The sequence below is a fragment of the uncultured Sphingobacterium sp. genome, from assembly GCF_964277905.1.
Lineage (GTDB): Bacteria > Bacteroidota > Bacteroidia > Sphingobacteriales > Sphingobacteriaceae > Sphingobacterium > Sphingobacterium siyangense.
In genome coordinates this window covers 1-57671 of sequence record NZ_CAXYKD010000010.1, presented here as the reverse complement: position 1 = coordinate 57671, position 57671 = coordinate 1, and the positions used below count along the sequence as shown (strand labels likewise).

The window sequence follows — 57671 nt, the reverse complement described above, 5'->3', positions numbered from 1 at the left end:
AATTAGGGTATAAAATATACGAATGGCGATATAGTTTATGTTTACGAAAGGGGTCATTTAGTTAATTGGTTTCTTTTATTAAAAATAATAATCAAATAGCGATAAACTGTCCTGTACTAACATGGGTTAAAAAAAGCTATTATTTAGCATGTCATTTAATTAAATATTAATATTTAAAATTGAAAAAAAAACACCAAAATTGACTTCACCAATCGAAATGTAATAAATATTTTTGATACATAATATTACCTTTTAAAACCTTTAAGTTTCATTAAGGAAAGAACTTTTAAAAGTAAGCGCACAAAAATTACTAACAATTATTTATCATTATGAAAAAAAACTATTGGTTTATTATCTGTCTCTTTACGTTATTACTGTCTACAACATTTATTTTAAAAAGTTGTAAAGATCAATCGTTGACGAGCGACGTTGATCGTGAACAAAATCCTAAAACAGTCCTTCTCGGTAATTCGCTAAAGATCCATATTGGCTCATCAGTAAATGTGAGTAAATCTGCTTATGCTCTCGGAATCTTCGAACTAGAAACCAAGCAAGAATCTGAAGATAAAATAACTATTGCTATTAAAGCTGCAAACTCAATCGTCAACAATAGAAGAATACTGTTAGACGGTGAGAAATTAATGTTAGAAAAGGTGCAAAACAAAAATATTTATAGTATAAAAGACATTCAAAAAAAATCCAGCTTAACGTTTGATTACGATAGCAATGAGCTCATTTATAAGTATAAGGGAAAAAAAATAACTAATGCAGAAATTAGTAAAAATACGCTATCCAATGCTCAAAAAATAATTTTTTTAAAATTATTAATAGTATTCCAACAAATTATGTTTGAAGATCAAACTGTTGTCCAGCCTTATGCTAAATGGACTGAACAATTGGTGGATTTAAAACAAGCTAACATCGCTTCCTCAGGAAAAAAAGCTGCTATGACAGTATCAAGTTGTACACGATATAATATAAGCTTTGGTATGACAAGAGCGGAAACTGAGAACAAAGCGAAAGAAGATGCGAAAGCTTTCTTAAGTGCGTATCCTTCCTGTAGTCAGATTGGTACCCCAGATATTACCTGTGCGGCAACAATATCGCCATGCGTCGGTACAGTAACTTTTCAATGTACTGGAGATATCTGTGACGAAGGAATTGTGACCGAATAGAAAGGAAGTTAGTTAGTGTAGAGAATCGAATTGATATTGATTATAAGCCAGTTTCAATTCGATTCTAAAAACAAACAGAAAAATAGCTTCATTAATACGCCATTTTATATCATGTATAAATTATGGAAAGATATACTAACCCAAGTCTATTATTGAAAATTTCAGATGAAGTCTGTATAACATTTCTTGTTATTCCATTATATGTGTTGTCTATTTTTCCAAACTTTTGCTCGGATATCATGAATGATGACATTTTCAACAGGAATATTTTTCTATTTTACTTTGGTGTGGTTGGACTGATAACTTCAAGTATAATTATATTTAAAACAATTTTAAAGCAAAAAAAATATATCCTTAAGTTCTCCAAATTTGAAATTGTATTCATTATAATTTTGATATTCAATATAATAAACACCACGGTTATTTCTAAAAATAATCTAAATTTTGATTTTTTTTTGCTGTTTGGGCAATTTATAACATATTTCCTGATAAAAACCCTCTTAGCGGGGATCAATAAAAATAGATTGGATCATCTTACGAATAATATCGCTTTGATTGTAAGTTTAATCTTCTGCGGTTTTACAGCATTTGGAATATTACAGATTATAGGAATTTTAAATTCTAAAAATGATAATTTTATAGTTACTGGACAATTCACCAACCCAGCAAGATTCACAATGCTGTGTGGTCTATTAATGCCATTTCCATTAATATGGGGGATATATAATAGGAGATTACGACTCTTCGCATGCTTATCAATTTTTTTATTTTTAGTATTAATCTATTATTCTGAAATTCAGACGGTATGGATAGCTTCAGTGATCGTATTAACAGTTGTTTTTGAAAGAAGTTTTACCACAAAAAAACAAAGTAGTGTACCCTTAGTAATTTTAGGAATAATGCTTATTTCGGCAATAATAGGATTTGCTTTTTTTGCAAGTTCGGGAAAAGGTAGACTTTTAATATGGAAAATTAGTTTAAATATATTTTTAGATAATCCTATATTTGGTATTGGGTTTTCTAACTTCGAAAACTTATACACCATCTACCAGTCGAAATATTTCACTGAAACCCATTTAGAAAATGAAATATTTTATAGCGATGTTATTAGATATCCATATAATGAATACATAAAGTTATTATGCGAACAAGGCATTTTTGGTTTCCTATTATTTTTAATTTTATGTTATAGTATTATTAGATCTAATATATTAAGGCTAGCTACATCAAAAAATTTCAACATTTCTTATTATTCTTTGCTCACCTTAATACTAGGAATTACGTTTTCTTTATTTTCTTATCCATCAAACGATCCGTCCCTTACAACCATATTGATGCTTTCCTTTTGTTACCTGTCAATTAATGATTCGAATGCTTTCAAAATAAAATTAAGCTTAATCAGAACCATACCAATCTTGATTTTAACAGTATTCTTTTATATATATATAACATTGACTGTTAAACAGCAGATTTCTGCCTATGCCCAATGGAAAAAGGGGAACTGTTATGATTTAGAAGACGAACAACTAACGGCATTATATTTAGATTTAAGTGCCGATAGGTTTTTTGTTCAATGGTACAGTAATTTTTTATTTGATGAGGGGAATTATATCAAGGCAGTTAATACTATAGAAAAAAATAAAGAAATTATGAGAACACCAAATCTTTGTATAATTTTAGGTAAGTCTTATCTTCATCTAAGAGACCTTAAAAAGGCCGAAGATGCGCTTATTGCAGCTGTAAATATGGTGCCAAATAGATTTATACCTCGCTTGCATTTGATGATGTTTTATCGCGAAATTGGAGAATTAACTAAGTGTGTTCAAGTAGCTCAAAGTATTATCTCTTTACCTATTAAAATTCAATCAGACGAGGTCAATTTTGTTAAAAGAGAAGCAATGAAAATATTAAAAACAAATTCGCTTAATTATTATACTAATGATTGAGGATAGACATTCTGTTGCTCTCAAATTTTAATAGATAATGAATAAATGGAAATCAACCTTTTCGACTTTTTTTCTAAGTATAATTTTTTATTCAATACCCAGCTATTAAGTTGTATAGCTTTAGTTAAGCCTCTTTTTTTTAAAAATTAATCAAATTAAAAATTAATTATATAAAATAATACTCTAAAATTTATGAATCTTTTATTCCTGAACATCGGCACTAAAGAAATGTTATTTCTCTCTGTAATACCGTTAATCTTCGTATTTTATTCTATTTATCATGTCATTGGTAATGATAATCTACAATGGAGAAAAAAGATATTTTGGATAATTGGTATTTTAATCTTCAATTTTCTCGGTTGTATTTTTTATTGGTTGCTCGGACGAAATATAGCAAAAACTTAAGTGATTTTACATTCACTTCAACTTTATTAATCAAAATCTGACGAGAAAGCTGATTATTTAAGTTTAATATAGCCAGTCGATTAACTCAGATCGCAAGAAAAAAAGAAAGGTGTATTTTGGTTGTAAACTAAGTGAATATTTATATGTAAATATTTGGATATTGAGTTTTCAATGATTAAAAAAGATGCTAATGAATACATCCTAATGAAAAAAAAGCATCCGTTAAAGCAATTCAGGAAGAAGGTTTAATCCAAAGCGGAGATCAATTTGCAAAGATTAATTTAAAACCTTCCATAGCAACGTTTAGCTGGTCAAAGTGAATCGTAATTAACTGGTGATCATTTTACGGGTTCGAATGGTCGACTGTAACGGAATCTCAACATAAGAGAAGAGGAAAAAGAAAATACACAATTTGTGATGCCTAAGGTTAATGTGTTGACTGAATAAAAGAGTAATGCATAAAAAAAGGGCTTTTCTATGTTAATAGAAAAGCCCTTTTTTATGGTATAACCCTAATAGTATGTATTCTTTTCAATAATGCTTATTTAGGTTTCTTGAACCCAAAAAGGTTGTGCTTTATTCACTCTTATCGCTATTCGTGTAGGAAAAATCATTGACGTATTTATTTTGAATAGCAGTTGATGTTGTTTTTTTAAGATGTACATCCTTCAATTGTACGGTCTGAATTGGAAGTTCGGGATTGCCATTGATCTTCGAGACAAACTGCCCTTCTTCAGCTTTAATGTGGGAAAGATAGACATTCGTTATTGGAGTCAGTTTTTTTACTTTGGTTGGTACCAGGTTGCGCCATTGATAGAGCACATCCGTATCTATTCCAAGTATACCTTCCTTTACGTTTTGGGCTTTGATATTTGAAAAATAAATGTTTTTGACATAACCGCCCATACGTTCATTGGTTTTGATGAAAAGTAGATGCATGAGCTTCTCATTCGGCAGTACCGTGCAATTGTTTACGTAAATATTTTCAATCCCTCCCGAGAGTTCACTCCCAATGGCAAGGAGCTGATGACCGTCACGGATCTCGCAATTGCGGATCACAATATTCTTTGTTGGCGTTTTCAACCGCCAGCCTTCGGGATTTCTACCGGACTTCAAGGCAATAGCATCATCCCCCTGGTCAAATATACAATTTTCAATCAATACATTCTGACTCATTTCTGGGTCAATTCCATCATTGTTATGCCCATGGGCGTAGATGTCGATGCCACGGATAAGCGCATCTTTCGTTAGGTAGAGATGCAAGGTCCAAAAAGGACTGTTTCGGATCTTGATATCTTCGACCCTAACATGTTGGCAACGGTTAAATTGAATAAACTGAGGTCTAAGGTTAGATGTGTCGTTGACCATGATACGCTGTTCCACAGGCCTCCCTTCTTGTGCCCAATTATAGAGATTTTTGATGCTTTCCATGTGCGGCTTTGGTCTCGGAAACCATTTCTCCCAAACAGTCAGATCTGCTTTTATGGTTCCCTTACCGGTAATGGCAACATTTGTCGCTTCGTATGCATAGATCAATGGCGAATAATTATAGCACTCAAGCCCTTCCCAACTACTGTGAACAGCAGGCAAATAGTCTTTCGGGTCGCCCGAAAATAATAAGGTTGCCCCTGCACTGACATGTAAGTTGACATTGCTCTTTAAGTGGATTGCCTTTGTTGACCATTCACCTGGAGGAATAATGATATTGCCCCCCGATGTTGTCGCTAGCGCAATTGCCTTCGCGATTGCTGCGGTAGTACTTTCCTTATCACCCTGACGTGCACCAAAATCGCGGATATCGTAGTTTTTACAATGCTCGAAATTTGGGACCTTAAATACTGGGATTTCAAAAGGAGCTTTGATTTTAATATCGTCTTGGTTGATCTTGCTGATCTGCGCGACGCTCAATCGAGTAAAAGCGATCGATAGTAAAATAAGGGTGAAGATTGATTTATATTTCATGTTAATAATTATTTCATGAGCACGCAAGCTCGGTTTGTGTTTTTTAAGGCCATATGGAATATCCAGTTTATTTTTCATCAGGAGGTCCTAAGCAATTGGTTAAAAACAATAAAGACTAAAAATAAGGAACAATCAAGGGGGAACCTAATTTTACCAAGCAGGACAGTACAAGGTGGTTTGGATATATTTTCTTAAGGATAAGGTATCACCAAATCCATATCAACTCCTGACTGCAAGCGGATTGTTAAAAAGGTGAGAGCATGGTGAATCAACCTCTAAAAGGTGGACTCAACGTGGACTCACTGTGCACTCAACGTGGTTACAGTTAGGAGTTGGTCATAAGTTGGTGTGGGGTTGGAGTTGAGAATTCTATAACAAATATATTACGAATGACGTTGAATCCCTGTTTTTAACCTTATTATACATGAAAACAAGCACTTTCTGACTGTATTGTCTGGTTTGTTCAGGATACTACAGGACGGCTCTTGTTAAAAATGTTGATACTTTTAAAACTAGCTACTTATTTAAGTATCCTTAAATACGCTAATCAATTCGAAGGCATTGTCTACACTTTTTAATTAAGCTGTAGACAAGCGGGGAAACAAGACTTAATAAAACTAAATATGATGAAAAAATTCTTTCGATTTTTACTCCTGCTTACATCAATTGCGATCTTGTCCAATGCACATGCGCAAGGAAAGTTTCCGGACGGAACAGCAATCTCAAAATGGTTCGAGACTGTAAAATCGACTGAGATCGGAACGCTCGGAAAGAAATTTCTCATCACCGATTTTGGTGTGGTCGCAGATAGCACCATCGTGCAAACTGCCAAAATCCAACAAGCAATTGATAAAGCATATGAAAGTGGAGGCGGTGTTGTCGTCGTACCTAAAGGGATCTATCTGAGTGGTTCATTATTTTTTAAACCAAAGACACACTTGCACTTGGAAGAAGGGGCTGTGTTAAAAGGAAGTGATGATATCGCAGATTTTGCGCTAGCTGAGACTCGAATGGAAGGTCAGACAGTGAAATATTTTTTGGCGCTTGTCAATGCGGATCAGGTGGATGGATTTACAATTTCGGGCAAAGGTACACTCGATGGAAACGGGTTGCGCTACTGGCGATCCTTTTGGCTTCGAAGACAGTTTAATCCACAATGCACAAATATGGACGAGATGCGCCCACGCTTACTTTATGTTTCCAATAGCAAGGACGTACAAATATCGGGCATTCGTTTGATCAATTCACCGTTTTGGACCTCACATTATTATAAATGTGAAAATCTCAAATTGATCGGTTTGCACATTTCGGCGCCCAAGGAACCTGTGAAAGCGCCTAGTTCAGATGCGATTGATTTGGATGTCTGCCGCAATGTATTGATTAAGGATTGTTACTTATCCGTTAACGATGATGCGATCGCATTAAAAGGGGGTAAAGGGCCTAAGTCCGACAAAGATCCTAATAATGGACCTAATTCAAATATTATTATTGAGAACTGTTTCTTTGGATTTTGTCATAGTGCACTGACTTGTGGTAGTGAATCTATTCATAGCTATAATGTGATTTTTAGGAACAATACCTTAGATAAAGCACGCAAGCTGTTGCAGTTAAAGATGCGGCCAGATACGCCACAAGAATATGAAAACATTTTGATCGAAAATGTAAAGGGAAATGTCAATAGCATGTTGTTTATTAAACCTTGGACCCAATTTTTTGATTTGAAGGGCGAGAAAGATATTAAAATGTCCTATGCAAGAAATATTGTCCTACGCAATATAGATCTGGATTGCGACATCGTATTCGATGTCCTCAATTCGGAACAATATGTGCTGTCGGATTTTACATTTCAAAATATGCACGTCCGTGCAGCCAAAGATCCAGCGATTCACAGGGAATATATTAAAAACTTTGTCCTAAATAATGTATCTGTTAATAATAAAAAGCAATAATAATATGTACCAGCATATTGCTGTGGCTTAGACCTTGAATTATGAAGACAAAACTTATTCTTTTGACTGGGGCACTGATCGGTTCCCTAGCCGTTTCAGGCCAACGTAAAATGGAGTTTTTGGATCGGGGGATGGTGGGTGTAAAAACGACGGACAACGCTGTTTTTTTAAGCTGGCGTTTGCTTGGCACTGACGATTTTGATACGGCCTTTGCAGTTTATAGAAAGGAAGGGAATGGCAAGCAGAAAAAACTAAATACTTCACCTTTGACCAAAGGGACTAATTTTTTGGACGATCATGTCGATTTGAATCAAGATGTTACTTACATTTTGGATATAGTAACCGGAGGTAAAGAAAAAGAAGTTGCTAAATTGACCTTATCGAAAGATCAAAAAGTACAGCAATACTTAAATATTCCTTTACGTACTCCCAAAGGATACACTCCTGGTGATATTTCTGTAGGTGATTTGGATGGAGACGGGACTTACGAACTGATTGTTCATCAGACGGGTGTTGGACATGACAATGCACACAATGGGATTACTTCGGAACCTATTTTTCAGGCATATAAACTAGATGGTACTTTTCTTTGGGAAATCAATTTGGGTAAAAATATCCGGGAAGGAGCACATTATACCCAATTTATGGTATACGACCTCGATAGTGACGGCCGTGCGGAGCTGGTCTGCAAAACGGCCGACGGTACGAAAGATGGACTGGGAAATGTCATTGGTGATGCCCAGGCCGATTGGCGTGATACTGTATTAAATTCGCGGACTGTTGGTCGCATATTGAAAGGACCTGAATATTTAACCGTATTTGATGGATTGACGGGCAAAGCCCTAAGCTCTGTAGATTATCTACCAGAACGTGGAGAGCTAAATTCATGGGGAGATTCAAATGCTAATCGCAGCGATCGATTTTTAGCTTGTGTAGCCTATTTGGATGGTGTACATCCAAGTGTTGTGATGACGCGGGGATATTATGAACGGACAGCTCTGGCAGCGTGGGACTTTAAAGATAAAAAATTAGTGAACCGCTGGGTATTTGATAGCAAAGTTCGTAAAGATCCTTATTCCGGACAGGGATATCATAATCTTACGGTCGCGGATGTTGACCAGGATGGCAAAGATGAAATTGTGTTTGGTTCGATGGTTATTGATGATAATGGCAAAGGTCTATACAGTACAGGACTGGGACATGGTGATGCGCTGCATGTCGGTGACCTAGATCCTGAAAGACCCGGCCTGGAGATCTTTGGAATCCATGAACTGAAAGGAGGGCGGAAAGGGACCGGCGTGGCTTTATTGGATGCCAAAACTGGCGCAATATTGTTTAAAAGTGCAATAGACCAAGATATTCCCCGCGGTGTTGCTGCAAATATAGATCCCGATCATAAAGGGGCGTATCTGTGGTGGCTGGGATCTAGAGATATGTACGATACCAAAGGTAATCGTGTCGGGCCGGCTCCGAGATCGACCAATTTTCTGATTTGGTGGGATGCCGATTTGAGCCGGGAACTTTTAAACAGTAACTATATTGAAAAATATAAAAATGGGAAAATAGAACGCATCTTTACGGGGATTGGAGCATCATCGATCAATGGAACTAAAAGTACACCTAACCTGAGCGCGGATATCTTTGGGGATTGGCGTGAAGAATTGATCCTACGTGCAGACGACAACCAAAGCCTACGTATCTATACAACAACGATCCCTACAACGCAAAGGGTATATACGTTGATGCATGATCCACAGTATCGCTTGAGCATAGCATGGCAGAATGTGGCTTACAATCAACCGCCACATACGGGGTATTATCTCGGTGCAGGTATGGATCGTCCAGTCAAGCCGAACATTCAGCTGGTTAAGTATGCCCATAAAAAATAGAAATTTGGAAGCGCGATTTGGATTTTTTGACTAAAAGAAATAGATAAGATAGCAAATGAAGCATACAATAAAATGGATAGGGATGGCACTGACAGCCGTTCTTTTGATATCCTTTGCAAAACAGCAAGATAGACCTACGATTTATCTTATCGGTGATTCGACCGTTAAGAACAGCAATAAGGAATATTGGGGCTGGGGTACCCTGATTCCTGAATTATTGGATACGACACGAATCCGTGTAGATAACCATGCAATGGCGGGGCGTAGTACACGAACATTTGTCAAAGAAGGAAGATGGGCAAAAGTTGATTCGTTGTTCAAGCCGGGAGATTTTTTATTGATTCAGTTTGGCCATAACGAGGGCAGTAAGCCCGATACCAGCAAACAAGGCTATCGGGGTGTGCTGCGGGGCATCGGTCAGGACTCCGTTGTGTTGGATTGGGGAAATGGAAAGAAGGAGACCGTGCACACTTACGGTGAAAACCTGCGTCGTTTTGTGATTGAAGCAAAGAAAAAGGGGGTAACACCAATTTTGTTATCCATGATTCCGCGCAACCAATGGGATAATCAAGGTAAGGTGAAACGAGCCGACAACGACTTTGGCTTGTGGGCTAGGCAGATTGCAGAAGAACAGGGCGTTCCCTTTTTGGATCTGAATAGTATTACCGCAGATAAATATGATCAGCTTGGTGCTGAACGGGTAAAATCCAATTATTTTCCAGGTGACCATACGCATACGAATAAAGCTGGAGCAAGAGAAAATGCATTGTCTGTTATCGAAGGATTTCGGAGGATTAAAAGCCAATTAGTACAATACATTAAATAAAAATGAAGATGAAATTGAAATTGTTGCCTTGGGCTGCGGTCCTTTTCGCTGTAATCAGTATGTCTTTTTTGGAAAAACAGCATAAACCGACCTTATTTATTATTGGTGATTCCACCGTAAAAAACGGACAGGGAAATGGGGCCAATGGACAGTGGGGCTGGGGAAGTTTGATCGGTCAGTATTTTAAATTAGATAAGATCAATGTCAAGAATCGTGCTTTGGGGGGAACAAGTACCCGGACATTTTATAACAATCCAAAGCTTTGGCAGAGGGTACTGGATAGCATACAGCCGGGCGATTTTGTCCTTATGCAATTTGGACATAATGATTCAAGTCCTATTGTGGATACGTTACGTGCTCGTGGAACGATAAAAGGAAATGGCGACGATTACCAAGAAGTGTATAATCCATTGCTGAAGCAACATGAAGTTGTCTATAGTTATGGTTTTTACTTACGTCGATTTGTGAAAAATATTCAAGATAAAGGAGCCACAGCAATTATTTGTTCACCTATTCCGCGCAATGCCTGGGAAGGAAACCAAGTGCGTAAATCGGATTATGCAACATGGGCAAAAGAAGCTGCACAACAGGCTAATGCGTTTTTTATCCCTTTGCAGGATCAAGTGATAGCCCAGTATGAAACATTGGGGAAAAAGAAAGTAGAAACAGAATTTTTTGATCCTAAAGATGCGACCCATACAATTAAAGCAGGTGCTTTGCTAAACGCTAAACTCGTTGCTGAACAATTGAAAGCACAAACCAAAATCGGACTAAAGAAATTTATGTAGTATGATAAAATCTACTTTTCCTCTGGCGATCTTCTTTCTGCTCACAGTATTTACAGTCCGTGCACAGCAACGGCCCAATATTGTGTTGATTCTGGCCGATGACATGGGCTATGCTGATTTAGGTTGTTTTGGTTCCGAAATTCAGACCCCACATTTGGATAAAATGGCAAAGGAAGGTATTAAGATGACTAACTTTTATAATGCTTCGCGTTGTTGTCCATCACGTGCTTCTCTATTGACCGGATTGTATCCGCATCAGGCAGGTGTGGGCGATATGATGAACAAGCGTCCTTTTCCTGCCTATCAGGGCTATTTAAATCGAAACTCGGTCACATTGGCTGAACTATTGAAAAGCGCAGGTTATGGAACTTATATGGCTGGGAAATGGCATGTTGGACAGGAAAAAGAAAATTGGCCTCGGCAGCGTGGATTTCAGCGCTACTATGGGCTAATTGATGGAGCAAACAGCTACTTTGAAAACCGGCCTTATCGTCCCAAACAAACATTGACGATAGCTTTGGACAATGAGACGATCGTTCCGCCAAAAGATTACTATAGCTCGGATGCCTATACGGATTATGCGATGGCTTTCATTGGCGAGCATTTGGAAACGAAAAAAGAGGATCCTTTTTTTCTATACCTCGCTTTTCAGGCGCCCCACTGGCCTATACATGCCAAACCGCAGGATATTGCAAAGTATCGGGGTAAATATATGGAAGGCTGGGAGGCTATCCGTGAAAAGCGTTTTCAAAAACAGCAGCAGTTAGGGATAGTGCCACCAACGACCAAATTGTCTCCAATGGATACCACCTTGCGAAATTGGAATGATTGCAGCTGGGAAGAAAAAGTAAAATGGGATGAAAAGATGGCTGTCTACGCGGCGATGGTAGACGAATTGGATCAGAATGTTGGCCGACTGGTTGATTATCTCCAATCAAAAGGGCAATTGGACAACACTGTTTTTATTTTTCTCTCTGATAACGGGGCGAGCAATGAGACCATAACCAATGCGGGATTTACAGCAGAAATTAGAGCTGCGAATGAATTTCCTGCTAGTCATCCACGTTCTTTTACAGCTTATGGAATCGAAGGCGCTGCAGTGAGCAATACGCCTTTCAAAAAGTTCAAGCATTGGGAGTTTGAGGGTGGCAACGCAACCAGTTTTATAGCTTATGGCCCCAAGTTTCTGCCTCAAGGAAAGCAGTTTGATAGGCCAGCCCATTTGATCGACATCATGCCAACCTTAGTCCAATGGTCGGGAGCAAACTATCCTGAAAATTATGCCGGTAATACGATTAAACCGATGGAAGGGGCCTCCTTGCTTCCGCTATGGAATGAGCAACAGAAGGATATGGATAGGGAAATTTGTTTTGAGCACGAGGGTAACAAAGCTGTGCGCAAAGGAAAATGGAAATTGGTCTCTTCCTATCCTGAAAATAGGTGGTATTTATATGATATAGAAAAAGATAGAAGTGAAACAGTAGACTTATCAGCCTCTTTTCCGAAAATATACCGAGAAATGGTTCAGATCTATGAAAACTGGGCGAAAAGGGTTGGTGTGATACCCTACGAGCAGCTCGCTCAAAAACCTTCATGATTTCGCAGGCACCAACAGCAATGAAAGCAAAAGAAGGTTCTCTCTGGCCAATAAGATCAGACACTTTCAGAAAAAAAAAGGAATTCCCGTTATGAATAATTATATAAAGAAAAACATGAAAATATTTAATACTTATACGACCACTTTATTGATTGCATTTTTCCTTTCAGCATGTTCATCGACGAAGAAAGTTGTCGAACAGAAGCAGGAATTATCTGCTGTAGATGTACTCCAATCGTTGCAGTTGACCAATCGTTATTTCATGAACAAATGGACAGACACAGGGAAACCGATCTACACCAACCGTTGGCGGCCGAGCAACATCTGGACCCGGGCTGTTTATTACGAAGGGCTCATGGCACTTTATCAGATTGATAAAAACAACGAATACTACAATTATGCAGTGGATTGGGGAAATAAACATGACTGGGGGATGCGCAACGGTTTAGAAACTCGAAATGCCGATGACCAGGCTTGTGGGCAAACCTACTTGGATCTCTATGAGATTGAAGCAAAGCCTGAGCGTATCCAAAAGATTAAAGCCAATATAGATTATATTATCAAATCTGGAAAAGTAGACGATTGGACTTGGATTGATGCCATACAAATGGCCATGCCAATTTATGCCAAACTGGGTGTAATGACGAAGGATCAAACTTACTTTGATTACATGTATAAAATGTATCATCATTCAAAAACACAGGAAGGTGGAGGCCTATATAATCAGACCGATAAACTTTGGTGGCGCGATAAAGATTTTGTTCCTCCCTACAAAGAACCAAATGGTGAGGACTGTTATTGGTCACGCGGTAATGGATGGGTGGTAGCAGCTTTAGTGAGGGTACTATCTTTAATTCCGGAAAACGAAGTACATCGAGCAGAATATGTAGCGGATTATAAGGCATTGATGGAAGCACTTGTTCCTATCCAAAGACCAGATGGATTTTGGAATGTCAGCCTGCATGATCCCAATAATTTTGGCGGACGGGAAACCTCAGGGACAGCATTATTTGTCTATGGTATGGCCTGGGGTATCAATAATGGTTTTCTAGATGCTAAAATATATCGCCCTGTTGTAGAAAAGGCATGGAAAGCAATGCTAGCAGAAGCGGTACACCCTTCTGGGTTTTTGGGCTATTTACAAGGAACAGGGAAAGAACCTAAGGATGGTCAGCCCGTCAGTTTTTCAAGTCAACCGGATTTTGAAGATTACGGTTTGGGTTGTTTTTTATTGGGAGGGACAGAGGTTTATAAAATGTTGTCAAGATAAGATGAAAAGGTTCCTGTTTATTTTTTGTTGCCTGCTGCTTTCATTCGGTACATATGCTCAAGCGGGGAGGAGGACTTTTAGTTTTAACGCTGACTGGCGTTACCATATTGGCGATGTTAGTGATGCTTCTGCTGAAGACTTCGATGATCGCGCATGGAAACAGGTTGCTCTGCCCCAAGCATGGAACGAAGATGAAGCTTTCACAAAAGCGATACATGACCTTTCGACAACTATTGTTTGGTATCGAAAAAAGTTTAGTATTCCCAAGGGAATTACTTCCGATAAGGTCTTTTTGGAATTTGAAGGGATTCGCTTTGGCGGAGAATTTTATCTCAATGGAAAATTTATTGGTCGTCATGAAAATGGCGTTATGGCAGCAGGACTTGATATTTCGGACCTGATTGATCGCGATCACGAAAATATCTTGGCCATACGTATAGACAATAGTTGGAGCTATCGTGAAAAGGCAACAAATAGCACGTATCAATGGAACGATAAAAACTTTAATGCAAACTATGGTGGAATTCCAAAAAATGTGTGGATCCACTTTACTTCCAAAATTTATCAGACTTTACCATTGTATTCCAATTTGAAGACTACAGGTGTTTATGTGTATGCGAAAAACATAAATATCCCTGAAAAGACAATGGATCTTTTTGTTTCTTCGGAGGTAAAGAATGAAACCCTGCAATCGCGTCTGGTCAACTTTGTTGCCGAAGTACATAATGCCGAAGGAAAATTAGTGAAAACATTTTCAAAAAAGTTCAACCTTCCTGCCAATCAAACACAACAATTGACCATGAACTCAACCATGAATCAGGTTAATTTTTGGAGCTGGGGTTATGGCTATCTCTATACGGTTACGACAAAAATTGTACAGGACAACAAAACTATAGACGCTGTAAAGACGAAAACAGGATTTCGAAAAACGGCTTTTAAAGATGGCATGGTCTATCTGAATGATCAGGTTTTGATGATGAAGGGCTATGCACAGCGTACAAGTAATGAATGGCCTGCTGTTGGTTTGTCTGTAGCACCTTGGTTAAGTGATTTTAGCAATGGACTCATGGTCAAGAGCAATGCCAATTTGGTTCGTTGGATGCACGTAACACCTTGGAAACAGGATGTTGAATCCTGCGACCGCGTGGGACTGATGCAAATGCTACCCGCAGGAGATGCCGAAAAAGATGTCCAAGGTAGACGTTGGGAACAGCGAACAGAGCTTATGCGTGATGCGATTATTTATTACCGCAATAATCCAAGTGTCTTGTTTTATGAGTGTGGAAACGAGTCTATTTCGGAAGAGCATATGGCAGAGATGAAAGCCATTCGTGATCAATACGATCCAGCTGGCGGACGGGCAATTGGCTCACGTGAAATGCTGGATAGTAAGCTAGCTGAGTATGGTGGTGAAATGTTGTATATCAATAAAAGTGCGCGTCATCCCATGATCGCAACCGAATATATGAGGGATGAGGCCTTACGTAAATATTGGGACGAATTGAGTTATCCATTTCATAAGGATGGTGAAGGGCCGCTTTATAAAGGCGTAGATGCTAGTGATTATAACAGAAACCAAGATAGTTATGTTGTTGAAGCGGTACATCGTTGGTGGGAATATTGGAAGATGCGTCCGGGCACTGGTGATCGCGTAAATTCGGGCGGTGTCAATATTATTTTCTCGGATTCCAATACCCATTTTAGGGGAAAAGAGAATTACAGAAGAAGTGGCGAAGTAGACGCCATGCGTATTCCCAAAGATGCTTACTTTGCCCACCAGGTGATGTGGGATGGCTGGATCGCTCCTGATCCAAAAGGCTTGTACCTTGTAGGACACTGGAACTATGCTCCCGGAACGAAAAAAGATGTATTGGTCGTTTCGGCCGCTGACCGGGTAGAATTAGCTGTGAACGGAAAAGTACAGAAAGAAGCGGAAAAGCTATACGACTTCCTATACCGTTTTCCAGCCATTGATTTTGAGGCCGGCGTATTGACGGCAAAATCATTCACAAAAGATGGAAAGTTGTTAAATAAGAAAGAACTAAAAACAACAGGTGAGCCTTACAAAATCCGTTTGACGGCGCAACATGGTAAAAATGGCTTATTTGCTGATGGTAACGATATGGTATTGGCAGAAGTCGAAGTGCTTGACAAAAACGGATTACGTTGCCCATTGGCTTCTAATACGATTGACTTTAAGTTGGATGGACCGATGGATTGGCGCGGGGGGATCGCCCAGGGGCCTGATAACTATATTTTAGCTACCTCACTTCCTGTGGAGGCTGGTGTAAATCGTGTATTACTTCGCACAAAGTACGATAAATCGGGGCGTGTGATGTTGAAGGCGACATCAAGTGGTCTGCTGTCAGATTCAACCGTCTGGACGGTGCAACCGCTCAAAACCATGGCGGATTATTTCGTCAAGGAATCCAACGAAAATTTGCCTTCATTTTTAGCGCGTGGACCAAGTCCTGCGAACCCCACATTGGTGCAACTGAAAAAAAGTCTCAAAATCCGTGCAGTTGCTGCTGGCGCCAATCAAGAGAAAGCATCACACTCTTACGACGACAATGAACTGTCGGATTGGGTCAATGACGGACAACTAGGTACCGCCTGGATTACATATACTTTGCAGGAAAAATCCGATATTGATGAAGTTGACCTGAAACTGAATAATTTTAGATCAAGATCTTATCCATTGCAGATTTTTGTGGACGAAAAACTTGTTTTTGACGGCAATACCGATGTGACATTAGGCTATTGTACCTTGTCATTTCCGCGTACAAGGGGTGAAAAGATAACAATAAAACTTAAAAATGCACCTTTTACCACGAGGGAAAACAATCAGGTTGAAATGGGGGGCAAGAAACTTGATGATGGTGTGGCCCGTAATGACGCGAATGCCAAAGGCACCTTGAGCATTATCGAAGCTGACATACATCAGGTAGTGGCCAATTAAGAAAATTTGTCGATCATAAAATAGTTGAAGACTTAAAAGAAATGGAGAAAATAGCATTTAAAATGAAATTGAAACCGGGAATGTCTGGGGAATATAAGCGGAGACATGACACGATCTGGCCAGAATTAATAACCTTATTACGCGAAAATGGGGTGTCTGATTATTCCATTTTTTTGTATGAGGAGACAGATACTCTATTTGCTGTTCAATATTTAGCAGGACATTCGTCACAAGAGTTGGGTAAGGAACCTATTGTTCAGCAATGGTGGGATTATATGTATGATATCATGGAAGTACATGCCGATCATTCTCCAGTATCGGTCAGTTTGAAAAAAGTATTTCACATGGATTAGGCCAATTGTAACATGAAGAAAATTTATATATCATTAGTGCTTGCCTGTAATCTGTTGGCTGTCGGTCGAACGATGGCGCAGGATTTATGGCCAGCAGTTACCAAAGAAATGAGGCCTTGGACGCGTTGGTGGTGGCTCGGTTCGGCTGTGGACCGACCTAATCTCGAACGCGAATTAACCTTATTTGAAAAAAGTGGTTTTGGTGGAGTTGAGGTAACACCTATTTATGGCGCTAAGGGATTTGAATCCAGCTACCTGAACTTTCTTTCACCACAATGGATGAATATGTTGGGGGTAACAACGGATAAGGCCAATGCCTTGGGCATGGGAGTGGATATTAATTTGGGAACTGGTTGGCCATTTGGGGGACCTCAAATCAAAGAAAAGGATGCCGCTACCAAATTGATCCTAGATGAATTTGAATTAAAAAAAGGTGAAAAAGTCACCTTTCCCTTAAAGCCTAAGGATCCTAAACAACATTATTTCTTTTTGCAGGCATTACGGGCATTTAGAGCCGACAATAGCGAGATTAATCTGGATGATCATATTTCAAAGACTGCTGGAACATGGGAAGCCCCTACCGATATTCGTTTAATAGCTGTCTTTTCTGGTAGAACAGGGCAGAAAGTCAAACGTGCCGCTCCGGGCGGAGAAGGATATACGTTGGATCACCTGGGGAAGCATTCTGTCGCATCTTATTTCAATAGATTTGCCGAAGCTTTTCAGGACAAACCATTGCATGTACGTGCTTTTTTTAACGATAGCTACGAAGTATACGGTGCGAATTGGACGGATGAGTTTTTGCAATCATTCGAACGGATAAAGGGATATAGGTTACAGGATCATCTCCTGGATTTTGCAGGTAAGGGCAAGAATGAAGCTAAAACAGCAGGCCTTAAATCGGATTATCGTGAAGTTGTGGATATACTACTTGCCCAGAATTTTTTGACCCCATTTACGGATTTTGCCCATCGCTTTAGTGCAGTCTCAAAAAATCAAGCCCATGGATCTCCAGGAAATCTGATTGATTTGTATGCGGATACAGATATTGCGGAGTGTGAAACCTTTGGATCCAGTAGTTTTGATATTCCCGGATTAAGACGGGATACTGCTGATATCCGTAATGTGGATCCAGACCCCATGATGGCGAAATTTGCGACGTCGGCGACAAATGTATATGGTAAAAAATATACTTCTTCGGAAACATTCACCTGGCTGACGGAACATTTTAAAACTTCTTTGTCACAAACGAAACCAGAAGTCGAACAACTATTCCTTGCTGGAGTGAATCATGTATTCTATCATGGGACAACCTATTCGCCGAAAAATGTACCTTTTCCAGGATGGTTGTTCTATGCTTCCGTTAATTTTGTTCCACAAAATTCGTTCTGGGACCACCTTACCGGTTTGAATCAATATATTACACGTGTGCAATCTATCTTGCAATCTACGCGTGCTGACAACGAACTGCTGGTATATTGGCCCATTTATGATATTTGGAATAATGCAAAGGGAATGGATAAGGCATTAAAGGTTCATGATGTTGACGAGTGGTTACATCCGACGCAATTTTATAAACAAAGTGTTCAGCTGCAGAAACGGGGCTATAGCTTTGATTTTGCAACAGATAAAATTCTGGCAGGAACTACAGTAAACGACGGGAAATTACAAACCTCAAAGGATGCGATCCCTTATCGGGCAATTTATATACCTGCCTGTCATTATTTTTCTGAAGTGACACTGCAGAAAATCCTGGAAATGGCCAACCAAGGCGCAACTGTCATCTTCCAGCAATTACCGCAAGAGATTCCTGGATATAGCCAATTAGAGGAACGCCGTACACTGTTCAATAAATTAATTGCATCGCTAGGTTTCGAAAAGGATAAAGCGAATCAGTATACAGCTTTTGGAAGAGGCAAAATCTATCTTACGACAGATGTCAATTCGGCACTCGAAACAGAAGAGATCGCACCAGAACGGATTAACCAAACAGGGTTGAAGTTTTCACGCAGAGCCGCTGGTAAGGACAGGTATTATTATTTGGTCAATCATAGTGGGCAGACCGTTGATCGTAACATTACACTAAATGTACAGGCTTCACATTATTCGCTGTTGGATCCTCAAACTGGGCAGACATATCAGTTGCCATCAGCTAACGGCAAAATACGGGTGCAGATTCCATCTGGCTATTCCTGGATAGTCCTTGCCTCAGCGCAACAGGCCGGAGAACCCTTTCGTTATCAGGACGAGTTAAACCAAGTGGCGCAATTGGATCGCAATTGGAAAGTGAGTTTTATTGCTGGTGGACCTGTTTTACCAAAGGCGAAAAAGCTCGATCAACTCTCCTCCTGGACAGATTGGGGAGACCAAGATGCTGTCAATTTTTCCGGAACAGGGGTTTATGAAACAACAATTTCGATCAATAAGGATCAATCAAAATCCTATCTACTGAAATTGGGTCGTGTTGCTGAAAGTGCAAAGGTCTATGTCAATGGAAAGGAGGCCGGTGTGTTATGGTCTATTCCGTTTCAGCTAGATATTACAACCATGTTGGTAAATGGTGAAAACAAGATTCGCATAGAGGTTGCCAATTTAATGGCAAACCGTATCAGCTATTTAGACCGTAAAAAAGTTGCCTGGCGAAATTATCATGAAATCAATTTTGTCAATATCAATTATAAAGATTTTGATGCAAGCGGCTGGAAACCCATGGAAAGCGGTCTGATTGGACCTGTTACCATTTGGAGTTATTAAAAGCAGTAAGCACTATTGAAAGCCTCGTATAAAACGAGGCTTTTTTTTTGGACATTACTTTTTACAATTTTGATGGTTAAAATATACAAAACAGAGTGCGTTTTAAGTTTTTAAAATTTGCAATTGTCTGGTTATCATGTAAGTTCAGGACAGTTAATCAAATGAGTTCTTTTAAATTGATTTACCAATATAAATCAGATTAATAATTAAAAAACTCAGCCCATGAAAAACATAATGCGATATGGGGCCATTGTTGTGGCTCAAATGGCTTTTACACATGTATTGTACGCACAGGGGACACTGACGGGAAAAGTTGTTGATAATAAAAATCAGCCGATCAGTGGTGTTACAATCCAGGTAAATGGCAAAAATGAAGGGGCAAGCAGTCAAAATGGTGATTTCAGTATTCATGCAAAATCTGGTGACAATATTGTATTTCGTTCTGTGGAATACCAGCAGAAAGAAGTCCGCGTATCAACATTAGCATTTCTACGTGTTGAGTTGTTGCCGAAACAAGAAGCATTGGATGAGGTTGTCGTCATTGGCTATGGATCCCAAAAACGAACTAACCTTATAGCTCCAGTTTCAAAGTTTAATGCTGAGAATCTCGATGAGCGCCCTATTGCACGGGTTGATCAAGCCCTGATCGGACAGATGTCCGGTGTACGGGTTAAGCAATCTACAGGTGTTCCCGGAAAAGGGTTAAGTGTTCAGGTCAGGGGATCGGGCTCTATTACCGCTGGGAGTGAACCCTTGTATGTCATTGACGGTTTCCCACTGTCAACGGCCTCGCAAAACGGCTCGGGAAACTATGCCTCAGGAAATCCGCTGGATAATATGAACCCAAACGATATTGAATCTGTGGAAGTCCTAAAAGATGCATCTGCAGCTGCAATTTATGGATCCCGGGCAGCAAACGGAGTTGTTTTGATCACCACAAAACGCGGGAAGAGCGGCCAGGCTAAAGTAAGTCTCAATTCATACGTAGGCATGTCCGAGGCTTATAAAAAATTGGATATGTTAAATGGTGAAGAGTGGATAGATAGAGCGGTGGAGATGATCAATGCACAATGGGAAGCCTCAGGTACCGGAAGGCTGGCAAGCCAAAGCAATGCCGAACGACGGAAAATATTGGGACTCGCCGACGGGACATATAATACATCTTATATGTATGATGACCGTTGGTTGGAACCCGGACGTCCCGGGCTTTACCTTATCAATTGGCAAGACGAAGCGTATCGAAAAGGAGTGATCCAAAACTATCAGGTTGCGGCTTCGGGAGCGACAGAATTTGTCAATTATTATGTCTCGGGGAATTACCTCAATCAACAAGGTATTGTGAAAGGCTTGGATTATAAAAACTATACTGCCAGAGCTAACGTTGAAGTCAAACCGAATAAAAAAATCGCATTTGGTTTAAACCTAGCACCTACCTATTCTATCGGAAATGACCCCGGAGTGGAAGGAAAGGATAATATCATGCATCAGATTTATTCGATGTCACCTGTTCAGGACCATCCTGCTGGAACAGTAAACGTTTTTGACAATGAAAAATATCCCTGGAGTACTTCAACAAATGATCCCATTGCCAAATTGAATTATTATATCGGGGAAAACAAAATTTCACGTTTACTGGGGACAGTTTACGGACAGTACAATATTCTTGATAACTTCAATTTTAAGACTACAGTTAATTTGGATCAAACCGATAGCAGAAGTAATAGATTTCAGCCCTACACTGTAGGCGGAACTTTGGCTAACCGAACCAACAACCCGAATCAGGCTACCTATGGCTCCAACAGTGTGTATCGAAAGCAAACTTTTGTAAACGAGAATACGTTAAATTATCATCTCAATTTTGACAAACATGATATTACCGCTTTGCTGGGGCAAGCCTATAATTTTGATAAACTTGAAACTTCTTCCATCACCTCGCAGGGAGGTTATACCAATAGTTCTATAACAACTTTGAACGGTGCAGTTGCTACAGTTGCCTCAACAGGCGCAACACAAAGTGTCTTGCTTTCTTATTTTGGGCGTGTCCAATATGCCTATGACGGTAAGTATTTGCTTTCTGGAAGTATTCGTCGGGACGGCTCATCGCGTTTTGGATCCAATACAAAATGGGGTTGGTTCCCATCGTTGTCCATGGGCTGGCGTCTGTCACAGGAGAGTTTCATGAAACCAGTTACCTTTATCAATGAGCTGAAATTACGCGGAAGCTATGGTGAATCAGGGAATAACAATATAGGTGATTACAGTAGCATTGCCTTGTTGGGCTTTTATAATTATTCGTCAAATGGCCTTTCCGTTTCTGGACAGGCGCCAAGCAATATCATTAATCCGGATCTAAGATGGGAAAAATCGCGGACTTATGATGTGGGATTGGATTTTGGCCTTTTGGGTTCCCGCATTACAGGATCATTTGACTGGTATACCCGGAAGAGCAGTGATTTATTGCTAAATGTTCCTTCCATGCTTTCGACAGGTTTTTCTTCCTATTTGGATAATGCAGGAGAGGTGAAAAGTAAAGGCTGGGATTTAGAGATCACTTTCCATCAGGTCAGAAAAGCAGATTTTTCATGGTCTACCTCTTTTAATATTAGTCATAATTCCAATAAAGTAACAAAACTTGATGGTGAGCAAAAGGAGATTTTAATACCGTCCTCATTTGATATCCAGCATAGTCTTCTACGGATTGGCGAGCCGATGTATAGCATTTATGTCGTTAAACAAGACGGCATATTGACTCAAGCAGACATTGATGCTGGAGCTGCGTTGTATGGCAGCCAAAAGGCAGGTGATCCAAAGTATGTGGATGCCAATGGAGACGGTGTGATTGATGCGAATGACCGTGTGATTGTGGGGCATCCAAACCCGAGCTATGTATGGGGGATAACCAACAACTTTAAGTATAAAAATTTTGATTTGAGTTTTATGTTCCAAGGCCAGAATGGTGGTCATATCTATTCTTTATTAGGACGTGCCTTGGGACGCACCGGTCAAGGATCATCAGACAATGCGCTTGGATTTTATCGGGATAGATGGCGTTCAGAAGAGGATCCTGGAGAAGGTCGTGTTGGAAAAGCTTATTCAACTTTTGGACGGATTAAAAATACAGATTGGCTGTATTCGTCAGATTATTGGCGTTTACGCAACGTCACTCTTGGTTATAATATCAAAGACCTGAAATTGGGGAGTCAGTCAAAGCTTAGTTTAGTCCGTTTATTCGTGACATTGGAGAATTTTTGGGGAAAGGACAAATATGACGGGGGGGTAAATCCGGAATCTTCAAACACAAATCTAAGCGGAAGCTCTGATTATCCCGAGGCGGGTGATTATGGAGGCCTGGCAATTCCAAAGACAGTGACATTTGGTTTAAACGTAAATTTTTAGAACGATGAAAAAATTGAGTCTATTTTTTTTGATAGCAGGTCTATTGGGATCTTGCAAAATGGATCTGAACCAGCAACCAATTTCGAGTGCTACTTCAGATACCTACTTTAAGACAGCAAATGATTTTATTCAAGGATTGAACGCTATATATAACAGTACACGAGGATATCCTGATCGCCTGATGAATCTCTCGGAAACACGGTCGGATAATTTGTACGCAGTGTCGGACGGCGGAGTGCGTGATTGGGAAGGGATCAACAGTTTTCATAAAACGATTGCCAGTAACCCCTATGTGATAGAAGCTTGGCAAACAAATTTTAACGGCATCTTTCGTGTAAACAATTATTTGGAACAACTTGCTGCGAATGGTTCCAGGGCTATTATCGATGAAAGCCTTCGCAATAGAATGGAAGGCGAAGCCCGGTTCTTACGTGCATTTTTTTATTTTGATTTGATTCGGTACTTTGGCAAAGTGCCACGGATAGACAAGGTGGTATCCGCCAGCCAAGCTAAAAGCATTGGTCGGAGTAACGTGGAGGAGTTGTATGCGTTGATTATTGGAGATCTGAACAAAGCAATTAATGCGCTACCTGCACCCAGTGCGTACGCTGCAGCAGATAAAGGCCGTGTCAATAAATACGCTGCAAGAATGTTGCTTGGCTTGGTCTACATGACACGATCGGGGCCCACATTGGGTGTTGAAGGTGCGGGTTTGAACAGCAACGAATGGGGGAAAGCGGTGGAGCAGTTCAACGAGGTGATCAACAGCAATGAATTTAGTTTGCTGACCAGCTATAATAGCATTTTTGATTACGGTAATGAGCGCAACAAGGAAGTGATTTTTAATATTGAATATTCAAGCGGCGCTAATCCTGTTGTTGGGGCAACATTTCCTTGGGTGCTTGTACCTGATAATTGGTTCAATTCACTCGGGCTAGCCACGCAAGGAGGCTTAACAATCAGGCCAGTATCTGATGACCTGCTTAAGCTGTATGATACTGGTGACAGCAGAAAGACGTTCAGTATTCAGCAAGGCTATATTTATGGCAATGTTGCTGAAACAAGATCATTTGTTAAGAAGTTTGTAGACCTTACCAAAGTGCCTGCAAACCGAATGGATTGGCCGATCAATTATATTGTATTTCGTTATAGCGATTTGCTGTTGTTAAAGGCGGAGTGCATATTGAATGGCACTTCTGGGAACATTCAAACGGATGTAGACGCGGTCGTCAATCAAATTAGAAAACGCGCCGGATTGACAACTGAGCTGACGAATGTCACTAAATCACAGTTGATGGATGAACGCAGAAGGGAGTTTATTGGCGAAGGGGTGCGATGGTTTGATCTTATCCGCAGTGGCAGTGTCGAATCGGTCATGAAAGCTTGGATCAGGAAAGAGGACGTCGCAAAGCAGATGTTAGATTTTCAAGTCAATTATGTCCTATATCCGGTACCACAGTCAGAACTAGACAATAGTCCCGGCTTGTATACACAGAATCCCGGATATTAATATCTTAATTTATTTAATCGCCTTTAGCATTTAAGGGCGATTTTTTTATTTTTGGCGCCAGCTAATGACAGGATTGAACAGGATGGTTATTACAAATCATCCTGTTACTTTTAACCAACATTATAAGCCTAAGGGGAAATCTGATTATTTTTTTAAGCCAGTCGTCCTATAAAGCAATAAGTAAAGATCATACAACATTTTCATTATCTCGTATAATGAAAACCGATTTTCACTACCGAAGATCAACAAGGGAAAGAATAAAATAATACCTAAATAATACTTTAATGATAAACTATTTAACAATTAGGTTTGATCATCATGTAAAGAAGTACACTTTTTTGCTATTTATGGCGATGCTGTGCACCTTGAATTTATTTGCTCAAACCACTAGGACTGGAAAAGTAAACGATGAAAAAGGTTTGCCTATCCAAGGTGTAACTGTACAGGTAAAAGGCAAAACTATGACGGCAAAGACCAATGCCGATGGGTCATTTACCATCAATGCACTGCCATCTGATGTATTGGCGTTTAGAAGCCTTGGTTTCGAATCCCAAGAAATTTCTGTGGGTAATCAAAATAACTTGAATGTAGTTCTAGCACAAAAGGTCGATGTCATGGAAGAGGTCGTGGTAGTTGGTTATGGCACGATGAAAAAGAAGGATGTGACGGGGTCAATTGCCAGTGTGGGTGAGAAAGAACTGAAGGCAATGCCTGTGAAAGATGCATTGCAGGCAATGCAGGGTAAGGTGGCTGGTGTTGATATCACTTCGAACCAACGTCCGGGAACAACAGGTAGTATAACGATAAGAGGTGTGCGATCGATCACTGCAGATCAGGGACCACTGTATGTAGTCGATGGGATGGTATTACAGGCCGGTGGCATTGACAATATTAATCCGAGTGATATAGAGACCATTGATGTCTTAAAAGATGCTTCTGCAACAGCTGTCTATGGTTCACGTGGTGCAAACGGCGTTGTTTTGGTGACGACCAAGCAGGGAAAAAAGGGACGTTTAATGTTGAATTATGCTGGTACGGCAACTTTTGAGAAAATGTATGATGTCACAGAGTACATGGATGCTGCGGAATGGTTGGATTATGCGCGTTTGGCGAAATTCGGAACGACGACACCTGATTATGCAAAGGATTTTTCTAGATGGGGATCTGTAGCTGCCTCATGGGCAAATATTGCTAAAGGTTGGACTAATAACAATACCGTATGGGATCCAAGCTTAGTCGGTAATTACGATTGGGCAGATCTTGGACGTAAAAATGCCTTATCTACCGAACATACTTTAAGCGTCTCAGGTGGAGGGGAAAACTCCAAAGGTTATGGTTCTTTTGGTTATCTCAAGCAAGATGCTACACAACCCGGTCAGAAATTTAATCGCTATACTTCAAAAGTAAGTTTTGAAGCTACACCAACAAAATGGTTTACCATGGGAGCTTCAATAAACACATTCTTCTCCGATCAAGATTATGGCTATAATTTCTCTAAATCTGTAACAGGTGCAGGTGACTATTACAGTGCTTTACGAGGTATGTTACCTTGGACAGTTCCTTATGATGACAACGGAAACTATCTGAGAAATCCTGCTGCGGGTGATATCAATATCATCAATCCAATTAATGAATTGGAATATAATACCAATCAACGTCAGACTTTTGGTGCGAATGGTAGTTTCTTTAGCCAATTGGATTTTGGGCAGATTTATGAACCATTGAAAGGTTTAAAATATCGGGTGCAATTTGGACCTGAATTTAGATATTACCGGTTGGGTTTAGCAAATGCAGCCGAGGGAATAAATGGTGATGGAAATAATGCGGTGACTTATTCAACAAACCGCAATTTAGCTTGGACTTTAGACAATTTGATCTATTACGACCGCGATTTTGGAACGGATCACCATCTTGGTATAACCTTGTTGCAGAGTTCTTCCAAGTATAATTCTGAATCAAGTAATATGAAAGCTACGGATGTGTATAGCGCAGAAGAATTATGGTATAATATAAATTCAGGAGGTTTTATCGGCAGTTGGGGAACAGGCCTATCTGAGCGACAAATGGAATCCTATATGGCTCGTGTAAATTATAGCTATAAGGACCGTTATATGTTAACTGCTTTTGTGCGTTGGGATGGATCTTCGGTATTGGCACCGGGGCATCAATGGAGCTCATTTCCTTCCGTAGCTGCATCATGGCGCATTGACCAAGAAAATTTTATGAAGGACGCTCGCTTTGTCAATACACTAAAATTGCGTTTGGGAGCTGGTATTGTTGGTAATGCCGCAATTGGACCTTATCAAACGAAAGGATTATTGACGCAAAATTTTTACAACTGGAGCGCGACGAATTCAACACCAGGATATGTTGCTTCAGATCCTTCTGCTGCTAATCCGCAAAAAATGGCCAATCCCGAATTGGGCTGGGAACGTACGACCCAATATAATTTGGGTATAGATTATGGCTTTCTAAATAACCGAATCAGCGGTGCTTTAGACATGTATAAAACGAAGACGAATGATCTGTTATTGGCCATGACGCTAAACTCTGTTTTAGGCTATGGGGCCACAATGGCAAATGTTGGTAAGACTTCAGGCTGGGGGATTGACCTTCAGATCAATACTGTCAATGTTAAGAATGATAACTTTCAGTGGAATACGACTTTAACTTGGTCCAAAGACAAGAATAAAATACTCGAATTGAATAACGGACGAAAAGAAGATTTAACCAATAACTGGATTGTTGGTCAGGAGATTCAAGTCCCTTATGATGTGGTTTACGATGGTATTTGGAAAACCTCAGAAGCAGAGGAGGCTAAAAAATATGGCGCTAAACCGGGACAGATCCGTGTGAAGGATATTAGTGGTCCAGATGGTGTGCCTGATGGCAAAGTAGATCGCAATTATGATCGACAAGTGTTGGGATCCTATCGTCCAAAATGGTCTGGCGGGATTATGAATACATTCACCTACAAAAACTTTGACTTATCTTTCTTTATTTTCTCGCGTTGGGGACAGACCATAAACGCTGGAGCTGCAACGTTGGATGGGCGTTATATGCAACGCAAATTGGACTACTTTATTCCGGGCGTTCATGAAGATGCTGAATATTATCAGCCAGGCTCAAATGGTGAAGCGGCAGATCCTTGGAACTCTTCCATGAATTACCGTGACGGATCATTTATCAAGCTAAGAAATGTAAGTTTAGGTTATAATTTTCCGAAAACAAAATTACAAAAACTTGGCATCAGTAATTTTAAGGTTTATGCACAGATTATGAACCCGGCGATGTTGTATTCAAAAGTGGATTTTCTGGATCCAGACTTAGCAAGTTATAATAATAATACAACGCAAGCCGGCTCCGCCATCACCACAAGAGGAGCAGTGATCGGCGTGAACATAGGATTTTAAGCAGCAAAAGGATTTAAAAAATTGACTCTCATGAAAAATTATAAAATATTAGTTGCTTCAATGTTAGGTGCGGCAGGATTATTAGTATTGAACGCCTGTAGTAAAGACTTTTTGAAAGAGGAGCAGATTACCATACCGGATACAGACTATTTTAAAACTCAGGCAGGGCTAGATGATTTAGCAACAGGTGTTTACTCCAAATTGAAATTTAAATATAATTATACCTGGGGGATGGCCCTGTTCAATCTAGGTGTAGATGAGTTTACAGATGCAAATAATGCTTCCCCAAGCTTTAATAGTTATAGTATGGATCTTAATCCTGCTGAATCAACTTATGGTGGTGGAAATATTCAGCCGGTGTTTGATAATATGTATAGCGGTATCGAATCGGCCAATACCCTGATTCAAAACGTACCCTTATATTATGATAAATCCAATGCCAATTATAATACACGTCTTGGCGAGGGATACTTTATGCGGGGATATTTCTACTTACAGCTGATTGTACAGTTTGGAGGTGTCCCCCTGAAATTGACCCCGACCGAAAAGGTTGAATCCTATTTTACCAGAGCTTCCGAAGATGCTTGTTTTGCACAGGCCATAGCGGATCTTGAGCAGGCTTATACGTTGTTGCCGGCTTCGGCGACAGAATTTGGGCGTGTAACAAAGTCAGCTGCAGCACACTATATTGCTAAAGCACGATTGACTCGATCGAGTGAGTTATATGCCGCTTGGAATTCAAAATATACCGCGGAAGACTTAGATGCTGTCATCAAATATGGAACGGAGGTCGTGGCGGCACATCCCCTGGTAGATGATTACGTAAAACTATGGGATTATCAAAAGGCCAATAGTGCTAACGAAAAAGTCTCGGAGGTTGTTCTGTCGGCACAGTTTTCGGACGACCAGGCAACATGGGGACGTTATGGAAATCAGATTCATCTTTACTACCCTGCTGTTTATCAAGATTTAGGAGGAACAAGCCGCGATATCTCCGGCGACCGTGAATTTTCTTATGCCCGTACCACAAATTATACGCTGGATGTATTTGACAGGGTGAATGATTCACGTTTCTGGAAATCCTTTATTACGATGTATGGCGCCAATAATACCGCTAATGCCCCTGTTTGGACTGCAGCTAATGCATCGCTTGGGCCTGAAGGAAGTGTTGTTGGAACGAAGCGATTTAAAGGTGGAGAGCTGGGTATTAAATACATTGTCAACAACGCTGGCGATACACGCTACAAAGCAGTGGCCGGTGATGCAACAGGAGTTCTTAAAAATGGCGTGATGCAGAACCCGCATACTTTTGTACGTTACTTTCAGGGAGAACCTCAAGCTTGGGTGGGTCAACATGGAAATAACGGATACTTTGGTGTTCAATCACGTTATGTGGCGCTTTCGAAGTTCAGAGATGGCTATCGGGTTAGTATAGCGTCTGCCAATGGTACGCGAGATGTTATTATGGCGCGCTCGGCGGAAGATGTCTTAATGGTAGCCGAAGCCTATATCCGTAAAGGTGAAGGTCAGTACGCGAATGCAATCCAGTGGATCAATAAATTGCGCAGTCGTGCTGGCTATAAAAACGGTGAAGACCGAGCGAAGAATGTCGACGGCGGGCAAGCCTACAAGAATAATTCCTATGCTGTTGGAAAGGGCGGCGGCTTTTCTGCGGAAGGAGCAATCTATTGGGAAGGAAATTCATACTACGAATCCAATAATGATATTGCGAAAACTACGGCCTCTTCCGAAACACAGATGCTGATCAATTCTGTCGCTGACATTTATAATTCAGCAGTTGATGCGCCAATCTACGAGAAATTGGGCGCAACAAGCAATGCACAGAAAATGATGGCATTTTTGTTGAATGAACGCACACGTGAATTGTGCGGTGAACTTTACAGATGGGAAGATTTGGCGCGCACCAAAACATTGGAAGCGAGATGGAAAGCCTTTAATGATGGTTATGTACGCGGGAATACAGTATTTAGTCCAAATACACATTACTATCGACCGATTCCGCAATCTTTCTTGGATGCAACAACCAATGAAAGTGGTGCCGCATTGACGCCTGCAGAAAAACAGGCTATGCAAAATCCAGGCTATTAATTTTTGATGGTAATAAACGTGAACCTGACCTACCTGTTCTGAATGGAATGGGTAGGTTTTTTTTTATCAAAATGTAAGCGATTGCAGGATAGCGCAGGATAGGGACTATTGCTAGTTTTGGTATCTTTCGGTTTGATTCTCATTACATTGGGAATCGGAATAAACCAAATTATAGATCAACGGAAGGGAAATGTTCACATGGATAGAAGAGTCTTCTTAAAATCAAATGCATTTTTGTGGGCGATGATGGTGTTACCTTTAGATACGACAGCTAAAAAGGGTATACTGGAGTCTCCTTATTTCAAATTGAAACCGATTGGAAGATCCTTACAATTGGTAGATTACTTTATTTGGTGCTCATCTCCGATTTGGGGCGACGATGGTAAGGTTCATCTTTTTTATTCACGTTGGCGAAAGGAAAAAGGGATGGGTGGCTGGATCAAAGGTTCCGAGATAGCGCACGCAGTTGCTGATTCTCCCTATGGAACATTCCAACATAAGGATGTTGTTATACAACCTCGAGAAGGGTTTTGGGATAGTACAACCTGTCATAATCCACTGATAAAAAAGATAGCGGATACGTATTATCTTTTTTATATGGGAAATTCCAACGGAAAGACAGATACCAAAAGGATAGGCGTAGCAACGGCGAAAAACCTGGATGGACCATGGAAACGGCAGGATAATCCAATCTTATTGCCTGGCGTGGAGGGGGCATGGGATGATCATTGTACCACAAATCCTGCATTTCTAAAAGGTAACGATGGTAAATTTTGGTTGTATTATAAATCTTGGAATACTGCTGAATATCTGCGGGATAAAGGTCCTGTCAGAGGAAATCGAAAGTATGGATTGGCCAAAGCTGAACATCCCTTGGGACCATATGTGAAAGAATCAGAGCATCCGGTCATTGATTTTTCTGATCGTCCGCATAATGCACAGCTTGAAGATGCTTTCGTATGGAAACAGGATGAACAGTATTGTTTATTAGCAAGGGATATGGGGTTTTACAATCACGAAGATGGATTGATCTTAAAATCATCAGATGGCGTTAAATGGTCTGAACCGCAAGTGGCTTATCTAGGTTTATCGACCTATATTCAGGAACCGCCCCCACCAGCCAACTTGAAGCGCTTTGGCAGGCTTGAAAGACCTATGATCCTGATGGATAAAATAACGGATAAACCGCGTTTCCTTTTTGGAGCCACCCAAGGCGGAATAGCAGAAACTTCGACAGCCTTTGTATTTGAGATCGTGTGAAGAGTCTGCGATAATCGTGTTCAATTCGAGAAAATAACTGCAAAGTTTTGCTTCTGTATGTTGAAGATCGATACAAGTGAGCGGAATTTGACAGCTGATATAAACAAGTACAACCAGAAACAATTATAAGCCAATGAAAAAGATTTTTAGTATGCTCCTCGTAATTTTTGTATGCGTAGCAAGTCAAGCGCAACAAACATCCTGGACCAGTGCAAAGCAACCCTTAAAGGAAATTGAACAGCTTAAAAAGATCATTGTTGCTCCTACATTTGAAAAGAAAGATTATTCCATCGACGATTTCGGTGCTATTGGAGATGGCAGGACAAAAAATACTGTAGCCTTTAGAAAAGCAATTGAAACGTGCAATAAGCAGGGTGGAGGGCGTGTAATAGTCCCGAAGGGAGTCTATCTGACCGGTGCAATCTATTTGAAAAGCAACGTCAACCTTCATGTCAGCGAAGGGGCAACCGTACTCTTTAGTCGTGATAGTGCTGATTATCCGATGGTATTCACGCGTTGGGAGGGCATGGAATGCATCAATTTTTCTCCTTTCATCTATGCGTACAAAGAAGAGAATATTGCCATCACAGGAAAAGGATTGCTGGATGGAAATGCCGATAATGATCATTGGTGGTATTGGTGTGGTGCCCGAAAATATGGATGGCACGAAGGACGCCCTGGAGAACAAAAGCCTGCCCGGGCAATTTTGCATCAGCAGATGGCTGAAGAGATGGACCCGTATAAAAGAGTATTTGGCGAGGGCAATTTTCTTCGCCCCAATTTTGTGCAGCCTTATTTATGCAAAAATGTCTGGATTGCTGACGTCAAGCTGATTAATTCTCCGATGTGGAATCTTAATCCTGTCCTATGTGAGAATGTATTGATTGAAGGTGTGAAAGTGGTAAGTCATGGACCTAATAATGACGGCTGCGATCCTGAAGCAAGTAAAAATGTATGGATCAGAAATTGTTATTTTGATACCGGCGATGACTGTATTGCTATTAAATCGGGAAGAGATGAAGATGGCCGTACTATTGGTCGACCTGCGGAGAATCATATCATCGAAAATTGTGAAATGAAAGATGGTCATGGCGGCGTCGTTATCGGTAGCGAAATTGCAGGCGGAGCCAGAAATATCTATGCACTCAACAATGTCATGGACAGTCCAAATTTGGATCGGGCGCTACGGATAAAAACCAGTTCCAGCCGAGGTGGGATCATTGAGAACGTTTTTTTTTATAACACGGAAGTGGGGCAATATAAGGAAGCAGCTGTACGATTTAATATGTTTTATGAAAAACCCGGAAAACATATTCCAACGATTCGCAATATCTGGGTCGAAAACCTCCATGTTAAAGGTGGCGGAAAGTATGCTGTGCTCTCCACAGCATACGAATCTTCACCTATAACCGATTTTACGATGGTCAATTGTAAAATTGATGGTGTAAAAGAAGCGTTTAAAGTTGATTACCTCAAGAATGTCTTGCTAAAAAATGTCATTGTCAATGGAAAAGAAATCAAGTCTTTCGATTAACGTAACATAACCATCGACGGAAAGTATAAACTCCAGCGACTAAGAAGTAGCTACCGGTCATTAAAAAGATTTGCACATAGCTAATTCATGAAATAATTATTGATATGATACGAAAGTATTTGATTTTTTGCGGCTTGCTAGTTGGGACTATCCTGGAGATAGCTGTTGCCCAGTCAAAACATTGGCAAGATAACGACCGTGTACTGCATTATACCGAGGATAAAGGAGATTTCTTACTGGTGAATGGAAGATATCGATTTAATCGTGCTCTTTATGGTAATAACCTGGCATCCCGTGTAGAAGTAGGCGATTTACCTGAATTTGCACTGTACATGCCGGGGATGGCAGGGAACTTACAGTTTGTTCTCAGCAATAAACAGCAGCGAAAAAAAGTGATTGATGCCGATCATATTGAGACAAGGTATCGACCCGGAGCTATGTATTATCGCATCAAAGATGCTTTACTTGGAAATGGTTATATCGATATCGTTGTGATGGCGCAGGCCGATGCCGAAGGGATGATCGTAAAATTACAGGCGGCGAATATTAAACCGGATGCACATCTTTACGCTGTCTATGGGGGAGCTAGCGGAAAAACATTCAGTAGAAATGGCGACATAGGCGCAGATCCAGAATCGGGGTTTTATCTTCTTCCTGGATATTGTGAACATAATCAATATACACTGGAAAAAAATAGTTTTGGACTTAAGTATCAAAATAAGAAAAATGAGCCCCAATTTATTCAGGGTAGTTTTTCAGGACTCTCAGCACTGCGGATGTCAGATGCTACCGTTTTGGATGATCTCTCTAATCTGACGAAAACGGAGAATAAGGGTAGTCCTATCCTTGTCGGGAAATTTATGCTGACTAAAAAATCAAGTTATATTCAAATCGCTAAAGGGAAGCGTTCTGCTGCGGAATTTTCTGAAGGCTCATTAGAAAAGATTTATGAGCTGGCGGATCAGAAAAGGGTTTCGCTGGCTAGTCGGGTTAAAATAAACACACCGGATCGATACATCAATAATTTGGGGGCAGCGCTTTCGGCAGCCGCTGATGGAATTTGGGAATCGCCTACTTTCTTGCATGGAGCTGTGGCATGGCGTATGCGTTTGAATGCTTGGCGGGGAGCTTACACCGCAGATGTATTGGGATGGCATGACAGAGCGAAAGGACATTTTTCGAGTTATGCGAATTCGCAGGTTAGCGAACCCGCTGCTGGACGGGTGGTGATGGATACAACTTTGCACTTAGCTCGACATTTGGAAAAAATGGGTACTTCTATGTTTTCAAGCGGCTACATTTCTCGGAATCCAAATAATAATACGGTACCCCATCACTACGATATGAACTTGGTCTTTATCGATCAATTGTTGTCACATTTTAATTATACAGGGGATGTTGCTTATATCAAAGAGATGTGGCCAACGCTGACTCGGCATCTCAACTGGGAAAAGCGAAATTTCGATCAGGACAATGATGGCTTATACGATGCCTATTGTGCAATATGGGCAAGTGATGGTTTACAATATTCCGGTGGCGCGGTCACGCACACAACAGCCTATATGTACCGTGCCAATCAAATAATAGCCAAACTCGCAAAGGTAATAGGTGAGGATGCGACGCCCTACCAACAAGAAGCAAATAAGATTCAAAAAGCGCTAAAAGATCGACTTTGGTTGCAAAAGAAAGGTCATTTTGCCGAGTTCCAGGATGCGCTTGGCAATCAGCTTATACACGAAAATGCGGGTTTGTGGACCATTTATCATACCGCAGACGCTGCTATTCTAGATGATTTTGAAAGCTACCAAAATCTCCAATATGTAACTAATTATTTGCCAAAGATTCCTATTCATATCAAAGGACAGGAACAGCACGACCTGTATACATTGCCGACGACGACATGGCAGCCTTACACTTGGTCGGTCAATAATGTTGCTTTGGCAGAGAATCTACAGACAGCATTGGCCTATTGGCAATCTGGTCGGGCGGATGATGCCTATCAGCTCTGGAAAAGTAACCTTATGGAAAGTATGTATCATGGGATCAGTCCCGCCAACTTTCAGCAGCTTTCCCACTATGATGCATTTAGAGGCGAATTATACCGTGATTTTGCCGACCCAATTGGTGTAGCATCTCGTACATTAGTCGAAGGATTATTTGGCGTGCATCCACGTCTACTGGACAAACAATTGTTTCTTAAACCTGGTTTCCCATCGACATGGAATTTTGCACAGATTGAAATGCCGGAATGGAGTTATACGTATAAGAAAACTAAAACTGCTATTACATTTCAGATTAACACGCGTTATGCGATGCCCGTAAAACTTGCTTTGGAAGTTCCCGTAGATTTTACCCAGGTGAGTGCTGTTAAAGTCAATGGAAAAGAAGTCAAGTGGTCATTAAAATCTTCCGCTATAAATGGGGCATGTATTGTTGTTGAATCTGAAGCTGAGCGGAATTTCGACATCACGATAATGGGGGATGGTAAACTCGAAAAGATGGATACCAAAAATGTGGAGCAAGTATTCACCGATCAATGGGCTTTTCCATTACCTGCTAACACCCAATTGTTGGAAAGCTACGATCCTCAAGGAATTATCCAAAAGAAAGCCGGTCACAAATTTTCTTTTGTCCAGCATGAGCGGGTAGGAACCTTTTTCGTGAAGCTTCAGCAGGGAGCTATGGTTTGGTGGCAGGCAGTTGATATTCGGCTATTACCGCCTGTAAATTCAACTATTCTGCGTAAAGAGCGAAACTATTTTTTGACGATGGAAAACCGTTCTGCTCAGCCACAACAACTGGCAATTGTTCATCAGGATTTTCAAACAGCCTTCAGCTTGAGGTCAGGAGAAATAAAGAAATTGGAACTTCCCATCAATAGCTTTTCAAAGGGAACAAATAGCGTTAATCTGGTTGTGGGAACTTATCGCCAAACAGTAGATTATATCGATTGGAATATCGATGATAAACCTGATTTTTTAGCGGAAAATTTATCGAGTTATTACAACGCGCGTTTGACGGATATCTTCCAACAGAAATACCTTTCGCCAAGATCGGAAGGGCCAACCTTGCAGTTGCCTTGGCAGGGAATAGGCAATTGGTGTTATCCATTGACGACGGCAAATATTGACGACAGGGGAATCATGAAAAAAGGCAAGCAAGGGGACCTAATATACCTAGGTATTCCGTTTCAGCTAAAAAATGACTCCAAAAATGTGGTCTTTGTCAGTCAGTGGGATAATTATCCAAAAAGCGTCAAAATACCTTTAGCCGGCCAGGCCAGCAAAATGTATCTCTTGGTCGCCGGTTCAACAAATCCGATGCAATCCCAGCTTATCAACGCCAAGATTAAGGTCAATTATACTGATGGAATTTTTGATACGTTAGATCTCATCAACCCTATCAACTGGTGGCCTATCGAACAGGATTACCTCGATGATAATCACGCTTTTGAACTCCCCGATGAACGAATTCCTTACCGAATCAGTCTGAAGTCTGGAGAGCTTTATAAGGGCGGAACCTGGAGTCATTATACCGATATCAAGGGGTATAGCAATCGTGCCATTGATGGTGGAGCAGCTTCATTATTGGACTTGCCTCTAAACAATAAAAAGAAACTTCAATCAGTAGAGCTTATCGCCGTCGCAAACGATGCGGTCATCGGTCTGATAGGTCTCACTTTAATGCGATAGATAAATTGAGAATGTACTCCGGAATTTCCGGAGGAATCTTGAACACGAATATAGTATGCATAAAAATCCAATATAGATGAAAAAGAAGTTTAGTATTATTTTCACTTTCCTTGTAAGTGTTCTAAGCCCTATGTTAGTCCTAGCTCAACAAGGAACCAAAATTAATCGGGAAAATGTCGTTAAAAGGCACAATGTCTCCAATCATACCATGGATACATTAGCTTCGCTCACAGTCGGTAATGGGACCTTTGCCTATACGGTCGATGCTACAGGAATGCAGTCTTTTCCCATTTATTATAAAAATGGGGTTTCCTTGGGAACACAGTCCGAGTGGGGATGGGATTCTTTTCCCAATACAAAGAACTATAAATTCGAAGAAACATTAAAATCCTACGACTTTAACAGCGAAGGGCGGAACGCGCAATATAGTATCCAATTGAAAGAACCGGAACGCAATGCAGAAGCTGTAAACTATTTTAGGGAAAATAAACACCGTCTGCAATTGGGTAATGTGGGCTTGGAACTTTATTTGAAAAACGGGCAACGGGCAACTGCACAACATATCCAGGCTATTCGACAGGAGCTGAACCTTTGGACGGGTATTATCACAAGTGAATTTCAAATTGAAGGAGAACCTGTCTCTGTAAAAACGACATCGTATCAAAGCAGTGACCGCGTTGCAGTACATGTCGCTTCACCATTGATTGCACAGCAAAGACTGAAAATATTTGTACACTATCCTTACCCAAGCGGAAAATTTTTGGATGAAGGTACCAACTATGATCAGGTGAATGATCATAAAACAACGATCGTAGCTCAATCTGCACATGTTGCAGTAATAAATCATCAGTTGCAGGGAGCCAGTTACTTTACACAATTGAATTACTCACAGGGAACTTTAAAAAATACGGCTTCACACTATTTTGTGTACCAACCGGCTGCTACGCTTGGAGAATTTGATTTTTCATTTGCATTTGCGCCCACAAACAATTTTGATAAAAAGAGCGTAGGATATATTGATGCGGTAGGTGAAAGTGTAAGGTCCTGGAAGCATTTTTGGGAAAGTGGTGCTGCGGTTGACTTTGCGGGTAGCACAGATCCGAGAGCCAATGAGTTGGAAAGAAGAGTTGTACTCTCTCAATATCTGACAAAAGTACAATGCGGAGGAAGTAATCCGCCTCAAGAAACAGGCCTCACTTTTAATAGTTGGTATGGAAAGCCACACACGGAAATGCATTGGTGGCATGCTGTGCATTTTGCATTATGGGGACGTCCTGAAATCATGGAAAAAACATTGGATTATTATTTTAGAACCTTTGAAAAAGCGAGAGAACTCGCAAAACGACAGGGCTATCAAGGGGTTAGATGGATCAAAATGTCCGATAACGAAGGGAATGAAAGCCCCTCATCGGTAGCTGCATTTTTAGTTTGGCAACAGCCACATATTATCTATATGACCGAATTGGCCTATCGGGACAAAAAGGATCTCGCTGTCCTAAAAAAATATAAGGATCTCGTATTTGCCACAGCTGATTTCATGGCCGACTTTGCAGATTATGATCAGGAAACGGGTCGCTATAATGTAGGCAAGGGAGTTATTCCTGCACAAGAGGTTTTCAAAGCTTCCGAGACGATGAACCCGACGTATGAGGTCGCCTATTGGGATTGGGCACTTCGTATAGCGCAACAATGGAAGGAGCGTCTGGGAGAACTAAGAGTGACCAAATGGGATCAAGTTATTGAAAAACTGGCCCCCTTACCAAGTAAGGACAACGTCTACTTGGCTACTGAAACTGCTCCCGATTCTTATACGTACGATCGTTGGATGACGGACCATCCCGCGGTACTCGGTGCATTAGGGATGGTTCCTGAATCACCGAAGCTAAATAAAACGGTGATGAAAAACACACTGGATGTCGTTTGGGAGAAATGGCATTGGGAAAAGACCTGGGGGTGGGATTTTCCCATGACGGCCATGAATGCTGCTCGTCTGAATCTTCCCAATAAAGCGCTGGATGCATTATTTATGAATGTCCAAACCAATACCTATCTCAAAAATGGACATAATTATCAAGATGGACGCCTGCGGATCTATTTACCAGGTAATGGTGGGGTGCTCGCGACCGTAGCGATGATGCTTGAAGGATGGGACGCTTCCAACAGTGATTTACCAGGGTTCCCAAAAGATGGCTCATGGGTTATAAAGAAAGAAGGATTTAAAAAAATGCCCTAATATGATGAAGAAAATAATATTACTATTGCTTTTGGGTTGTGGAACAGTATCGACGAAGGCTCAGGAGTTGCCCGTTAAGTCAACGATCGTACGTTCTTTAAGCAGTGTAACCATAACTTGTACAATCTTAAATATACACCTTCGTCCGAAACAAAAGAGGAATATTAAACTGTTCATTGAAAAACAGTAGTATGGTGTAGAATAATGAAATCGGACAGATTCTATACTATTGCAATAAATAATTTAGCTTACTACGTTGGAGAATGTATCCGTGAAAATGATGCTAAGGCGACAGGTCCTTTTATTATGGGCTGTGTAGAGGCTGGGTTTTGAAAAGCGAGTTTTAAGTGTTTTTTTTAAATATTTATAAACAAATCGTTAATTTTATAATTAATAAAATCTAACAATGACCAATTCCGTAAATCAATTTTTAAAAACTTTAGAAATTAGCGATTTTTCTGCCACACCTAAGTATTTGCAATTGGCAAATACAATTATCGATGCTGTTAAAAATGAAACATTGGTCAGAGATGATATGCTCCCTTCTATTAATGAGCTCAGTGCATATCTGGAAATATCACGTGACACTGTAGAAAAAGCATACCGCTATCTTAAGAAAAATGAAATTATAGCATCTAATCCCGGAAAGGGGTATTATGTAAATAAAACGGATGTAGAATCCAAACTTAAGATAGCACTCTTTCTAAATAAACTAAGTGCCCATAAAAAGATAGTATACGATTCCTTTGCAAAAGAGCTGAGTGATTATGCCAACTTGGATCTATTTGTATACAATTCAGACCTATCGTATCTGAATACATTGTTGGGAAGCTTAACGAAAACATATGACCACTATGTTTTATTCCCCCATTTCAAAGAGGGAAGGGACAAAGCGCCGGATATCATTCGTAAGATTCCGGCAGAGAAACTAATGTTATTGGGTAAGTTTATCGAAGATGTGCCCGGAGATTTTCCTGCAGTCTACGAAAATTACGAACATGATATTTACTCCGCATTGGAGGAAGCTAATGAAGTGCTGAGTAAGTACAAAAACTTAAAACTTGTATTTCCTGACTATAGTGATTTTCCAAAAGCTATTATTAAGGGCTTTTATAAGTTTTGTCAACAATATGCTTTTGAACACGAGCTCGTATCCGACATTGATGAAGAGAAAGTAGAGAAAGGAACATGTTACATTAATATTATTGAAGATGATCTGGTGAAATTGTTGAACAAGGTTATTCAGAAAAAACTGGTTATAGGAAAAGATGTTGGTATCATTTCCTATAATGAAACTCCATTGAAAAAGTTTATCCTGAATGGTATTACAACAATATCAACTGATTTTGAAATGATGGGGCGATTGGCTGCCGAATTGATCAGAAGTAAATCAAAGGATCGTGTTGAAGTCCCATTCTATTTAAAGCTTAGGCCTTCTGTATAGACAAAAAAAACAGGCTAATCGTGCTGATTAGCCTGTTTTTTTTGATAAATATTTTCTAGCTCTTTGCGTATTATGATGCAATAATCAAAAAAGCAGCTAGTTGATTTTTATTTCTTTAACGTCTTCACAGGGAACAAATCAATAACACCTTTTGCAACCTTGCTGATGTTATTAATTGCTTTTTCTGGATTGTCAACATCGCCAGAACCACGTGCCTGCCAGATCACTGCGTTTGTTTTACGATCGATGGCTTCGATAATCAAATGGCCATAACGATAGCGTTCTTTTGCAACTGGGTAATAACCGCCGCCATAGTAATATGGTGAAAACCATGGACGGTACCAGCCCCAGGGGCCCCCCCAGCCGTAATAACCGCCGCCACCATAGACCAAACGGCTTTTATTGTTGACAATGGTAATATACCGAAATAGTAAATCAGGATTATCTTTAGAATATTGTAGGCCCTTTGCCTCCAGCGCGGTATTCGCGGCATCCAGGATATTGGCTTTGGCGATATCGTTGTCAAAATAAGACTTCGAAAGCGAGTCTACCGGAGGTAACCAGGCATAGGTCTTGAAAGGAGTAAAATCCATCTTTTCTACCCGAGTGGTATTGTATTGATAAGACGAACATGATGCGAGTGCGACGCAAAGCACCAAAAATAATAGAATCTTTTTCATCGTAGTAATTTATTTATCAACTGTGATGAATCTACCATGAGTATTTTGTCGCTGCATTGGACAACCACACTCATGATGGTTCATGGCCTATATGGAACTTATATTTATTTAACTAATTTGTTTTTATTTTTTATCCGCATACCTTTCAATTGTAAAAATAGTACAGTTGACGGTCTTCATGGCAATTGTTTTTTACCGTCCGGGATGCGATCATCCTTTTTGATTTTACAATCTATTACTTTAGACAAAAAACTATAAATATGGTTTAATCCGAATTGTAAAATTAATAAGGATATTTTGCCACCAACGGAATCTGCCTTCCTGGACCAAAAGCTTTTGGACTAACACGCAGGATAGGCGGAGCTTGAAAACGTTTGAATTCCGCATTATTAACCAATTTACAAACCCTTTCTACTAACGATTTTTCAAAGCCCATTGCTACAACCTCAGATCCTGCTTTCTCATTTTCGATGAGTTCAAAGAGGATTTGATCTAATAGATCGTATTCCGGTAGAGAGTCCGAATCTTTTTGATCTGGTCGAAGTTCCGCAGAAGGCGCTTTTTCAATGGTATTGACTGGAATGATCTCCCTTTCTCGATTGATATAGCGCGCTAAATCGTAGGCTTTGGACTTGTAAACATCACCGATTACAGAGATGGAACCTGCCATATCACCATAGAGTGTACCATATCCCACAGCAGCCTCACTTTTGTTGGATGTATTGAGTAAAATATTGCCGAATTTATTGGAAGCAGCCATCAAAATTACCGCACGTGCGCGCGCTTGAATATTTTCTTCAGTTGTATCTGGCTGCAGCCCTTCAAAAAGAGGAGCTAAACTATGTTCGAAGGCATTGGCAATATCTTTGATCGGAACGATATAATGTTTGCAACCGGTATTGTTGACGAGATCCATCGCATCTTTTATCGAATGGTCGGAAGAGTAGACCGATGGCATCAGTATGGCTAATACATTATCGGCACCCAGAGCCTCGCAGGCCAAAGCCGCAACTAAGGCCGAATCTAGCCCGCCGGACAGACCTAAAACCGCCTTCTTGAAACCAGATTTTTGAAAATAATCACGTAGCCCAAGGATCAATGCATCATGTATAAGAGCCATCTCAGCTATAGACTCTTTCGAAGAAGCTGTGGTGGAGGTGATATTTTGTTGATAATAGGTGACAAATTGAAGATCTTCTTCAAAGCTTTTTAGTTCAGCAATTTTTGTTCCTTCATTATTCAGGGCGATTGAGCGGCCGTCAAAGATAATATCCATGTGAGCGCCAATTTGATTGACATAAATTAGCGGTCTGCCAGACTTTGTTACCTGTTGGCTGAGGACCTTGATCCGTTCATCAAAATGGGTATAGGAAAAAGGGGATGCCGCAATGTTGATGAGGAGGTCTGGATTTTCTTTTCTCAGCTCTGCCATGGGGTCACCAACGTAAGAATTGCCCCCTTCGTCATCATCCCACAAATCTTCACATATGGTTAAGGCAATTTTTACGCCGTTCAACTCGATACAATCAAAACGTCTGCTGGGTTCAAAATAACGATATTCATCAAATACATCATAATCGGGCAAAAGGCCTTTTTTTACAATGTTTCGGACTGCCCCATGCTCAATAAATACAGCGGTATTATAAAGCTCTTTGCCCTCAGAATCACTGTTTTTGACGGGTGCTCCGATGATACAGGCGATATCCTGACAATGAGCAGCGATTTGATGAATAGCTTCATCACATTGATGTTTAAAAGCCTTACTTCGCAAAAGATCCTTGGCAGGATAACCACCAATCGCGAGTTCGGCAAAAATAATAAGATCGGCTGTTGCTTCTTTGGCCTGCTGGATCGCGCTAATTATTTTTTTAGTATTTGCTTCAAAATTACCGATATGGTAATTCAATTGTGCTAAAGCTATTTTCATATGCTATTAATCGTCTAACTAAATAAGATACCAATTGATGTCGGATCTTCTCACAAATTTATTTCTTTTTTTTGATACTCAGCCCGCACTTATGCGAATAAAAGCGCTAAATTATCTTCCGATCAATTGAAGGACATCGTATTACCAGCTATGGCCTGTAAGTGGAATGAATGCACAGTGAGTTCATGTTGAGTCTATCTGTTGAGCTGCTATCGTTGTAGATGTATGTTTTTTACAACGCGGGACGATATTGAATGTGCTAAATTGTTTTAACATAATTTTAACAACGTTAAATGCTGTTAAATTTCTTGACATGAAAGCAGATCTGTAGTACCTTTGATATATCAAAAGAAACGAAAGATATTAAAAATAATATATAAAGAACTTTTCATAATTTAGGTTAATAATTGGTTAGGTAAAGCTCGGAGTTCCCCACTTCGAGCTTTTATTTTTTCTAGACACCTGTTTCAAGTCGTGTTTCAATTTGCTTCTTTATTTAATTAATTTAAAGTGTTGTTTATGGATCATACTATTGTCGCACAATAGCGATCTTTTTGTTACGTAAGTACAGCTTCTACCTTTTTTCTCTTTTATTTTTTTTTTGCGGCAAATTAGGATCAGATAGTGATCAAATTAACTCTTTTGACAGTGCTTGTTCAGTCATCGTTCAGTGATTGTTCAGTGCTTGCTCAGTGTAGACTGAATGATCAGTGACTGATCACTGTTTAAAAAGCGATTGAAAATTGTTATTAGGTATAAGTTGATCTTAAAATATATCAATTTTAAGATCTATCTTACTTTTAAGTTTTTGGATAATTTTGCTAGCATATAAAACTATCGCCCAATAAACAGATTAATCGTTGAAAACCTCCTGAACTAAAAAGCTCCTAAAATGATGTCATTTTAGGAGCTTTTATACTTTATTGCTTTAAAAGGAGCGATAATTATTTTATATCCGTTACTTCAATTACAAAATCCAATGGGGAGTTTGCCGGAATAGTTCCCACAGCCTGGTTTTGGTATCCATAAAGGGAAGGTGCCATGATATGAATTTTACTGCCCTTTTGTAGACCTTTTTCTGTTAAGCCGCCTAATTTCATGTCACCGATTTTTTGCGGAGCAAATGCGAAGGTCCAAGCAGGAATAATAGTGCTGTAAAATGGGTATTGATACCCCGTGTTTGTGATGATTTCAAATTCTTTGGCAGTATCAGTTTGATCAAATACACTTCCACTCAATAATTTTCCAACGTATTTTACAGTCGGTTTAAATTTTAAGTATTTGCCATTTAATGTGTCAACCACTTTATATTCATAGTTCCCTGTTCCTTCGGCAAGAATTTCATACCAAATTCCTGTTTCGCTGTTGTATTGTGCATCAGGGTAATTTTGGCTAACGTAATTTTTAAGTGTTACAGAATCCGTTTTAAATTGTGCATTCGCATCATAAACCGGCGCATCGTCGCTTTTGTTACAGCTGATAATAAGGAAAGCGATTGCTGCAATTCCCATGAATAGTGGTGATAACAGTTTTTTCATTATATTTTTTATTGGTTTTTCAAGGAAAAGCTATTTTCTTTATGAAAGTAGCTTTGCAAATGTATATTATTTTTTCTTCGTTAAATGTTTTCGCTATAACAATTAACATTTTGATACAGTAATTTACACTTTTGACCCTGGAATTAGCTGTTTAGCATTGAACCAACGCAACTACGCATATTAACATATTGGCTATGCTGGCACATTGGCCACTTTTGGAGAGTGTTTACAAAAAAAGCCATTTCCACAAGGAGAATGGCTTTTTAGCTTGATTCCAGATGACCGGTTATTAGTTTTTGATGTCAACAACTTCTATTGTAAAATCCAAAGGAGATTTTGCAGGAATAGTGACATTTCCTGTTGAAGAGTCTTTTTGGTCATTATCACCATATGCCCATGGAGAGGGTGTAATAAATCTAATTTTTGATCCTTTTTTTAGCCCGTTTGTTGTAATGCCTCCTGTTTTTTCTTCTTTACCATTATAAGTAATTGATTTTGGTAAAAAGGCAATTTGCCAAGCAGGAATTACCTTTGAAAGGTTAAATGTTGCTGTTTTTCCGTCTTCAGTTTGCTGAAAGATAGTTCCACTTGGAACAAGTTTTCCAATGTATTTTACTGTTGCATTAGGGGCAACAATTCCACCATTTCCGCTGAATGAATAAGTGTAAGAACTCTCATCTCCTGCAGCTAAAACTTGATATGCTAATCCTAATGAATCAATGTATTGTACATTTTGAAGTTGATTGTCTGCAACATATTTTTTGATTATTGGGAATTGATCTTCAATTCTTTTTTTATTGATCGAATCTTGAACACGTTGTTTCTCCGTTTGCTCTTTGTAATAAGCATCCCAATCAAAATTATCTTTATTACAAGCCGTAAAAAGAACCCCAAGACACAAAAACGCCATTAATAATTTCGTGATATTTTTCATAATTTCTTAAAGTGTGTATTAATTATAAAATCCAAAACGCAGGAATAATGGAGTTCGCTACAAGTAAATGTTAAATTATTCTAAAAAAACGGATAACTCCTTTGAGTTCAGGTATTTTTGCTGTATACTTTTTAGGCGAAATTCGCTGTCAAAACGTAGGAGAGTTGGGAAGATCATTTTTCTTCCTTGTAGCAATTGCAAAGCTAAAGGATGGTATTGTCCTGTTTTCTTTCTTTTGCTTAAGGGCCTCCATATACTTTGGTCAAAAGAAATGTCTTGGATAGATTCTGCATCTAAATGAACGGCGTAGTAGCGCTTGTTGATTAATTGGACAAGCTCCTTTTTTGTAAAGATTTCCTGTTCCATTTTCCGGCAATAGCTGCACCAATCTGTATGAATAAAGAGAAGTGTTTCGCGCGGGAAAACATTCAGGAGTGAATCCAGTTGTGCAAAATCAATCCAATTTATCCGCTCCTGTCCTTGAGAACAGAGCGGATAAAAGAATAGGATCAATAGCACATATATTTTTTGGAAATGCTTCATATCCCAAATTTGTCTTAATGAAAATGACCAACACGAAGGCCAAATGTATATGTTCGAGGGCGTGTTGGACCATAGATATAGTCTGAGTCCCGTAGCGCTCCCTTGTCAAAATCCTTCTGGAAAGCATTGAACATGTTTTGTACACCACCAAAGATTTCAATGCTGAAATCCTTATGTATTGGGAAGGTATAACCCAAACGGAGATTTAATTCCACAAAGTCCCGGGCATTTTTGAGGGTCATCACATCATTTTGGATGTGTGGAACAATCATCTTTCCCGTGTACACGCCCGTCAGATCGATCGCAAATTGTTTGGTCGCCTTTATGTTAGTGTTCATATAGCCATAAATATTAGGCGTACGGACATATTTTTGGGTCAGGATATCCTGTCCATCTTCTTTCCCCTCATAGATAAGTTGATCTTTCTTATAACGTGAGCGCTGGATCGTTCCGCCGGTTTGGAAAGAAAACCAAGAGGATGGCGCGATATTGATTTCAATATTGGAACCGTACACCCTGGCTCCCTCACCATTTTGCATTTCCTGGATAATCAATCCATCTTTTTCAGACGCCATGACGTTGACAAACTGATTGTTTAGATCCGTGTAAAATCCCTCCACGAGCAAACTCGTTTGTACATTTCCAAAATTTTTATTGTAGCTAAAAGAACCTGTATAGGCATTGGAGTATTCGGTTTTCAGATTTTCACCGATCAATACAAATACTTGGTTTCCGCCAATGGAAGTGACGTGCATGTCCTCATTAAATGCTTGTGGTGCACGGAAACCCCGTGCATAGCCTCCTCTAAATTGAAGGTCTTTTGTGATATCGTATAAGATGGTCAACCGTGGGCTAAGGGTGCCGAAGCGCTGATCGGAGTTTCGGTTTATACCTGCGAGACTATATTTACCGTCAACATAGGTGTAATCGTATCGCGCTCCGATTAACGTTTTAAAATTGCTTAAAGGCTTCCATTCATATTGGGCATAACTGCCTAGTCCTTTGTTCTGCTGATCAATGGTTCGTTTATACCCTGGTATTTCATCCTGGGTATTGTTGTATGAAAACTCCACTCCGGCAGTAAATACATCTCTTTCAAAGTTGTAGGTATATTGTCCCCCGGCAACTAGCGCGATATCATTAGTTTTTCCATAGGCATTTGCGGCTAATGTACTGTCCGCAAGGGTTGTTCCGCCTCCAAGACCGCCGTAGTAACTGTCGCGAACAGTTTTCTGTACAGAGCCATACAACGACATTTTTTGCTTATAATCTGTGGAATAGTGATCGTATGTGATTCCGCCAACAAGCGAACTGGTTTCCAACTGCTCGGTGATCTGCGTCAGGTGTGGTACTTTATCGAGTTGATCACCACCGCGGCGAAACTCATTTACGGTACTAAAATCAACCGTTATCTTATCTAGGTCACTCGGTTTGTAAAATAGTTTTGTGCCGAACGTGGTGTTACGAAGTTTGGTTATTTCCGAAAAACCATCGCCATTGGCATCGTAAGCTTCCCGATTACGGTGCATACCGTAGAATGTGGCCCCTCTTTTGAGGTCTTCCGATACGGTGGAGGTATTAAAATCCACTGTATTATCCCAGCTTTTGCCGCCAATGAGTGAGTTGGTGGATTTTACTTGCCAGTCGTTTTCTACAGGATCTTTTGTAATAATATTGATTGTTCCGGCGATCGCATTGGCACCAAATAATGCCGAACCACCACTGCGCACAACCTCAATACGATCGATCATACTTGTTGGAATCTGATCCAATCCGTACACGCTATTTAATGCGGAAAATACCGCCCTACTGTTGATCAATATTTGTGAATAGGGGCCTTCGAGGCCATTCAGGCGGACTTGTGAAAAGCCGCAATTCTGGCAATTGTTTTCTACCCGTACACCCGGCTGATAATTCAATGTTTCCGACATGGCAACAGATTGTGTTGCATTAAATAATTTTGGACCTATAACATTGACAACCACGGGGGCGTCCTTACGTTTGACGCCATAGCGTGTAGCCGAAACAACAACCTCATCCAAATTGAGGTTATCTTCTTCCAGTTGAATTTGCAAAGGCGACTTCAACGTGTCTAAAGAGATGACTTTGCTGAAGGAGCGATAGCCTACTGCCGATATATTTAAGGTTACTTTTTGCGTTGGTATGGCGGATAGTTTAAAGTACCCATCTGGATCGGATGTAGTTGCGAGCTTGCTGTTTTTTAAAGTCAGTGTACCAGAAGGAATCCCCTCATGGTTTTTGTTGAATAAGTAGCCTTCAAGTTTTGATTGGGCGTATATAGTGGATGTACCAGCCAGTAATGTGGCCAATAAAGTGTATTGCTTTAGCATCGTAATTTTATGAAAATTTAAAAATACAAGCCTCGTATAGCATGGTCTGTTCCTTGTTATGAACGGCGTTCAAGACATAGCATCTTATCGGAAGCAGGGTAATAGCTTGTTTCCGACAAGGTAATGTATACCAATGAGCTCACTGAAACCATAATGACAGTATTCAGCGAAGGTTTTCGCTATTGTAACAGGGACAATTCTCAAAGAAGAGGCAAATAAAAATGGGATCAAAGATGATATATCGATAGCGGTATTTCATGCTGTCGTTCTGGAGCCAAGTAATTTAGCACATGCGTAATCTCTTACTTGTTTGCGCCAAGTTCGTTTGATTGTTATTGAAACAGGGACGGGCCTTCGAAATCTTTGATTTTTGGTTTATGCTAAGCTGGGGGGACCACGTAAATGGTAATGATCGATCGTTGTGGTGATCGCCTCCGGACAAAATGAATTATAATGCTCTTCTTTTATTTCACGCGGAAGAGGAAGTTCAAGGACAGTAAATTCAGTTTGTACGTAGGTATTGTGATAGATGACATTGAGGTATTCGATTTGGTCATCTGTTTCTTGCGGCTTTTGTTTTTTGGTAAAATCATAAGGGTGGGTGTGCATGACAATTTCACCGGTTGATTTTACCTCTTTGTGCATAAAAACAACACCCGAAATAATAATCAGCGACATTAATACCAATTGGCATAATGCGATAAGCTGACGTGGGGATTTCGTTGTTTTTCGGTACATAAAAAAGCGCTACTTTTTAGGGTAACGCTTCAAAAATACGATTTTATTTTGTGAGTATTCGTGATCTACTCATTAAAAAAATATGAAATAGCTATATACTAAGCTTACAGTGCTTCCTGATTATTTAATCAGATGATTGTTGTCGTCAGGAAATACAACGGAAGGTTTAAACTGCTTAGCTTCTTCAAAGTCCATGTTCGCGTAGGAAATAATGATGACGATATCGCCAACTTGAACCAGGCGAGCCGCGGCACCATTCAAACAGATAATACCTGATCCACGTTGACCTGGGATGACGTATGTTTCAAGACGGGCTCCATTATTGTTGTTTACGATTTGAACTTTCTCGTTAGCGATGATATTTGCGGCATCCATCAAATCTTCATCTATTGTGATACTACCCACATAATTCAATTCCGCTTGTGTGACTTTAACGCGGTGAATCTTGGATTTCATTACTTCTATTACCATGGCGCAAAGGTAGGGCTTTCTGCTGAATTTGAAAGATTTGTCAATTAATTTGACAAATTATTCAGAATCATATTATCAATCAAACGGACGCCTTCGACCCAGGCAGTGACAAGTGCGACATGCTGCTTGCTGAAATCGATGTGGTTGACTTCTTTTAACGTTGAACTTTCACATAGCGCAAAGTATTCAACGCTAAGCCCATCGGTGTCTGTTAAAATCTGCAGGGCTTTGTCTTTTATTTCCGCTAGGGGGATAGGGTTATGTATATGATCTTTTACATATTGCAGGGAGCGAGAGAGTGCCAAAGCTGTTCTTTTTCCAGCTTCACTTAAGCGCGCGTTTCTAGAGCTCAGTGCTAGGCCGTCTTGGTCTCTAATGATAGGACATATTGCCAATTGAATCGCGAGATCCTTCATAGCTATCATGCGTTTAATAACCATGACCTGCTGAAAATCTTTCTGCCCGAAACAAGCAATATCCGGTTGTACCAATGTAAATAATTTATAGACCACCTGCGTGACACCTTGGAAATGGCCGGGGCGTTTTTCACCTTCCCAAATTTGGTCCAGTTCGCCAAGATCGAGATGCCAGGCCTCATTTTTATCGGGGTACATCTCATCAACACTTGGTAAGAAAAGGATGTCGCAATCGACGGATTCCAGTAATCTGATGTCGTTTTCGATGGGCCGTGGATATTTTTCGAGATCTTTCGGATCGTTAAATTGTGTGGGGTTAACAAAAATGCTGCAAACACGAATATCACTGATTGGTTTTGCATAATTTAATAAGGATAAATGTCCTTCATGTAAAGCGCCCATCGTAGGGATTAGGGCGATTTTTTGACCTGTTGATCGGGCTTCTTGCAGGTATGCTTGGAGAGATGCTTTCGTTTTGAAAATTTCCACTTTGCTATTTAGTTTTTTGTTGGCAAAGGTGCATAATATTTTGGGAATATAAAACGATGATTAATAGTAAATTGCATAGTAAGTATTTTTTTCGTACCTTTGTAGACCGATTTTACTGTTCGAAAATAATAAATAAAAATAACTGGAGATGGCAAAAACGAAGATATTGTTTATTACTCACGAGATGTCGCCTTTCCTCGAATTAACTAAAATTTCTGAAATTACACGTCAACTTCCGCAAGCGATGCAAGAAAAGGGTTTTGAGATCCGGATCTTAATGCCGCGTTTTGGGAATATCAATGAGCGTAGAAATAGATTACATGAGGTTATTCGTCTTTCAGGCTTGAACATTGTTGTGGATAATAATGATAATCCGCTAATTATTAAAGTTGCTTCATTACCTGCGGCCCGTATGCAGGTGTATTTCTTGGATAATGAAGACTACTTTCAGCGTAAAAAAGTTTTTAGTGATGAGCATGGCGAATTCTTTGCAGACAATAATGAGCGTTCGGTGTTCTTCTGTAAAGGAGCGTTGGAAACTGTGAAGAAATTAGGATGGTCCCCTGATGTAGTACACTGTCATGGATGGTTCTCTGCTTTGGTACCGGCTTACGTGAAGACGACTTATAAAGACGATCCTACATTCAAGGATGCAAAAGTGATGTACTCTTTGTTCAATGAAGAATTTAAAGGTACATTAGGTACGAAGTATGCTGAAATGGCGCCAGAAGGTTCCTTTAAAGCCGCGGATGCGCAGGTGTACGGTGATGGTAGTTATGAGGCGATCTACAAAGGTGCTTTGCATTTTACCGATATGGTGGTTGTCGCTGACGACAATGTCAACACTGAAATAGTTGATTTTGCTCGCTCAAAAGATATTCAGGTTTTTGAACCTAATGGCGATCAGGACTACGATGCTTTTGGAGAAGTGTATGATCAGTTTGCGCCTGAAGAAGTAGAAGCGTAAGCTTTACTTTTCGAAGCGTTTCGAAAAACAAACAGACAATAATATAAAAAAGGCTATTCTCAAGAATAGCCTTTTTTTGTGCGTTTCTTTTTTCATCCGGTCGAACCGTTATTTCAATGATTTTCGGTGCGCTACCTGTTAGAAACCTTTTGTCGCGATAAATATAACTGCGAATTGTTATCTTCGCAATAATCTGTCATTGTTTTTAGCTATTCATACCAGGAGATCTCCGCGAAGATAAATTGGGTGTGATCTATACCTCATAGGTTAGGTTATCAAATAGCATACATAGGCTGTATTATATTGTATTTAAATCGGGTGTTTGGGCATGTTTCTAGGATATGAACAGACACCATAGCTATAATCGTGTAATGAAAATTAAGGTAGGATTTGGATTTGATGTCCATCAGATGAAAGAAGGTCATCCATTTATTGTTGGTGGAGTGCAATTGGAGCATCATGCTGGTGCCTTTGGGCATTCTGATGCCGATGTGTTGGTCCATGCGATATGTGATGCCATTTTGGGCGCCGCCAATTTAGAAGATATTGGCTATCACTTTCCAAATACAGATATGCGCTGGAAAGGCATTAGTAGTTTATTATTGTTAAAAGAATGTATGGCGCTGATTGCTGCGAAAGGATACACGCTTGGCAATATTGATGCGATGCTGTGTCTGGAAGCTCCTAAGATCAAACCCTATATCCCACAAATGAAAGTTAAACTGGCTGAAGCAACGGGTTTGGATATCGACGACATCTCTATTAAAGCAACAACAAATGAAACGATGGGATTTATCGGTCGTCAGGAAGGGGTGGTTGCCTATGCGGTTTGTTTGATTGAACGCGCGTAGTTCGCTTCAATATTTTCACGTTTAAATTCTTGCTTTTGGCCCAATTAGTAATACCTTTGCCAAAGTAGGGATTGGCACACTATCTGATAGAGTGAGCATTAATGTCTTAATTGAAGTCTTTAAAGATCAAAATAATGCCGTATCCAAGTTTGAAAAACACAACTGTGGCTGGAAAAATGGGCTATGCATTGCGGTCTTTAAAATGAATAATATTTACGTCTGAAATTTAGTAAATAGATGAAACGAGTATCAAAAAAAAATCAACTTACTGAGGCTGATGTCAAGCGGTATACGTTCAATTTTTGGAAAATTATCGTCGGGATCGTCGCGATAGGTTTCCTCTTTATATTGAGTATACGTCTTGGCGTATTTGGAAAATTACCCTCCTTCAGTGATTTGGAAAACCCCAAAAGTAATTTAGCTTCCGAAGTTATCACGGAAGATCATAAGGTATTGGGAACCTATTATGTCCAAAACCGCTCCAATGTAAAGTATAGTGAATTGTCACCTTATTTGGTCAAAGCATTGGTTTCGACGGAGGATAAACGCTTTTATGATCACTCTGGAATAGATTACTCACGTACATTTACAGTTATCTTTCACACCCTGACCGGTAACAAGCAGGGGGGAAGTACAATTACACAGCAGCTGGCACTTAATCTATTTTCGGATGGACGGCAAAAGAATTTTCTAAAGCGTGTCATCCAGAAATTTCAGGAATGGATTACAGCGGTTCGCTTGGAAAGAAATTATACCAAAGATGAGATTATTACCATGTATTTTAACACGGTAGACTTTGGTGCTTACAATACATACGGAATCAAATCCGCTGCGCGAACTTATTTCAATACAACTCCGGATAAACTGACAGCAGACCAAGCAGCCCTTTTGGTGGGAATGCTTAAAGGTCCAGGAGCCTATTCTCCGGTGCGGTATCCCGAAAAATCACGTACTCGCCGTAATACGGTGTTGAATAATATGGTTGCCGCAAATTTTATTTCGGCTGAGGAGGCTACAAAAGCGAAAGAAAAACCACTTGGTTTAGAACTTAAGATCGCAAATTACGGTGAGGGTTTGGCGCCATATTTTAGAGCGGTATTAAAGGATGAAATCAAAAAGGAATTTGCAAAATTGTCCATCACCAAACCAGATGGCACACCTTATGACCTCGATCGTGATGGATTGAAAATCTATACGACGATTAATATGTCTATGCAGCAATATGCAGAGGATTCGCAAAAAGAGTGGATGAAGCAACTGCAGTCTAAATTTGCCGCGCAATGGAAAAATAGGGATCCTTTTAAAGGGGATAAAGCCAAGCTGCTCATTAGCGGAATGAAGCGCTCTGACCGTTACCGTATTTTGAAAGAAGAGGGCTTGAATGAGGACGAGATCAAAAAGGCTTTCAATGTCAAGGTTCCGATGAATATATTTACATGGAAGGGAAGTGTTGATACGATGATGACGCCAATGGACTCTATTAAGTATAATAAACTTATGTTGCGCAATGCGATGATGTCTATGGAGCCGAAGACCGGACATATTAAAGCCTGGGTTGGAGGTATTGACTTTGACCACTTCAAATATGATCAGGTAAAAATGGGTACGCGTCAAGTCGGATCAACGGCTAAACCATTTACGTACGCTGTGGCGATTGATAATGGTTATTCACCATGTTACAGTATTCCCAATTACCAACAAACTTATAACGGATGGACACCAAGAGGAAATGCACAAGGTGGAAACCCGATTACCCTAGCGAAAGCATTGGCTTATTCGCAAAACTATGCAACGGCCTATCTGGTACACGAAGTTGGTGCTGCGGAAGTAGCTGCATTGACAAAACGGATGGGTATAACAAGTGATGTGCCTAACTATCCATCGATCTCATTGGGGGCTTATGAAGCGTCGGTCTTTGATATGGTGGGTGCTTATTCGGCATTTGTGAATCAAGGAACTTGGATTGAGCCAACAGCGATCTTACGGATCGAAGATAAGAATGGTACACCGATCTATGATAAAGCACCAAAGGTCGTAAAAGTCCTAAATAGCGAATCCGCTTATATTATTGTTGATATGTTGAAAAAGGTGGTATCCCAGGGTACGGCGAGACGTATTCAATGGATGTATAAGCTCACAAATCCAATTGGCGGTAAAACAGGTACAACCAACGACAACTCAGATGCCTGGTTTATTGGTATTACACCGGAACTGGTTACGGGTGTTTGGACTGGTGCAGAAGATCGAGGCATTAGTTTCGACAGGATGGAGTACGGACAGGGGGCTGCAGCAGCAATGCCAGTATTCGCTTACTACATGCAGAAAGTGTATAAAGATTCAAATTTGAAGTATACCAAGGGTGATTTTGAGCAACCGCAGGGTGGCCTTACCCGTGTCATTGACTGTAATCAGTATTGGGGCGGTGGTGGCTCTGATGTCGAAGATGGGTCTACGGATTCAAGCGGCAAAGATGCGACTAAACTAAAAGATGATCGCTTAGGTTTCTAAGTTATTTTAACGAATACCATTGGGCCAGACAATAAATTTTTTCGAGATTTGTTGTCTGGCTTTTTTGCTGACGGTGTTTGATATTGGAACATAATGGACGTATTTGACTATAGAGAAGAATTAAAGAAGATACCGCATCGACCGGGAGTCTATCAGTATTTTGATAAAAATAACGAACTGATCTATATCGGTAAAGCGAAGGATTTGCGTAATCGGGTCGGCTCGTATTTCGTTAATGAAAATCAGCTGAATGGTAAAACCCGTGTTTTGGTTCGGAAGATCAACCGTATATCTTTTACTATCGTTGACACGGAGATTGATGCTTGGTTGCTTGAGAATTCATTGATCAAAAAACACAAACCCAAGTATAATGTTCTGTTAAAGGATGATAAAACCTATCCATGGATTGTCATCAAGAACGAACCTTTTCCGCGGGTTTTTTGGACCCGACAATATATTAAGGATGGGTCCCGTTATTATGGCCCCTATCCTTCGGTGGGGATGATGCATATTGTATTGGATCTGATCCGTGAATTGTTTCCCCTCCGTACCTGCAATTTGGCCCTAACACAGGAAAATATACGGAAAGGCAAGTTTAAGATCTGTCTCGAATATCAAATTGGAAATTGCAAGGGGCCCTGTGAAGGGTATCAGTCCGAAGACGACTACGATCAGAACCTGAGTGATATCAAGGATATTCTGAACGGAAAGATTGCTGTGGTGACCAATCGTTTAAAGGAGAGTATTGCTACCGCAGCAGCAGCTCTGGATTTTGAAAGAGCGCAGTTAATTAAGGCGAAGCTGGATAAGCTGGACAATTACCAAAGCAAGTCTACGGTGGTCAACTCATCCATTACAAATGTGGATGTATTTAGTATTGCTTCAGACGAGGGCTACGCTTTTGTCAATTACCTGAAAGTCATGAATGGTGTTATTATTCAGACGCAGACGCTCGAAATGAAGCGGCGTTTGGATGAGAGTGAACAGGAGCTTTTGGCCTTGGCCATACCGGAGATTCGGGAACGCTTCAAAAGCCTTTCGCGGGAAATTATCGTACCCTTTGAATTAGATATTGAAGAGAACGAACGGATTCGATTTACGATTCCGAAGCTGGGCGAAAAGAAAAAATTGCTGGAGCTTTCCCAAAAGAATGTGGCATTTTTTAGAAAAGAGCGTCTATTGCAATATGAAAAGCTTAATCCTGATATTCGGACCGAGCGCATCTTAAAACAGATGCAAAAAGATCTTCGCATGAATGTGCTCCCACAGCATATTGAATGTTTTGATAACTCGAATATTCAGGGGAATTATCCCGTATCGGCTATTGTTGTCTTTAAGGATGCAAAACCTTCGAAGAAAGATTACCGTCACTTTAATGTGAAAACAGTTGAGGGACCCAACGATTTTGCCACGATGGAGGAAGCTGTTTTTAGACGCTATAGGCGATTATTGGATGAAGATCAGCCGTTGCCGCAGTTGATCATTATCGATGGCGGAAAAGGGCAGCTAGGCGCAGCCTTAAAAAGCCTGCGCTTGTTGGGGATAGAACGAAAAGTAACCGTCATCGGTATTGCCAAAAGACTGGAGGAGCTTTTCTATCCAGGTGATCAATATCCACTTTATTTAGATAAAAAATCTGAGACCCTCAAGGTCATTCAACATCTTCGGGATGAGGCACACCGCTTTGGAATCACCTTCCACAGGAATCAACGGAGCCGGAAGACCTTCGTTTCAGAGCTGGAAAACGTTCCGGGTATAGGTAAAACAACCGTTGAGAAAGTATTAACTGAATTTAAATCGGTGAAAAAAGCGAAGGAAGCCTCAGATGAAGAGCTAAAAAAAGTGCTTAATCTGAAACAGATTAAAGCACTTCGTGAATATTTTGCAAAATAAAAATTTATAAGAAGAACAATTCGTGCAGGGGAGGTCGGTATAAAAAGATCTCCGTACGAACTCTTCAATGCGGGTTAATCGTCGTACCCGAAACGTTTAAGGTAGTTCTTTTTACTTCTCCAGTCAGGAATTACCTTAACAAAAAGCTCGAGGAATACTTTTCCGTCGATAAACTCTTCAATATCCTGGCGCGCATAAGTGCCGACTTTTTTGATCATGGCTCCTGCTTTTCCAATGATAATGTTTTTTTGAGAGTCGCGCTCAACAATAATTTCGGCAGCAATACGTGTGATATTTGCTTCTTCTTTGTAAGATGTAACGATTACTTCTGTACTGTAGGGAATCTCTTTATCGTATAGTTTGAATACTTTTTCACGAATCATCTCAGAGACAAAAAAACGCATGGATTTATCCGTTAACTCATCCTTTTCATAATAGGCTTCGTGAATAGGTAATTTGTCCTTAATGTAGTGCATCACGGCAGCAACATTATGATTTAATTTTGCTGAAATCGCAAAAACGGTATCCGGATTTAATTTTTCCTGCCAAAACTCAATCTTAGCCTTGACCTCTTCTTCCGAAGATTTATCGATTTTGTTGATAAGTACGGCAACAGGAGAATTTGTTTTACGCAATTTCTCCAGGACATCGTTCTCATCGTATTTTTCGTGGATATCTGTCACAAATAAAATAATGTCTGCATCGATCAACGATCCTTGGACAAAATTCATCATTGATTCTTGCAAAGAATAGTTTGGTTTGATAACACCAGGGGTGTCCGAAAACACAATTTGATGGTCTTCATCGTTTACAATACCGATAATGCGGTGTCTTGTCGTTTGCGCTTTGGGTGTAATGATAGACATTTTTTCACCCACTAAAGCGTTCATTAGGGTGGACT

General features: G+C 40.1%; 37 protein-coding genes. 26 read left to right on the top strand and 11 right to left on the bottom strand.

The annotated features are described in order from the left end of the window. The first annotated feature begins 329 nt into the window (after positions 1–329). From ACHWSC_RS07070 to ACHWSC_RS07060, 3 genes are all read left to right on the top strand, one after another. Positions 330–1175, top strand: a complete 846-nt coding sequence (locus tag ACHWSC_RS07070) for a hypothetical protein (RefSeq protein WP_394676296.1) — start codon at positions 330–332, stop codon at positions 1173–1175. Between the two features lie 122 nt (positions 1176–1297). Then, positions 1298–3121: an O-antigen ligase family protein gene (locus tag ACHWSC_RS07065; RefSeq protein WP_394676295.1), complete on the top strand. Its 1824-nt coding sequence runs from the start codon at positions 1298–1300 to the stop codon at positions 3119–3121. Positions 3122–3313: 192 nt separating this feature from the next. Then, the gene (locus ACHWSC_RS07060) at positions 3314–3526 is read left to right on the top strand and encodes a PLDc N-terminal domain-containing protein (protein WP_394676294.1); all 213 of its coding nucleotides are present in this window, start codon (positions 3314–3316) and stop codon (positions 3524–3526) included. A 576-nt stretch (positions 3527–4102) separates the two neighbouring features. Here ACHWSC_RS07060 and ACHWSC_RS07055 read toward each other — a convergent pair. After that, positions 4103–5488, bottom strand: coding sequence for a glycoside hydrolase family 28 protein (locus tag ACHWSC_RS07055; protein ID WP_394676293.1), 1386 nt, complete (start codon positions 5486–5488; stop codon positions 4103–4105). Positions 5489–6111: 623 nt separating this feature from the next. Here ACHWSC_RS07055 and ACHWSC_RS07050 point away from each other — a divergent pair. The 19 genes from ACHWSC_RS07050 to ACHWSC_RS06960 all read left to right on the top strand — a co-directional run bounded on the left by ACHWSC_RS07050 (position 6112) and on the right by ACHWSC_RS06960 (position 40464). Next, entirely contained in the window at positions 6112–7437 is a 1326-nt protein-coding gene (locus ACHWSC_RS07050) for a glycoside hydrolase family 28 protein (RefSeq protein WP_394676292.1), read from the top strand. 41 nt (positions 7438–7478) lie between these two features. Continuing rightward, positions 7479–9326, top strand: a complete 1848-nt coding sequence (locus ACHWSC_RS07045; protein ID WP_394676291.1) for a rhamnogalacturonan lyase — start codon at positions 7479–7481, stop codon at positions 9324–9326. 55 nt (positions 9327–9381) lie between these two features. Next, positions 9382–10152 (top strand): rhamnogalacturonan acetylesterase, encoded by a 771-nt coding sequence (locus ACHWSC_RS07040; RefSeq protein ID WP_088163075.1) that lies wholly within the window; start codon positions 9382–9384, stop codon positions 10150–10152. A gap of 8 nt (positions 10153–10160) precedes the next feature. Continuing rightward, positions 10161–10940 (top strand): rhamnogalacturonan acetylesterase, encoded by a 780-nt coding sequence (locus ACHWSC_RS07035; RefSeq protein ID WP_088163777.1) that lies wholly within the window; start codon positions 10161–10163, stop codon positions 10938–10940. A gap of 1 nt (position 10941) precedes the next feature. Next, positions 10942–12537 (top strand): arylsulfatase, encoded by a 1596-nt coding sequence (locus tag ACHWSC_RS07030; RefSeq protein ID WP_394676290.1) that lies wholly within the window; start codon positions 10942–10944, stop codon positions 12535–12537. Between the two features lie 115 nt (positions 12538–12652). After that, on the top strand, positions 12653–13807 hold the full coding sequence (locus tag ACHWSC_RS07025) for a glycoside hydrolase family 88 protein (protein ID WP_394676289.1): 1155 nt from the start codon (positions 12653–12655) through the stop codon (positions 13805–13807). A gap of 1 nt (position 13808) precedes the next feature. Then, positions 13809–16766, top strand: a complete 2958-nt coding sequence (locus ACHWSC_RS07020; protein ID WP_088163072.1) for a glycoside hydrolase family 2 protein — start codon at positions 13809–13811, stop codon at positions 16764–16766. A 41-nt stretch (positions 16767–16807) separates the two neighbouring features. Beyond that, a complete protein-coding gene (rhaM, locus tag ACHWSC_RS07015; RefSeq protein ID WP_394676288.1) occupies positions 16808–17119 on the top strand; it encodes an L-rhamnose mutarotase in 312 nt (103 codons plus the stop codon). Positions 17120–17131: 12 nt separating this feature from the next. Further along, entirely contained in the window at positions 17132–19873 is a 2742-nt protein-coding gene (locus ACHWSC_RS07010) for a glycosyl hydrolase (protein ID WP_088163070.1), read from the top strand. 222 nt (positions 19874–20095) lie between these two features. Next, positions 20096–23269: a SusC/RagA family TonB-linked outer membrane protein gene (locus tag ACHWSC_RS07005; RefSeq protein WP_394676287.1), complete on the top strand. Its 3174-nt coding sequence runs from the start codon at positions 20096–20098 to the stop codon at positions 23267–23269. Positions 23270–23273: 4 nt separating this feature from the next. Beyond that, positions 23274–24779, top strand: coding sequence for a RagB/SusD family nutrient uptake outer membrane protein (locus tag ACHWSC_RS07000; RefSeq protein ID WP_394676286.1), 1506 nt, complete (start codon positions 23274–23276; stop codon positions 24777–24779). A 284-nt stretch (positions 24780–25063) separates the two neighbouring features. Beyond that, positions 25064–28192: a TonB-dependent receptor gene (locus ACHWSC_RS06995; protein ID WP_208734147.1), complete on the top strand. Its 3129-nt coding sequence runs from the start codon at positions 25064–25066 to the stop codon at positions 28190–28192. A gap of 30 nt (positions 28193–28222) precedes the next feature. Next, entirely contained in the window at positions 28223–30301 is a 2079-nt protein-coding gene (locus tag ACHWSC_RS06990) for a RagB/SusD family nutrient uptake outer membrane protein (RefSeq protein WP_394676285.1), read from the top strand. A 198-nt stretch (positions 30302–30499) separates the two neighbouring features. Next, the gene (locus ACHWSC_RS06985) at positions 30500–31561 is read left to right on the top strand and encodes a glycoside hydrolase family protein (RefSeq protein WP_145327551.1); all 1062 of its coding nucleotides are present in this window, start codon (positions 30500–30502) and stop codon (positions 31559–31561) included. Between the two features lie 133 nt (positions 31562–31694). After that, complete coding sequence (locus tag ACHWSC_RS06980) at positions 31695–33095, top strand: glycoside hydrolase family 28 protein (RefSeq protein WP_394676284.1); 1401 nt, start codon at positions 31695–31697, stop codon at positions 33093–33095. A 104-nt stretch (positions 33096–33199) separates the two neighbouring features. After that, positions 33200–36787, top strand: coding sequence for a DUF4450 domain-containing protein (locus ACHWSC_RS06975; RefSeq protein ID WP_394676283.1), 3588 nt, complete (start codon positions 33200–33202; stop codon positions 36785–36787). 76 nt (positions 36788–36863) lie between these two features. Beyond that, entirely contained in the window at positions 36864–39020 is a 2157-nt protein-coding gene (locus ACHWSC_RS06970; protein WP_088163063.1) for a hypothetical protein, read from the top strand. Position 39021: 1 nt separating this feature from the next. Further along, positions 39022–39210, top strand: a complete 189-nt coding sequence (locus ACHWSC_RS06965) for a hypothetical protein (RefSeq protein WP_088163062.1) — start codon at positions 39022–39024, stop codon at positions 39208–39210. 216 nt (positions 39211–39426) lie between these two features. Then, the gene (locus tag ACHWSC_RS06960; RefSeq protein ID WP_088163061.1) at positions 39427–40464 is read left to right on the top strand and encodes a GntR family transcriptional regulator; all 1038 of its coding nucleotides are present in this window, start codon (positions 39427–39429) and stop codon (positions 40462–40464) included. A gap of 107 nt (positions 40465–40571) precedes the next feature. On the opposite strand, the gene ACHWSC_RS06955 is transcribed toward ACHWSC_RS06960, so the two are convergent. From ACHWSC_RS06955 to panC, 9 genes are all read right to left on the bottom strand, one after another. Continuing rightward, entirely contained in the window at positions 40572–41144 is a 573-nt protein-coding gene (locus ACHWSC_RS06955) for a DUF4136 domain-containing protein (RefSeq protein WP_075994305.1), read from the bottom strand. 283 nt (positions 41145–41427) lie between these two features. After that, positions 41428–43071 (bottom strand): NAD+ synthase, encoded by a 1644-nt coding sequence (locus ACHWSC_RS06950; RefSeq protein ID WP_394676282.1) that lies wholly within the window; start codon positions 43069–43071, stop codon positions 41428–41430. Between the two features lie 944 nt (positions 43072–44015). Beyond that, on the bottom strand, positions 44016–44609 hold the full coding sequence (locus tag ACHWSC_RS06945; RefSeq protein WP_088163059.1) for an FKBP-type peptidyl-prolyl cis-trans isomerase: 594 nt from the start codon (positions 44607–44609) through the stop codon (positions 44016–44018). Positions 44610–44898: 289 nt separating this feature from the next. Beyond that, the gene (locus tag ACHWSC_RS06940) at positions 44899–45543 is read right to left on the bottom strand and encodes an FKBP-type peptidyl-prolyl cis-trans isomerase (RefSeq protein WP_394676281.1); all 645 of its coding nucleotides are present in this window, start codon (positions 45541–45543) and stop codon (positions 44899–44901) included. 75 nt (positions 45544–45618) lie between these two features. Further along, a complete protein-coding gene (locus ACHWSC_RS06935; protein ID WP_394676280.1) occupies positions 45619–46086 on the bottom strand; it encodes a thioredoxin family protein in 468 nt (155 codons plus the stop codon). Between the two features lie 14 nt (positions 46087–46100). Next, positions 46101–48437 carry a TonB-dependent receptor domain-containing protein gene (locus ACHWSC_RS06930; protein ID WP_394676279.1) on the bottom strand — a complete coding sequence of 779 codons (2337 nt, stop codon included), beginning with the start codon at positions 48435–48437 and terminating at the stop codon, positions 46101–46103. Between the two features lie 375 nt (positions 48438–48812). Next, positions 48813–49175 (bottom strand): hypothetical protein, encoded by a 363-nt coding sequence (locus ACHWSC_RS06925; RefSeq protein ID WP_394676278.1) that lies wholly within the window; start codon positions 49173–49175, stop codon positions 48813–48815. A gap of 120 nt (positions 49176–49295) precedes the next feature. Next, positions 49296–49646 (bottom strand): aspartate 1-decarboxylase, encoded by a 351-nt coding sequence (gene panD, locus ACHWSC_RS06920; protein WP_070570112.1) that lies wholly within the window; start codon positions 49644–49646, stop codon positions 49296–49298. Between the two features lie 44 nt (positions 49647–49690). Continuing rightward, on the bottom strand, positions 49691–50551 hold the full coding sequence (gene panC / locus ACHWSC_RS06915) for a pantoate--beta-alanine ligase (RefSeq protein WP_394676277.1): 861 nt from the start codon (positions 50549–50551) through the stop codon (positions 49691–49693). Positions 50552–50699: 148 nt separating this feature from the next. Between panC and ACHWSC_RS06910 the strand changes: the two genes are divergently transcribed. From ACHWSC_RS06910 to uvrC, 4 genes are all read left to right on the top strand, one after another. Then, positions 50700–51518 carry a glycogen/starch synthase gene (locus ACHWSC_RS06910; RefSeq protein ID WP_394676276.1) on the top strand — a complete coding sequence of 273 codons (819 nt, stop codon included), beginning with the start codon at positions 50700–50702 and terminating at the stop codon, positions 51516–51518. Between the two features lie 371 nt (positions 51519–51889). Continuing rightward, positions 51890–52369: a 2-C-methyl-D-erythritol 2,4-cyclodiphosphate synthase gene (ispF, locus tag ACHWSC_RS06905; RefSeq protein WP_070570337.1), complete on the top strand. Its 480-nt coding sequence runs from the start codon at positions 51890–51892 to the stop codon at positions 52367–52369. 237 nt (positions 52370–52606) lie between these two features. Further along, positions 52607–54877 carry a penicillin-binding protein 1A gene (locus ACHWSC_RS06900; protein WP_394676275.1) on the top strand — a complete coding sequence of 757 codons (2271 nt, stop codon included), beginning with the start codon at positions 52607–52609 and terminating at the stop codon, positions 54875–54877. Positions 54878–54970: 93 nt separating this feature from the next. After that, on the top strand, positions 54971–56770 hold the full coding sequence (uvrC, locus tag ACHWSC_RS06895; protein WP_070570103.1) for an excinuclease ABC subunit UvrC: 1800 nt from the start codon (positions 54971–54973) through the stop codon (positions 56768–56770). 74 nt (positions 56771–56844) lie between these two features. On the opposite strand, the gene era is transcribed toward uvrC, so the two are convergent. Continuing rightward, a partial coding sequence (era, locus tag ACHWSC_RS06890; protein WP_394676274.1) for a GTPase Era occupies positions 56845–57671 on the bottom strand: 827 nt, incomplete at its 5' end.

Bases quoted from the DNA above. Each gene is read 5' to 3' on its own strand.
- ACHWSC_RS07060 (WP_394676294.1), top strand. From the start codon at position 3,314: ATGAATCTTTTATTCCTGAACATCGGCACTAAAGAAATGTTATTTCTC.
- ACHWSC_RS06940 (WP_394676281.1), bottom strand. From the start codon at position 45,543: ATGAAAAATATCACGAAATTATTAATGGCGTTTTTGTGTCTTGGGGTT.
- ACHWSC_RS07070 (WP_394676296.1), top strand. From the start codon at position 330: ATGAAAAAAAACTATTGGTTTATTATCTGTCTCTTTACGTTATTACTG.
- ACHWSC_RS06960 (WP_088163061.1), top strand. From the start codon at position 39,427: ATGACCAATTCCGTAAATCAATTTTTAAAAACTTTAGAAATTAGCGAT.
- ACHWSC_RS06995 (WP_208734147.1), top strand. From the start codon at position 25,064: ATGATAAACTATTTAACAATTAGGTTTGATCATCATGTAAAGAAGTAC.
- ACHWSC_RS07005 (WP_394676287.1), top strand. From the start codon at position 20,096: ATGAAAAACATAATGCGATATGGGGCCATTGTTGTGGCTCAAATGGCT.
- ACHWSC_RS06925 (WP_394676278.1), bottom strand. From the start codon at position 49,175: ATGTACCGAAAAACAACGAAATCCCCACGTCAGCTTATCGCATTATGC.
- uvrC (WP_070570103.1), top strand. From the start codon at position 54,971: ATGGACGTATTTGACTATAGAGAAGAATTAAAGAAGATACCGCATCGA.
- ACHWSC_RS07000 (WP_394676286.1), top strand. From the start codon at position 23,274: ATGAAAAAATTGAGTCTATTTTTTTTGATAGCAGGTCTATTGGGATCT.
- ACHWSC_RS06910 (WP_394676276.1), top strand. From the start codon at position 50,700: ATGGCAAAAACGAAGATATTGTTTATTACTCACGAGATGTCGCCTTTC.
- ACHWSC_RS06970 (WP_088163063.1), top strand. From the start codon at position 36,864: ATGAAAAAGAAGTTTAGTATTATTTTCACTTTCCTTGTAAGTGTTCTA.
- ACHWSC_RS06945 (WP_088163059.1), bottom strand. From the start codon at position 44,609: ATGAAAAAACTGTTATCACCACTATTCATGGGAATTGCAGCAATCGCT.
- ACHWSC_RS06935 (WP_394676280.1), bottom strand. From the start codon at position 46,086: ATGAAGCATTTCCAAAAAATATATGTGCTATTGATCCTATTCTTTTAT.
- ACHWSC_RS06950 (WP_394676282.1), bottom strand. From the start codon at position 43,071: ATGAAAATAGCTTTAGCACAATTGAATTACCATATCGGTAATTTTGAA.
- panD (WP_070570112.1), bottom strand. From the start codon at position 49,646: ATGGTAATAGAAGTAATGAAATCCAAGATTCACCGCGTTAAAGTCACA.
- ACHWSC_RS07050 (WP_394676292.1), top strand. From the start codon at position 6,112: ATGATGAAAAAATTCTTTCGATTTTTACTCCTGCTTACATCAATTGCG.
- ACHWSC_RS06980 (WP_394676284.1), top strand. From the start codon at position 31,695: ATGAAAAAGATTTTTAGTATGCTCCTCGTAATTTTTGTATGCGTAGCA.
- ACHWSC_RS07030 (WP_394676290.1), top strand. From the start codon at position 10,942: ATGATAAAATCTACTTTTCCTCTGGCGATCTTCTTTCTGCTCACAGTA.
- ACHWSC_RS07055 (WP_394676293.1), bottom strand. From the start codon at position 5,488: ATGAAATATAAATCAATCTTCACCCTTATTTTACTATCGATCGCTTTT.
- ACHWSC_RS06985 (WP_145327551.1), top strand. From the start codon at position 30,500: ATGGATAGAAGAGTCTTCTTAAAATCAAATGCATTTTTGTGGGCGATG.
- ACHWSC_RS07065 (WP_394676295.1), top strand. From the start codon at position 1,298: ATGGAAAGATATACTAACCCAAGTCTATTATTGAAAATTTCAGATGAA.
- ACHWSC_RS06955 (WP_075994305.1), bottom strand. From the start codon at position 41,144: ATGAAAAAGATTCTATTATTTTTGGTGCTTTGCGTCGCACTCGCATCA.
- ispF (WP_070570337.1), top strand. From the start codon at position 51,890: ATGAAAATTAAGGTAGGATTTGGATTTGATGTCCATCAGATGAAAGAA.
- ACHWSC_RS06990 (WP_394676285.1), top strand. From the start codon at position 28,223: ATGAAAAATTATAAAATATTAGTTGCTTCAATGTTAGGTGCGGCAGGA.
- ACHWSC_RS07025 (WP_394676289.1), top strand. From the start codon at position 12,653: ATGAAAATATTTAATACTTATACGACCACTTTATTGATTGCATTTTTC.
- ACHWSC_RS06930 (WP_394676279.1), bottom strand. From the start codon at position 48,437: ATGCTAAAGCAATACACTTTATTGGCCACATTACTGGCTGGTACATCC.
- ACHWSC_RS07010 (WP_088163070.1), top strand. From the start codon at position 17,132: ATGAAGAAAATTTATATATCATTAGTGCTTGCCTGTAATCTGTTGGCT.
- ACHWSC_RS06900 (WP_394676275.1), top strand. From the start codon at position 52,607: ATGAAACGAGTATCAAAAAAAAATCAACTTACTGAGGCTGATGTCAAG.
- rhaM (WP_394676288.1), top strand. From the start codon at position 16,808: ATGGAGAAAATAGCATTTAAAATGAAATTGAAACCGGGAATGTCTGGG.
- ACHWSC_RS07045 (WP_394676291.1), top strand. From the start codon at position 7,479: ATGAAGACAAAACTTATTCTTTTGACTGGGGCACTGATCGGTTCCCTA.
- ACHWSC_RS07040 (WP_088163075.1), top strand. From the start codon at position 9,382: ATGAAGCATACAATAAAATGGATAGGGATGGCACTGACAGCCGTTCTT.
- ACHWSC_RS06965 (WP_088163062.1), top strand. From the start codon at position 39,022: ATGATGAAGAAAATAATATTACTATTGCTTTTGGGTTGTGGAACAGTA.
- ACHWSC_RS07020 (WP_088163072.1), top strand. From the start codon at position 13,809: ATGAAAAGGTTCCTGTTTATTTTTTGTTGCCTGCTGCTTTCATTCGGT.
- ACHWSC_RS06975 (WP_394676283.1), top strand. From the start codon at position 33,200: ATGATACGAAAGTATTTGATTTTTTGCGGCTTGCTAGTTGGGACTATC.
- ACHWSC_RS07035 (WP_088163777.1), top strand. From the start codon at position 10,161: ATGAAATTGAAATTGTTGCCTTGGGCTGCGGTCCTTTTCGCTGTAATC.